Here is a 57,671-nt window from a genome sequence, read left to right on the forward strand (position 1 = left end):
CCCTTAAAGGGAGGGATGTGCTGGGGATTATGCCCACCGGCGCAGGGAAATCTATCTGCTATCAGGTTCCTGCATTATTGTTTGAGGGAATTTCAATTATTATTTCTCCGTTGATTTCTCTGATGAAAGATCAGGTGACGGCTCTGAACCAATTGGGAATTCACGCTGCATTTATTAATAGTTCTCTTACAGAGGCACAATACAAAAAGGCAATGGCAAATGCCCGTGGGGGAAGATATAAGATTATTTATGTGGCGCCGGAGCGTCTGATGACAGAATCGTTCTTATCATTGGCCAACAGTGTGGAGATTTCTATGGTGACGGTGGATGAAGCACACTGCATTTCTCAATGGGGACAGGACTTCAGGCCCAGCTATCTGAAAATTGTAGATTTTATTAATATGCTGTCCAAAAGACCGGTTATTACAGCATATACAGCGACGGCTACAAAGCTGGTAAAAGAAGACATTGCCTGTGTTCTGGGTCTTAATAATCCACTGGAAGCAGTCACAGGTTATGATCGTAAGAATCTTTATTTTTCAGTAAGAAAGCCTAAAAATAAGCTGGCAGAACTAATGCCATATTTACAAAAAAATGGTGACAAGAGTGGAATTATTTACTGCAACACGAGAAAAAATGTGGAAGAAGTCTATGAAGCTCTTTTAAAAGAAGGGTATCAGGCGGCAAAATATCATGCCGGGTTATCCGATGCTGTCAGAAAGCAGAATCAGGATGATTTTATCTATGACATCAAACCCATTATGGTGGCAACGAATGCATTTGGAATGGGAATTGACAAGTCTAATGTAAGATTCGTTATTCATTATAATATGCCCAAGGATATCGAAAGTTATTATCAGGAGGCAGGACGTGCCGGGCGTGACGGTGAACCTGCAGAATGTATTCTGTTGTATTCCGGTCAGGATGTAAAAATCAATGAATTTTTAATCAGTAAGCAGACGGAGAATGAAGAATTGGATTTTGAGGAACGCCAATTGATACAGGAGCGGGACAGCAAACGCCTACGGAAGATGACCTTTTACTGCTTTACCAATGAATGTCTTCGGGATTATATCCTGCGGTATTTCGGAGAATATGGTGGTAGTTACTGTGGGAATTGTGAGAACTGCCTGACAGAATTTGAAGATATTGATGTGACTGCTGAGGCAGGGTGTATCATCAATCTGGTCAGAACCAGTGGTGAGCGATACGGTATCAATGCAATTATAGAAGCATCCCATGGATCAGAAACTGCAAAGGTGCGCAAATTCCGACTGGATGAGAACTCATTTTATGGGAGCTTAAATAGCGTGACACTGATCCGTATCCGGCAGATTATGAATGATTTGCTGATAAAAGGGTATTTATTTTTAACGCCGGGTGAATATCCGGTTTTAAAAATGACAGAAGAGGGTAGACAGGTTCTTTCTGATGAGAGTCAGAAAACAATTGTGTTGAAGCTTCCGAAGGAGGCGGAAAAAGCTGCGGCAAAGCAAAAAGAGAAAAAGCAGAAGGTGGCGGATGCCAAATATCCCCAGCTTTTCGAACGTCTTCGTCAGCGCAGGTACGAGATGGCACAGCAGAATCACGTGCCGCCTTATATTATTTTCTCTGACAGGACTTTAAAAGAGATGAGTACATATCTGCCCTCCACAAAAAACTCTATGCTGAAAATTAACGGTGTGGGTAATAATAAATATGAGAAGTATGGGGAGGTGTTTATGGGGTTGATCCGAGAATACGCAAAGGAACATGGAATCGAAGCGTAACTCAATTGCGGAAGGGTATGGTAAGTTGTATAATAGGAAAAAATATCAAGAACAGGAGGAGCTAGATGAAGAGTCTAAAGTTGAGAGAGGGGTTTTACTGGACCGGGATTGTGGATGATTCCCTGCGTGTGTTTGATATTATTATGTATACGAAATTCGGCACCACCTATAATTCATATGTGCTGAAGGCAGGGAATAAGACGATTTTGTTTGAGACAGCAAAGGTGAAGTTCTGGGATGATTATCTGGAGAAACTGGAGGAGATTGCAGATGTCGGTGAGATTGACTATCTGGTGGTCAGCCACACGGAGCCGGATCATGCGGGAAGTGTGGAACGGCTATTGGATTTATGTCCCCATCTGAAAATTATTTCCACCGGTGCGGCTAATTCATTTTTGCGTGAGATTGTAAACCGTGATTTTACGGGAATTGTGGTTAAAGATGGTGAGCGTCTGCAGATTGGCAATAAGACGCTGTATTTTATGAGTGTACCCAATCTGCACTGGCCGGATACTATGTACACGTACATTGAAGAGGAACAGATTCTCATCACCTGTGACTCTTTTGGCGCTCACTATGCATTCCCGGAGGTTTTGTTGAGCGAAGTTCAAAACTGGGAAGACTATGAGGAGTCGGTAAAATATTATTTTGACTGTATTATTGCTCCCTTTAAATCTTTCATGAAGACGGCTTTGAACCGAGTGCGCGAGATGGATATCACTATGATTGGTACAGGCCACGGTCCGGTTCTGGACACGAAGCTGGACCAGATGTACCAGTGGTATGAGAAATGGTGTACGGTCATAAATCCGAATAAGAAGAAAACGGTGGTGATTCCCTATGTCAGTGCATACGGGTATACACAGGAACTGGCACAAGATATTGCGGCCGGTATTGCAGACAGCGGTGATATTGATGTACATCTTTTCGATATGGTAACTGCAGATTCAGATAAGGTTGTGGAGGAACTTGGGTTTGCGGACGGTGTTTTATTCGGCACTCCGACAATTCTGGGGGAGGCACTGAAACCAATTTGGGAGTTGACTCTGGCAATGACTCCCGTCACTCATGGCGGCAAACTGGCCGGGGCGTTTGGGAGTTATGGCTGGAGCGGTGAGGGTGTTCCACATATTGAAGAGCGCCTGCGGCAGCTTCGGATGAAGGTTGTGGATGGCTATAAGGTGCGTTTTAAACCGAATCAGGCAGACCGTCAGGATGCTTTTGATTTTGGGTATAATTTTGGATGCACGCTTTTAGAAAAGCCTAATATAAAGAAGACCTCTGCAAGAACAAAGCTTGTGAAATGTCTGGTCTGCGGAGAGATTTTTGACTCATCACTGGAAATATGTCCTGTCTGTGGTGTGGGCAAAGAAAACTTTGTTCCGGTAGAGGCAGAGGACGATTCATACCAAAATGATACCGAAGACTTCTATCTGATTCTGGGAAATGGGGCAGCAGGTTTCTATGCGGCAAAATCAATCCGGGAGCGCAATAAGTCTGCCTCCATTGTCATGGTTTCTGAGGAGCCGTATCGTTCGTATAACCGGCCTATGCTGACAAAGTCGATTATGGCGGACTTGAGTGAGGACCAGATAGCTGTGAAGGGAAAACAGTGGTATGAAGAACAGAAAATAGTTCAGGTTCTTGGGAAAAAGATTATCTCAGTAGATACTACAGGGAAAGAAGTTACCCTTGAGGATGGAATTAAGCTGCAATATACAAAACTAATTTATGCTCTTGGTGCGGAATGTTTTGTGCCGCCGATTCCGGGCAGCGATAAGAAGTCTGTAGTAGCAATCCGCCGTCTTGCAGACACGAGAAAAATAGCTGACCTTCTGCCAAATGTGAGAAACGTAGTAGTGATTGGCGGTGGTGTGTTAGGTCTTGAAGCTGCATGGGAAATGAAGAAGGCAAAATGTCAGGTCACTGTTTTGGAGATTGCACCGGTTCTGATGGGGCGCCAGCTGGATCTTCCGGCAGGAGAGCTTTTAAAGTCAATCAGCGAAGAGTGCGGAGTGCACATTAGAACGGACGTGCAGGTGGAGGCAATCCTCGGAGAAGAGTATACAACCGCGGTAAAATTAAAAGACGGTGAAGAAGTTTCGGCAGATCTGGTCATTATCTCCAGCGGTGTCAGGGCAAACGTAGATCTGGCACAGCAGATGGGGCTGGAAACGGACCGTGGCATTGTGGTAAACAGTAAGATGGAAACCAGTATGAAGTGTGTATATGCATGCGGCGACTGTGCACAGTACGAGGGGGTGAACTATGCAATCTGGCCGGAGGCTGTGGAACAGGGAAAAGTGGCAGGTGCCAACGCCGCGGGGGAAGAAAAAGAATACATTCAGGTACCCGCAGCGCTTACCTTCCACGGAATGAACACTGCCCTTTACGCAATTGGTGATGCAGGCAAGAACCCAAATCTGATTTACAAGATTGTGGAATTCAAAGATATGGGAAGAAAGCAGTACAAAAAATACTTCTTCCTGAATAACCGGCTGTGTGGGGTAATCCTTATAGGAGATGTATCCGAGATGGGAAAACTCTCTAAGGCAGTAGAGCGAAAAGCTCCTTATAAGGAAATCATAGCCTGAGAAAATGAGGTTCATCCGGATGCAAATTAAAAATATAAAAGCATTTGGATGGACCTCATTATTTTATAGTAGTAGGTAGAATAAATCTACAGGAGGACAGATAAATGCTAAAGCTGAAAACAAAACAACAGATGTCAGAATCCATGCTTCTGGCTGTATTTTTGACACTGGCGGGGGGGTTCCAGGACGCCTATTCCTATAATATCAGGGGAGAGGTTTTCGCCAATGCACAGACCGGAAATATAGTACTGTTGGGACAGAACCTTGCCCAGAGAAACTTTCAGGCTGCCCTGCGTTATCTGCTTCCTCTGACTGCGTTTATCGGCGGGGTATATGTGACAGAGTGGGTACATCACTTGTGGAAGGAGTACCAGAAAATCCACTGGAGGCAGATTATACTGCTTGTGGAGACAGCTTTGCTGATCATTGTAGGGCTGCTGCCTCATTCTATGGATGTACCTGCAAATGTTATCCTGTCCTTTGCTTGTGCGATGCAGGTCAATGGTTTCCGCAAATTTAAGGGACTGCCCTCCGCCACGACCATGTGTATAGGAAACATGCGCAATGCTACAGCACTGCTGTGTAAATATCACATCACAAAGGATAAGGTTTTAAGAAAAAAGAGTATGCATTATTATTTTGTTATCTTTATCTTTGCAGTGGGTGCGGCAACGGGCGCCATGATGAGTATGCGTGCAGGCCTGAGGGCTATCTGGATAGCCGCTGTCCTGCTGTTTATAGGATTTGTACTTATGTTTATTAAAGAAGATCTTGAAAAGTAAAAAGTTGGAAGCTGATATCTTTATTGGATTTGCACATGGTATTTTTTGAGCCAGTAATTTACCTGGAGCATATAAGCCAGCATCTGCGGGCCCGCCATCAACTGGCCATACCAGGGTTTCCCGTAATCGGAGGGACTGTTCAGGAAAGTATCCACCTTTTTTGTGTCGAGCAATGTACGTACGGGGGCATTGGGGTCAGCTAGGACCTCCTTTAATTGCTGCCCAAGCAGCTTTTCGTACGCGGGATCGTAGGTTTTGGGATAAGGGCTTTTTTTCCGCCACAGTACCTCCTTGGGGAGAAGTCCCTCTCCGGCGTGGCGCAACAGCCCTTTTACAATACCGTCGGGGCATTTCATATGCCATGGAACATTAAAAACATACTCTACAATCCTGTAATCAGCCAGAGGAACCCTTGCCTCTAGCCCATTGTACATACTGGTGCGGTCCATCCTGTCCAGGAGGGTTACCATGAACCAGCGCAGGTTCAGATAAGAAATTTCCCGCCGTCTCTTTTCTTCCGGGGTATCTTCCGGAAGACCCGGGGTTTCGCTGATGGTATTCTCGTAAGCTTCATGGGCATATTCCTCCATATGAAGCTCTCGGATCAGACTGTCGGATAAAAGCACCTGTCTGGGGGACATATCGTCGGACCAAGGAAAAGCATTGGTCTGAAAAGCTTTTTGGCTGTGGAACCAGGGGTAGCCGCCAAAAATTTCATCGGCGCATTCACCGGTCAAGGTAACTTTGTTGTAATCGGTCACTTTGGAACAGAAATACAGCAGGGAAGACTCCACATCTGCCATACAGGGAAGATCTCTGGCATCTACTGTTTTATACAGGCAATCCAGCTGATCCTGGTTTGTGCATTCCAGAAAGTGATGGTTCGTTCCCGCAAAATCCACCATTTGTTCTACATAAGGTCTATCCTGGCTGGGCTGGAACGAGTTGGACTTGAAATATTTATCGTTGTTCTGGAAGTCAAAAGAAAACGTGTTCAGAACTTTCCCTTGCTTCTTTAATTCTCGGGCGCAGATGGCTGTCACCAGACTGCTGTCTACACCGCCGGAGAGAAAGGTGCTGATGGGGATGTCGGAAAGCATCTGTTTTTTGATAGAATCTTCCACAAGCCATGCGGTTTTCTCCACTGTTTGTGCAAAAGAATCTTCATGTGGGCGGCTCTTTAGTTCCCAGTAAAACTCTTTACTGCGGGAAGTGTGGCCGAAGGTAATACACTCTCCGGGCAGGACCTCCAGCACATCTTTGAAAACACCTTTGCCATAAGATTTTGCAGGGCCAAGAGCAAATATCTCACACAGACCGGCCCTGTCTACCACAGGTCTGACGCCCGGATAAGCCAGAAGTCCCTTGATTTCTGAGGCGAAGACAAGGGTTTTGCCTATCATAGTGTAAAAGAGGGGTTTAACACCTAACCTGTCACGGAATAAATAAAGTTCCCCGGCATTGGAATCCCAGAGCGCAATTGCAAAAATACCGTTCAGCTTTTTGATATAGTCTTTTCCGTGGAGCATGTAACCTTCTAAAATGACTTCCGTATCACTGGTGGTCTGAAATTCTGCCCCTTCCAGCAAGAGCTCTGCTTTTAGTTCTGCCATATTGTAAATTTCACCGTTAAAGACAATGACGCATTCCCGTTCCTGCCTTTTTCGCACCATGGGCTGCTGCCCTGTGATTAGATCAATGATTTCGAGACGTACATGGGCCAGACCGCACAGGGAGCTTAGGTAAGTGCCCTCATCATCCGGACCTCTGTGTTTTTGGATACGGTTCATCTTCTCTAAAATACCTTTCCATTTAGGCTTATCTGTCATGTAATTTACGTAAGGATTAAAAAATCCGGAAATTGAGCACATTCCTTTGTCTCCTTTTCATATATACAATTATGAGTAACTACTGAATAACAGGCTGGTATTGTCTGCCCTCTAAAGCCGCTTCCAGAGAAGGAATTAAAAGATCGGTGTGGGCAATCATAGAATTAGGTTTTTTGTTTGGGTTATCCTGTCCGAATGGAACAAAGTATATGTTTTTAGCATTTAGCAGCAGACCTATATTTTTCATATTCATACCCAGGGCATCGTTTGTAGAAACGGAGATGAGCAGAGGCTTATTATTTCTAAGGTGGGCTTTTGCTGCCATCAGAGCCGGTGTGTCGGTGATACCATTGGCAAACTTTGCAATCGTATTGCCGGTGCAGGGAAGAAGCACCAAGATATCCAGCAGATTGCCTGGACCGATAGGTTCTGCCTCAGGTATGGTCATCATGGGTTTTACTCCGGTAATTTCTTCTGCCTTTTTTACAAAATCCTCCGCCCTTCCAAAACGACTGTCTATACTGCCGGAGGCGTCTGAGAATATAGTCTGTACAAGTGCTCCCTCATCTACTAGTTTTTGAAGTTCCGCAAAGACTTTTTCATAAGTGCAAAAGGAGCCGGTCAGTGCAACTCCAATAGTTTTTTCTTTTAAAGACATTTTCAAATCACTCCTAGTTTTATAGTCGCTGTTTTCATAGCTGCTTTTCCTGAGACAATATACTTTCAATAGATTCTCTCAGAGCCTTTGCTGAAGAGGCAGGGGAATATTTCCCGGGAAGGCCGGGACATAATGCCGCAGATTTACCAAGTGTTTTAGCGGACTTGTAATCTACCCCGCCAGGAGCAGAGGAAATATCGATAATGGTAACCGAAGGTTTCATAACTTTCAGGGTATCTGATAAGACAACAAGTGCAGGGATTGTGTTAAAAATAAAATCAAAATCCTCTGCACTTTTTTTAAAGTCTTCTAAATCTCCGGCACCGTCAGAGACCACAGCGGCCCGGGCACGTTTGCCTGGATTGTTGCAGAAAGTGTATACCCTGCAGAACATTGCCTTCAAATAAGAAACCAGCGTAGATCCACATTTCCCATACCCCAGGACGGCACACCGGCTTTGGTTCAGATTCAAAGGACTACGTATAATTGCCTCGCATATGGCACCCTCAGCAGTGGCAATTGTGTTATATACTGCAAGTGTATCGTTCTGCATAAAATCAAAGACAGAAACACCCTTTTCAACTGCAAAGCTTCTGAAATTTTCAGGGATACATCCGGCGAAAAAATATTGTCCGGGCTGTAATGCAGAAAGAAGCGAAGCCAGAGACACATCTTCTATGGATGCCCCTTGATTGAGATATGTGCCATCTTTGCTCAGAGGAATCGGGCATATGACACAGCGTGAAGAGCTGCAGGCATTTTTAAGAGAAACCGCGGCAGAGAGGTGAGAATCAGCCCCACATCTGCACTTATCGGGCTTTTCTACCAGTGCATAATGGCAGACCTGTGTCTGAGAACTGCTTAATTCCTCCACCAGATAGACCTGCCGCATATCTCCGCCGATAACTGTAAAATCGTATTGAGGATATTCCATTATAAAACTCCTGATAAAACACAATTTTAATTATTATATGCAGGAACCGCTTAGTACGATAGAAAAAGATTAGTTGGCAAACTGAGCATAATATAGCTGCTCGTAATAGCCTTTCTTTTCCAGTAATTCTTCATGAGTTCCCTGCTCTACAATATTGCCGTCATGCATTACCAGTATCAAATCTGCATTTTTGATAGTTGACAATCTGTGTGCTATTACGAAGGATGTGCGGCCCTTCATAATCTTCTGCATTGCATCCTGCAGCATATGCTCCAGTCTGGTGTCCACAGAACTGGTGGCCTCATCCAGAATCAAGATAGAGGGATTACAAAGTACGGCTCGGGCTATAGTGAGAAGCTGCTTTTCCCCCTGTGAAACATTGTTTGCTTCTTCATTTAGTATCATATTATAGCCATCCGGCAGGGTCCGGATGAAGTGGTCTACGTTTGCAATTCTCGCGGCGTTCATGATTTCTTCTTCCGTCGCTTCATCTTTCCCATAAGAAATATTTTCTAATATTGAACCCTTAAAAAGCCAGGTATCCTGCAGTACCATGCCAAATTGTGACCGAAGCTCTTCTTTCTTCATATGGCGGATATCCATGCCGTCTATTTTAATACAGCCAGCTGTGACATCGTAAAAGCGCATCAGCAGATTGATGAGTGTTGTCTTACCAACTCCGGTAGGTCCCACAATGGCTACCATCTGTCCACTCTTTACATTTGCATTTACACCCTGTAGCAGCGGCCTTTCCGGGTTGTAGGAAAAATAAACATTTTCAAAATCTACATTGCCTTTTGCTGACCACTCTAAAGCACTGTAATCTGCGTCATCGGTTTCTTCCTCCTCATCCAAAAAATCAAATACTCTGTGGACGGCGGCTACAGAGGCCTGAATGGCACCTGAAAGCTGTGTAATCTGGGAAAGGGGCTGATTCACCTGCCAGATATAGCGGATAAAAGATTGAAGCTGCCCGACAGCTATGACTCCTGACATGGCATAAAGTGCACCCATAATTGCTACGAAACCGATACCTATATAGGTGATAAAGGATACTAAAGGTGACATGAGACCGCTGATGAAATGGGCTCTAAATCCATTTTCACACAGGTTCTCGTTTGCTTCTTTAAATTCTTGAAAGGCATCCTCCTGTTTCCCAAAAAGCTTAATCTCGTTAAAGCCAGTGTATTTTTCCTGGACGATTCCATTTAGTTGTCCCAGTGCATTCTGTTGTTTCTGAAAGAGAGGCTGGGACCTGCCTATAATAATTTTGGAAACAACTGCAGAGAATACAATAATCAAAACAGCAATCAGCGCCATTTTCCATTGAATATGGAACATCATAAACATAGCAAGGCTTAGGCCCAAAATAGCATTTAGTATTTGGGAAAAGCTTTGCTGCAGAGCATTTGAAATTGTATCCACATCATTTGTAATTCTACTTAAGGTATCTCCCAGGGGCCGGGTGTCAAAAAAGGCAATGGGCAGCCGTCTTATTTTCCCTTCTACTTCATTTCTCAGGTCCATCATTGTACTCTGAATGGCATCTGTCAGGAGAAACTGATAACAGAGGTTACAGAAAGCTTCTGTAAAGTAAACAACAATCAGGCCTGCTATAATCTTTCCAATCCTGCTAAAATTGACCCCATGTCCTGCCGTGACATCGGAAAAAAGCTGAGATGTAATCATTCCCTCCAGGTACGGACTGGTTACCATTAAAATGGCAGCTGTGATAATCAGTAAAATAGCAATAATGACTTTCAAACCATGTTTTTTTATATAAGGAATCAGCCGTGTAAGGCCTGTTTTCTTTTTCATGCTCCCAATTCCTCCTTTGATAACTGACTCTCGGCAATTTCACGATAAATAGAGCAGTCCTTTAACAGCTCTCGGTGAGTACCTGTACCTACCATCATACCTTCGTTCAGCACAATGATTTTGGTGGCATCCATAATAGAAGATACACGCTGGGCCACAATCAGAGTAATCGATTCTGCTGTTACCGATTTCATTTTTTTGCGGAGTTTCGCGTCGGTTCTAAAGTCCAGAGCGGAGAAGGAATCGTCAAAAATGTAGATTTCAGGTCTTCTTACAATAGCCCTGGCTATGCTCAGGCGCTGCCGCTGTCCGCCGGACATATTGGCGCCGCTCTCTTCAATCATTTCTTCAAACTGTCCTGGCTTTTCCGTGATAAAATCGTATGCTTCTGCTATTTTGGCAGCCTGTTCTACTTCCTCCCGGTCAGCGTCCTGCTTTCCATAGCAGATATTTTCTTGAATACTTCCGCTGAAAAGCAGTGCTTTCTGGGGAATAAGTCCGATTTTACGGCGGAGGGCGGCAAGGTCATATTTACGTACATCGACGCCGTCAATTCTTATACTTCCTGAACTGATGTCATAAAAACGGGGGATTAGGTTTATCAGTGTGCTCTTGCCGCTTCCGGTACTGCCGATGAAGGCAATGGTGTCCCCTTTACCGGCTTCGAAAGAGATATCATGCAGTACAGGAGCCTCCCCATCCGGGTATAGGAAGCATACATGTTCAAACACAAGAGAAGTACTGCCGTCCCCTTCGCTTACAGGATTCTTTGGGTTACTGATGATAGGATCTTCGTCGAGCAGCTCCTGGATCCGGGCTGCACTGATGTCTGCTTTCGGGTACATAATAAAAACCATAGAAAATATCAGCATGGAGAACATGGCATGGAACATATATTCCTGGAATGCCACAAGTTTTCCGACCTGAAGTGTTCCCATATCAATCATGTGGCTTGATATGATAAATACGATAGCTACTCCGATGTTTAACAGCAGAAAAAAAGCAGGGTAGGTAATAGAAACAAGCTTGAACATGTTCTTCGCGTTTTTTGCATAATCTTCATTGGCATCAGAAAAACGCCGGGTTTCATAAGAATCCTTGCAGAATGCACGGATTACACGCACTCCGGTCAGGTTCTCCCTGGAAATTCTGTTTAATTTATCCATTCCCTTTTGCTGTCTGGCACTGATGGGTTTGCTATTTTTTGCGATCAGATAAATTCCAAAGCAGAGTATAGGAATACAGCCGCCGATTACCATAGAAAGCGAAAAACTGGTTCGGATGACCATAAGCATGCTCACAAAAATCATAATCGGTGTTAAAAGTGCTGTACGAAGCAGAACATTAATAAACTGCATCAGAACAAAAGCATCGTTGGTGGTTCTTGTAATCATACTGGAAACTCCAAACTTATTATATTCTGTATGGGAATATTCCTGGGATTTCCTGAAAATATCATTGCGGATATCTCTTACAATATAAGTACTTACTCTAGCGCTGCCATAGGCGAGGACAATATTGCCAATCCCGCCCAAAATAGCCACAGCCAGAAGTACAAGGCCCATTCTGTAAATATAGCCTCTGTCATTTAAAATAATACCATTGTCAATCATCTCAGATACCACGGTGGGGATTCCAAGCTCAGCAGCGGCAAAACCAAAGACCGCCAGAATGTTAAAAAATACGTAGCGTTTGTACCGCTTTAAATAATGCAGCATCAATTTCATAATAAAATCTCCTTATAAATAAATCCAAACTCTAATTATGATAACACGGAACGAAAAGAAAAGGAAATCCTAAAATGAAGAAAAAATATATAGCTGCCACGTTGTAAATACAACATACAAATGAAATGTCGGAATGTAGAATCTATTTAGATAAAGGAGTTAATAATAGTATCTTAGGAGGTGATTATATATGTCAGATGTGGAGAACACCAAAATCTTAAGACTGGCAGATATTTTAGAATCCTTTGTGACGGGGCAGACACAGTTAGAAGAAGCACAGGAAGCGGTACAAAGTGAATTCGATGAAGTATCTGTAGACGAAGTGGCGTTGGCGGAGCAGGAGCTGACGAAACGAAATATTAAAGATGATGTAGTATATAACAGCATAGAATTTTTTTTAGAAATCTTTCAAAATGTTCTTCAGGCTACTGATTTGGAGGTGGAGGACTGGCATCCTGTCTGCACGTATCAGCGTGAAAATGAAGCCGTAAAACAGCTTCTGAAAAAGGGCGATACACTTTCCAGGGAGAAATTTATCCCGAATCAGTGGGCAGAGCTTATGGAAGCATTAAACCAGTATGAAATGCATCTGTCACGTAAGCAGAATCAATTGTATCCTGCATTTGAAAAGCAAGGCTTTGACCGGCCAGGCAAAATCATGTGGACACTGGATGATAAGGTGTCTGCAGCCCTTCGCAGAACTGCAGGAGCACTGGAAGATAAAAAAGAAGCACTCTTTTTTAAGAACTATGATGAACTTGTACAACTGCTGCAGGATTTGATGGAAAAAGAGGACATTGTGTTATTTCCCACGGCTCTGGAGATGATTTCCCAGGATGAATTCCTGCTTATGCGGGAAGGGGATGATGAAATCGGTTATTGTCTGATTGATACACCACCGCGCAGTCCCGTTTCAAATCAATTGGATAAATTGGACAGACAAATGGAAAAGGAAGTGGGAGAATTGGATGTCAGGCAGGGTAAGCTGACGCTGCAGCAGATTAATCTGATCTTCCGGCATTTGCCTGTAGACTTATCTTATGTGGATGAAAATGAATTGGTGCGGTTCTACAGCGACACAAAACATCGTATATTCCCAAGGAGTCCCGGTGTAATCGGGCGGAACGTGAAGAACTGTCATCCGAGGGAAAGTGTTCACACTGTAGAGCAAATTATAGAAGAGTTTCGAGCCGGGCGGCAGGACGAGGCAGAGTTCTGGATGGAAAAGGGAGGTAAGTTTGTCTATATTCTTTACACTGCAGTGAGGGATGATAATGGAAAGTTTTGCGGTGTTCTGGAAATGATGCAGGACGCAACCCATATCAGAAGTCTGGAAGGTAACCAGAGATTATTAACCTGGCAAAAGGGTAATGAATCTACTAAGAAGGCAGCAAATAAAGAGACAGTAGCTTCTGTACCTAATCCGTATGGATTTGCACCCGATACTGTAATAGGTGAGGTTATTAAGAAATACCCTGGGCTTCGTTCTTATTTACCGGAGATTTCACCAAAGTATAAAAAGTTGCTAAATCCCATAGCATTTAAGGCGATGTCCAACATTGCAACATTAGAAATGATAGCACAGCGGGGAGAAATTTCCGTAAATGATTTGATTGGAAAGTTAACGCAATTTATCACAGAGAGGAGAGCATAACATGAGTGAAAACAAGATTACAAAGGACATGTTGATTGGAGAAATTCTAAGGCTAAATGGCGAGCTGGCGCCAATACTGATGGAGATGGGGATGCATTGCCTTGGCTGCCCGGCTTCTCAGATGGAATCCCTGGAAGACGCCTGCATGGTGCACGGGGTAAGTGCGGACGAGATGGCTGCCAAATTAAATGCTAGTCTGGAGGGGGAAATATGAGTAAGATTTTAGGGCCCGTTCATACTAAAATGTACGAACGGATACTGCATCAGGAAAAAATGATAAAGGCAATTATAAACTTAGCAGTTCAAAATGGCTGGTCCGCCGATCTGCAGAACAAGATAAACCAAGAAGCTCCGGAAGCTTTGAATGAGCCTCTTGAAAATATCATTGACCAGAGTAACATCCACGGCTGGCTGGGACAGGCAGTGGAGGCCAGTGAAAAGCGTTTCGCGAGAGCTGTATATGAAACTTTAAGAGAAGATGCTCAGCGAGTTGATGAACTCAAAAAAGCGATGAAGAAGCTGGGATGGGAATATATTCTGCCTGAGGGACTGAATGCAAAAGAGACTTACCAGGCTATATGCGATATTCTTCTGGATGGCATGCCCTGCGATTTCCCGTTTGATGTCACAGAACAAAGTGCGGACGTTGTTAAATGGAGAATAAGAAATTGCCCCCATGAAAAGTACTGGAAATATCCGGATTTCGGAGTAGATGTTTATTATAGTTTGAGAGATTCATGGATAGAAGGGGTACTCGAAAACTATGGTATTGTTTACAGTCATACTGCAACCTCAGAGTACTGCCTGAGAAAGGAAGGAAAATGAATAATATAGAACTTCTTAAGAAAGAACACGAAAACATTCAGCGGATGTTGGATGTGGTTCATAAAGCATCATTAGATGTACTGCTAAACGATCAGATAGATGTAGATGATTTTAAAAAGACGGTAGCATTTATCCGCAGATATGCCGATAAGACCCATCACGGAAAAGAAGAAAAATATCTGTTCAAAGCTATGGTAGAAGATTTGGGCGGTCCGGCAGAAAAGGTAATACAGGGAGGGATGCTCATAGAGCATGACCTCGGACGCCTGTATGTTTCTGACTTGGATGAGGCACTTGACTCTTTCAAAGAAAACCCTTCTGATGAGAACAAATTAGCCATTTTGGTAGCGGCAGGCAGCTATGAGCATCTCCTGCGAAGACATATTCAAAAAGAAAATGATACGGTATTTACATTTGGTGAAAAGCACTTACCACAAAAATCAATGGAGTGGGTCGAAGAGCAAAGCCGGGCCTTCGAAGCAGATTCGGAAAATGCCGCTGAAAGGGAATATCAGCTCCAGGTGCTAAAGGAGCTGGAAGAAAAGTATTTATAAGCAGAGCCGGAAATCCATATAAACAGGTACTGGGTTTCCCGGCCCTCTTTTTAAAGATAAAAGGTATGAAAATATGCAGCCCTATCCAAGTGTCATAAATATGTATCTGATGACAAATACGATGGATATTATTAATGTTAATGCTTTCACTTCTCCCCTCTTTTGGGTAAATATCTTCATTAGGCAGAATGTAATAAGTCCAAGTGCAATACCATTTGCGATAGAGTAGGTAAATGGCATAAACACGATGGTGCAGAATGCAGGAAGCGCATTGGTCATGTCGCGGAAATCTACATCTTTTATATTGCTTAACATTAAAATTCCTACGAAGACAAGTGCCGGAGCTGTGGCTGCTCCCGGAACTATGCTTACTATGGGCGCGAAAATAATTGAGCCCAGGAATAATAACGCTGTCACAAAGCTGGTCATTCCGGTTTTTCCACCTTCTGCGATGCCTGCGCTGGATTCCACAACGGTGGTAACAGTAGATGTACCTACCATAGAACCTGCTGCTGTTGAAATCGCGTCTGACATTAAAGCTTGCTTCATACGGACAACTTCGCCGTTTTCATCTATCAGACCAGACTGCTTTGCAGCTCCTAACAAGGTTCCGATAGAGTCGAACATATTTACCAGTGAAAAACTAATAACCAGCATGACAACTGTGAACACTGTATCTATCATACTTTCACCCCGGAACAGGCCGGCAAAATCCATCTTCATGAAAGAGACCTCTGCAAAGTCAGAAAACTTTGCCCCGATGTCCAGGCTGAAGTTTGATAAATGAGTGACTCCCAAAGGAATTCCTACAATAGTTGATGCTACAATACCAATTAGGATGGAACCTTTCACTTTTTTTGCATGAAGTATTCCCATAATGATTAAACCAATCAATGCGACTAATGCCCCCATCATTGGAGCCAGATCTGCTTCTGGATTTCTCCACTGTGCAAAATCCACCATGCTGACAAGTGTTGCCGGGTTTCCTACAACCAGGCCAGAATTTTTAAGTCCGATAATCGTGATAAACAAACCAATTCCAGGTGTTATCGCCGTCTTTACCGCATCCGGAATCGAACGGATAATCGCCTCCCTCAAACCCACAGCAGTAATAACAATAAAGAATATTCCTGACAGGAATACGATGACAAGTGCCTGCCCATAAGTATATCCCATTCCCAGCACAACCGTGTATGCAAAGAATGCATTAAGTCCCATACCGGGTGCCTGAGCAAATGGAACCTTGGCATATATGGAACAAAGAATAGTCCCGATAAATGCGCCGATACATGTCCCGATGAATACACCATTAGATATCTTTCCTGCCATCGCGGCGTTTCCCATAATCACATATGGATCTGCCAAAACCTGAGGATTCAGGATTAATATATATGCGATGGTGATAAATGTAGTAAAACCCGCAAGTATTTCTGTACTCATGTTAGACTTGCTCTGTGTAATACCAAAAAAATTGTCAAAAATGCCTGTTTTGTTTTCTGTATCTGTATTCATTTTGAGCCTCCGTTATTTCATAATATGTTTCATTAACCATATTCTTATCCCACTCTTAACAACATGAATCTCTCTACCCTCCCTATTATTTTTTATTATAAAAAGCCAACTTTCCTGTTTTCAGGCAACAAAAAAGAGTTGCCTATAAAATTGTCATTAAGACAAATTTATGTAGTCAACTCTTGCGGCAGTTGGTAGAGACTCTGGGCCAATCCCCAGAATATACATAATGGAAAACAGTAATATTAAGTTTAACTTATTATACGATTTGAATAACCTTGCGCCTCATTGAGTTTGATTTTACATGTTTATGCCTATAAAATCAAGTTATTTGTTTAAAAAACTTGATATCTGATTAAAAAGTGCACAATAAAAGGGGATATTGACATCAAACACTTAAAATACGAATCAAAGCACTTGACGAAGCTCTTTTCGAAAGCATATAATAATGGAGACAAAATTCAGTATACTGCATATTGAGGAGGACACAAGAGATGAAAAGAATGCCATTGGGAACAAGCGGCCTTGAAGTGCCGGTAATTGCAGCAGGGTGTATGAGGATAAATGCTCTGGATGGGGAAAGTCTGGAAAGTTACATTAATAAATGCATGGAGCTGGGAATAAACTTTTTCGAACATGCTAATATATACGGAGACGGTAAATGTGAATCTCTTTTTGCCGGGGCATTTGCAAAAACAGAATTCAGACGCGAGGATATTATTCTGCAGTCCAAGTGTGGGATTGTCCCGGGAGTGATGTATGACTTTTCAAAGGAACATATTATAAAATCTGTAGAAGACAGTTTGAAAAGGCTGGACACTGATTATCTGGATGTTCTGGTTCTCCACCGTCCGGATGCCCTCATGGAGCCCGAGGAAGTGGCAGAGGCCTTTGACCTGTTGAATGCATCGGGGAAGGTGAGGAATTTCGGTGTATCTAATCACAAACCAATGCAGATAGAATTGCTGAAGAAGTATGTAAAACAGGACCTTGTTACTGACCAGCTGCAGTTTAGCATACCATTTTCCAATATGATAGCGAACGGGATGGAAGTCAACATGCTGACGGACGGCTCCGTGGACCATGACGGGAGTATTCTCGATTACTGCCGCTTGAAGAATATAACAATTCAGGCATGGTCTCCTTTCCAGTACGGTTTCTTTGAAGGAGTATTTATTGGAAGTGAAAAGTATCCGGAATTAAATCAGCAGTTAGAGGAGCTGGCAGAGCGTTATGGTGTGACACCTGTTGCAATTGTAACGTCCTGGATGCTGAGACATCCTGCACATGTACAGATGATAGCCGGAACAACAAATCTGAGCCGGCTGGAAGAAATAGCGAAGGGATCCAATATCAATCTAAGCAGGGAAGAGTGGTATAAGCTTTATTTAAGTGCAGGACATATATTGCCTTAACTGCTGCTATGCCGTTCACTTGTAACAGCTGCAACAAGGACAACTGTTTAGGGGATAACACAATGAAAGATTTTTTTATCGAAGAGAAGTTTAAAAAGGCTATTCATGCAATTGAAATTATTATTGCTGTTATATTAATGATTGGAATTGTTATTGGACTAATAGACCTGGTTAAATATTTTTTGGAAATTCTGGTGGCATCCCCGGACAAGTCATACGATCTTTTTCAGGCTTTTCTCGGGCATGCACTACTGTTGATTGTAGGGGCAGAGCTCATATCAATGATATTATATCATTCGAATAAGGCACTTCTGGAATTGATACTTTTTGTAATAGCCAGGAAGATGCTGATATATGCCACTTCAATGACAGATCTGGTGTTTGGGGCAGTGGCCATAGCAGTTGTTTTTGTTACTTTGAAGTTTCTGGTAAAAAACGATGAGTGACATCCAGACGACATGGAGGAGCCAAAGAACGAAACCATGACAGTTGGAAATGAAACAGAAAAAGGGCAGTAAAGCACTGCCCCCATTGCACTTAGGAATGTCCGTAAGATTAAGTCCAGACTTTTCTGTTATAGAATTTCTCCTTCTGTGGAGACGGTTACGACCTGCCATGGAATCATTTTGCCACTGTTCATAAGAGCAGTTTTGACTGCCTGCTCCAGTCCGCCGCAGCAGGGAACTTCCATTCGTATTATGGTGACATTTTTAATTGAATTCTGTCTGATAATCTCGGTCAGCTTTTCAGAATAATCAACGTCATCCAGTTTTGGGCATCCTATCAGTGTAATCTTTCCCTGCATAAAATCCTGATGGAAATTGGCATAGGCGTAGGCTGTGCAGTCTGCGGCGATAAGCAGCTGGGCATTCTCAAAGTAAGGTGCATTGACAGGGACAAGCTTTATCTGCACGGGCCACTGGCCAAGCTGAGATTCAGCCACATCGGATGTGGCTGGTACACTTTTTTGTACCGGAGTACGGTCTATCGCCTTTGCACGTGATCCGGGACAGACAAAGGGATGTGACTGTTCTTTCCTGGCTTTTTGATGCTGAAGAACAGCTTCTGCATCATATTCGGCAGCTTCCCGCTCTACAAAAGTAATGGCCCCTGTCGGACAGTTCGGAAGACAATCGCCCAATCCATCACAGTAATCATCTCTTAATAGTTTTGCTTTTCCGTTTACCATTCCAATAGCCCCTTCATGACATGCCTGTGCACATAGTCCGCAGCCGTTGCATTTTTCTTCATCTATTTCTATAATTTTTCTTATCACAATAAATACCTCCTTATTGATTTCCTTGATTTCATACTGGCATTGTACTATACTCAATAGAAAGAGGATGTTGTTATTACAACGAAACGGAGAAAAATGGATTATAAAATTATTATAGAGACTGAATTATTTGCAGGGGCATCACAGGAAGAAACTAAGGCCATGCTGAAATGCCTTAGTGCAGAGGAAAGAAGCTATCCCAAAGACCATACAATATACCACATGGGACAGACAGTACATCGGCTGGGATTGCTGATAGAGGGGGGAGTCAACATTGTCAGAACAGATGTGTGGGGAAATGAGAACATTATCGGACATATTTTGCCCGGAGATGTTTTTGCGGAAACATACGCCTGCAATCCTGAAGAACCAATGATGGCAGATGTGGTGACGACTATGGAATCCAAAGTTATGTTTCTGGATATGGGAAAGGTAATACGAACCTGCAATTCCACTTGCGGTTACCACGAGAGACTTATCCGCAACCTGCTTATCACAATGTCTGTGAAAAATCTAAATTTGTCACGGAAAATAAATCATATCACACCAAAAACAATTCGCGAGAGATTGTTGTCCTATCTGTCCTGGGAAGCTGTGAGGCAGGGAAAGATGCACATAGATATTCCCTTTAGCCGCCAGCAGCTTGCGGACTATCTCGCTGTGGACAGAAGTGCGCTTTCCAGCGAGCTTTCAAAAATGCAAAAAGAGGGACTCCTCAGTTATAAGAAGAATCATTTCATTTTAAAGGAAGCGAAGACAGATGGAATATATCTGAACCTGGAGAACTAGCGGACTATCTGCGGGCTGGACCGGCTGTTTACTGGTCAAGTTGCTGCAGCATCTTCATCATTTCGATGTCGTCTTCTTTTAATTTGATATTTGAACTGTAGCATTTTCCCTCCGGGGTTGTAACAGTGATTTCAACAATAGTACCTTCCATCAGGGCATTATCTGCGACTGCCTTTATAAATGGAGGAAATTTAGGATGATTATTGGTGAAGCGCTCTCTGGCACTTTTAAACTTCTGAAGTATGGCAAGCTGGTTAAAATTAAAATTCATTTTCAAGTCTCCCTATAATAAAGTTTTAGTCTTCTTTAAATATAAGGTATTTCTATGAAAATGACAAGTCAAGAGTAACCGTCGGAATGAAAAAAATAATTTGGGTATTGAAAACCTGCTCCGTCTGTGTTAAAATATTTCTCGTGTCAAAGATAACGCGGGTGTAGTTCAATGGTAGAACACCAGCCTTCCAAGCTGGATACGTGGGTTCGATTCCCATCACCCGCTTTTGCAGAAAAGTGCTATGTGCCAATTTATAGGGCCGCAGCACTTTTTCTTTACCATACTATTTATTTGAAGTAACAGTTCAGCCATGCGAATTTTGACGGCATAAGCAAGAGAAAGCTCCCTATCTGAATTTTAAAAGTGTGTTGAGAACTTGTCTTTTTTAAAGTATAATAGTAATTATTCAGAACCAAGCTTGAGCAGTTACAAATAACACAGGAAAAGAGAGAATATTATGAACTGGACAGATAACGTAGTAATGCGGGCTTTAAGCAGGCTATGCGACTTTATACTACTGAATGTTTTATGGGTGATATGTTCCATTCCGCTTTTTACAATTGGGGCTTCAACCACTGCATTGTACACAGTGATGCTGAAGGTAGTGAAAAATGAAGAGGGATATATTGTAAAGGGATTTTTCAGAGCATTTAAGGATAATTTCAAAGATGGCACTATAATATGGCTGATTATGGGTGGTATAGGAGCTGTGCTTGGAGTCGATATTCGGCTGGTTTCCGGTATGGAGCCCCCGATACGCACAGTATTTCAGGGAATCTTTACCATATTGGGGTTTATCTGGCTATGTGTAGTGATATATGTATTTCCGCTGACGGCACGTTATGAGAATACCATTAAGAACACTTTAAAAAATGCGCTGCTGCTATCCGTGGCAAAGCTGCCCTACACGATACTTATGGTTGTGGTCACGGCAGGTCCGGTTATACTTACGCTGTTGAATACAAGAACACTGATGATCGGTATAATGCTGTGGTTCGTGGCAGGTGTGTCGCTGGTAGTCTGGGTGAATTCATTTATGCTGCATAAAGTTTTTGAAATATTTCATACAAACGGAAATTAAGAGAAAAAGAGACTCAAAAGGGTCAGACCCCTTTTTGAAAATGGAGGAACTGTGATGAATGTTTTAGAAGAACGGATCTTAAAGGATGGGATTGTTAAGGAAGGCAATGTGTTAAAGGTTGACAGCTTCCTGAATCATCAGATGGATATTCATTTATTTGATGAAATGGGAAAGGAGTTTAAGAACCGTTTTGCGGACAAGCCGATTAATAAGATTCTGACAATTGAAGCATCCGGCATCGGTATTGCATGTATTGTGGCACAGCAATTTGATGTTCCGGTGGTCTTTGCCAAGAAGTCGCAGAGCATTAACCTGGAAGGGGAGATGTATGTGGCAGAGGTGGAGTCTTTTACTCATAAATGTAAGAACAATGTCATTGTAGCTCAAAAGTTTTTGTCACCGGAGGATCACGTTCTGATTATTGATGATTTTCTGGCAAACGGCTGTGCGCTTCAGGGATTGATACGTATTGTGCAGGCGGCGGGAGCTACGGTGGAAGGAATCGGTATTGCTATTGAAAAGGGCTTTCAATCCGGCGGACGTATCATACGGAATCTGGGATTTCAGCTGGAATCTCTGGCGATTATAGAAAAAATGAATGCCGAGACCGGGGATATTGTATTTCGTGATTAGTAGAGTGTCGTAAAAGATAGAGAGTAACAGGAGATAAGATATGCTGAAATCGTATGTTGCCTTTGATGTGGAAACAACCGGGCTTGATCCGGAACAGAATGAGATTATAGAAATAGGTGCGCTGAAGGTGCGTGATGGAATAGTGCAGGAGCGGTTTATGGAGTTTATCCGCCCCACGGAGTTTATACAGCCTGCCATTACGGAGCTGACAGGGATTACCAATCAGATGGTGGAGCAGGCGAGACGCAGGCAGGATGTTATACCTGATTTCCTGGATTTTTGTGAAGATGATATCTTGATCGGCCATAATGTTATTTTTGATTACAGCTTTATGAAAATGAGTGCCTTATCAGAAGGGATGGATTTCGAAAAGAACGGAATCGATACGTTAAAAATTGCCCAGAAGGTACACAAGGAAATGAAATCTAAAAGTCTGGGTTCTCTGTGCGAGTATTATCATATTGTGAACAGTGCAGCCCATAGGGCATATCACGATGCCCTTGCCACTGCAAAATTATATCAGACATTGGCTCATTTTTTTGAAGAGACTGATCCGAAGCTGTTTCAGCCTGCAGCACTTAATTATAAACAGAAGCCGGTAACACGTGCTACAGAAAAACAGATTGGATTTCTGAAAAAGCTTATGCGCAATAACGGGATGAAAATAACCTGGAATCCCGAGACAATTACAAGAAGCGAGGCATCAAAGCTGATTGATCAAATATTAAATGGTGCGAAATCTTAAGAAAGTTTTTAGATTCTTATAACGGCCTCCTTTAGAATTCTGTTTTAAAATAATACAGAATTCTAAAGGAGGCTGTTTCTATGAATGTCCAAACATTGACGCAATACTTTTTCCAATATGGTTGTTTTTTTATATATCTGATTGTTCTCCTGGAATATATGAATCTGCCTGGATTTCCGGCAGGGGTTATCATGCCTCTGGCGGGTATATGGGCGGCAAAAGGTGAGGTAAGCTTTCCAACGGTTATGCTGTTGTCTGTAGCAGCCGGACTTACAGGAAGCTGGCTTTTATATTTTCTCGGAAGGCTTGGCGGTTCAGGATTTATGCGCTTTTATTTCCGGAAGTTTCCGAAACACCGAACCGTCATAGAAAAAAAAGTAGAAATGCTTCGCGAAAAGGGTTGTATCGGAGTGTTTATAAGTAAACTGCTCCCAATGGTACGGACTCTTATATCGATACCGGCAGGAATGGTGCAAATGGATTTCGTGAAGTATACGGTGAGTTCAATTTTGGGAATCTTTTTGTGGAATCTGGTATTTATAGGTGCTGGATATTACTTTGGAGAAGCAGCAATTAGAATACTAGCATGAGGAGGCTTAAAGGAAATGAGAATTGCAATGTTGACGAATAACTATAGCCCTTTTGTGGGAGGAGTGCCAATATCGGTAGAAAGGCAGGCTAAGGAGCTGGCAAAGAGAGGACACAGTGTGACTGTATTTGCTCCGGAATATGGACAGAAAGAGGATGAAAAACAAACAACTTTACAGCTTGGAAAAAAGGACAGGAATTGTATAGATGTCATCCGCTATCAGACAGGTATGTATAAGCTTGAAAACGGAATGGTCTGTCCTAAAGTAATAATCAAGGAAATATTACAGACCTTTGAAAGAAAAATGTTTGATTGTATTCACGTACATCACCCTATGTTTGTGGGGCCTGTGGCTCTTTATCTTGGTAAAAAATACGACTTGCCGGTAATCTATACCTATCATACAAAATATGAGGATTATCTCCACTACCTGCGTCTGTTTCGTACCATGGAGAAAAATAAAGCTGTGGGAAGGAAAATCTTCAGACTGAGCAAGGAAAAGCTGATACCAAAATATATCACCTGGTTTACCAACCAATGTGATCTTGTACTGACCCCGACTGCAAGTATGCAAGAGATAATAAAAGAAAGAGGAACAAAGACAGCCACAGCTATACTTCCGACAGGGCTGGAAGATTCATTCTATATACAGGATCAAGAAGAAGCTAAGATGCTTAGAAAGGAATACCTTGGAGGAAAAACCCATCTGTTCTGTACTGTGTCCCGGCTGGAGAAAGAAAAAAATCCTGAATTTATTTTACGCGGATCCGCAAAGCTGAAGGAAAAAATTGGTGACACTTTCAGGTTATTATTCATCGGAGAAGGGAGTATGAGAAACAGACTGGAGCAGATGACGGAGGAACTGGGAATTTCGGAAGAAGTCCTTTTTTTAGGAAATATAGAAAACGAGAGGATAAAAAATTATATAAGTGCCTGCGAATTGTTTCTGTTTGCATCAAAATCCGAAACCCAGGGAATCGTTCTGGCTGAAGCGCTGGCTGCAGGCAGCCCGGTAGTTGCCGTACAGGCCACAGGGGTGGAGGATATTGTTGTCAGCGGACAAAATGGTTACATGACTAAGGAAGATACAGAGGAGTGGACTGAGAAAATTATAGAGGCTTTGAAGAAAGAAAACTATGGAAAATTGAAAGAACAGGCGCAATCGGATGCCGGCCGTTTTAAGGCCTCCAGACTGGCAGTGTATGAAGAGCAGCTTTATGAGCAGTGTATGAGAGCAAAAGGAGAAAGGAAGAGTGCATATGAAGATGAAGCAGGCTGGCCGGAACATTCTGGTGCGCTTATTTACAGGATATTTAAAGCTTCTTGAGAAGACGGTCGCAATACAGTGGGCCGAAGCTTCGATTTGCCGCGGCAGGCAGGTATTTGGCTTCTGGCACGAAGATAGTTTTTCTATGAATCTGGTGTTGAAAGAACTTTCAAAACAGACGAATCCCGTGGATGTGATTGTGACTGCTGACGGAAGAGGAAATTATATACAAAAGCTAATAGAGCACTGCGGAGGGCATGCAATCAGGGTATCCGACGGAGCTGCAGGATTTGGAGCACTGAAAAATGTTTTACAAAATGCGTATGAGAGTACCCGGTGTATAGCAGTTGCTCTGGACGGTCCCCTGGGTCCAAGGCATAAGCCGAAAAAACTGGCATTTTATCTGGCAAAGCAGGTACAGGAGGATTTTGTAGGAATTACAGTTTCTTACTCTTCAAAGCTTCGTCTCACCAGGAGATGGGATAAATATGTGATACCCTTGCCGTTTTCTACGATAACTGTAGCAGCGCACAATTATGGAGAGGTAGACAAAAGGCATATTCCTGAACTTCCTGTCAGTGTGATATACTGATAGAAGAAATTTAGATAGTATAATGCAGGAGGAAATTATGGAAACGAATCATATCTTACTTGTGGAAGATGACAAGGAAATTAGAGAAGGTGTTCAGATATATCTGCAAAGCCAGGGATATAAAGTGTTTCAGGCAGCAGACGGCATAGAAGGACTGGAAATTATAGATAAAGAAAATATTCATCTGGCTATTGTGGACATTATGATGCCTCGCATGGATGGGATCCAGATGACGATGAAACTGAGAGAAAAATACGATTTTCCTGTTATCATGTTATCTGCAAAATCCGAGGAGGTGGACAAAATTACAGGACTCAATCTGGGGGCAGATGATTATGTGACGAAGCCCTTTACCCCTATGGAGTTGATGGCAAGGGTGAATTCGCAGATACGGCGTTACAAAAGATTTATGGAGAAACTGGAGCCAAAAGAAAATGTGCATGTAATTGGTGGGCTGGAAATTAACGAGGACACGGTGGAAGTATCAGTGGATGGGAATCCCGTGAAAGTGACGCCTATCGAGTATAAGATTCTTCTGCTGCTTGCCAAAAACCCCGGGCATGTCTTTAGTGCAGAAGAAATTTATGAACGGGTCTGGCAGGAAAGGGCTATTAATACAGACACAATTATGGTACATGTGCGCAACATTCGGGAAAAAATTGAAGTGAACCCAAAAAATCCAAAATATTTGAAGGTGGTGTGGGGAGTTGGATATAAAATTGAAAAACAGTCGTAGGCGGATACTTGTATTTATTTTTGTACTGGTAATCACATGCTCGGTGGGAATGGTGGCGGCATATCCATCATTTTCCCGTGTGATGCAAAGCGGGGAAAATGATGCCATATATGAACAGTCTCTGACGGATATTTGCCGGGATCTGGAGATTGGAAACTATATTTTGTACAATGAAGTGACAGGAAAAATAGACAGAGCACTGCTGCAGGAACAATACGGAAACAGCCGCTTTGATTTGCTGCGCAAATATATGGATTATGAAGTGTTTGACTCAAGGGGAACTGCGCAGCTGGGTACGAGTAATAATTCTGTTTTGAAGAACTTAAAAGCAAAAGATACCTCCTATGCATTTCGAGTAGAATTTATATTTCAAAAGGACGGAGAAATCTCGAAAGTCCAGGTAACCGGGGGCAAGACAGATATGCAGCGGCAGTATCAAATGGAGCAGTATCTTCTGGATATGGAACCCTACCCATATCAGGGTATTGAGATACCATCCGGTGTACAGATAGTGTATGGAATGACTGAAGAAAAACTGAATGCTTATATAAAAGACAGCTACGATTCTGAATATCTTTCCATAAGGAGGCTGATGGAAAGTGAATTATACAGTACGGTTAGCATCGCGTTAGGATTGATTGTTGCTGTCACGGCCATCTTTCTGGCTATAAAGCGACGCGATATCTTTGAAGAAAAAAGGATATTTGCTGCTCCTTTTGAAATTGTTGTTACTGCACTGGGCATTTTGGCGGGCCTGGGAAACTTTGTTGCGGAGATGGTATTGATTACAATCAATGCAAGGCCAAATGCTCTGGGCGCTGTTGTTAATTTCGCTGCCAATACGGTGATGTGGTTTGTTGTATTTGGTATTGTATTCTGGGGATTCGTATGCCTTGGTGCCATGTTTACCATGAAAAAAGCATATTGGACTGAAAGAACATTGTGTGCTGGATTATTTCGCTGGCTGAATAAACGAAAGGCTAAATATGGGAGAGGAATAAAGAAGAAGGCCGGGGAAATCTGTAACCGAACTAAACATTTTTGCGGGAAACAGTATGATATGCTGCTCCATCTGGACTTTCAGGACAAAACAAACCGTACTATTTTAAAAATTGTTGTCTTAAATCTTGTTGTCCTACTGATTATCTGCAGTATGTGGTTTTACGGAATCGCAGCCCTTGTTATTTATTCGATAGTTCTGTTCTTCTTTTTTAAAAAGTATTTTAAAGATATTCAGTCTAAATACAAGCTGCTGCTTCAGGCCACAAATCGACTGGCAGAAGGCGATTTGGATTCCAGTTTCGAAGCAGATATAGGAGTCTTTAATCCTGTTCAGGAAGAATTAAAGAAAATTCAGACTGGTTTTAAAAAAGCAGTGGAAGAGGAAGTAAAAAGTGAGAGAATGAAGACAGAGTTAATTACCAATGTCTCACATGATCTGAAGACACCTCTGACTGCCATTATCACATATACGGATTTACTGAAAACTGAAAGTGACGAGGAAAAGAGAAAAGAATACATTCAGATTCTGGAACAGAAATCCCTGCGCTTAAAAGGACTGATAGAAGATTTGTTTGAAATCAGCAAGGCGGCAAGTAACAATGTGACGATGAATTTTATGTCAGTTGATATAGTAGATTTGCTAAAACAGGTAGGTTTGGAGTATGATAGTAAAATAAAAGAAACAAATCTGGATTTCCGCTGGTCGCTCCCGGATCATAAGATTATATTATGGCTGGACAGCCAGAAGACTTACCGTATCTTCGAGAACCTGATTGTGAATATCACAAAATATGCAATGCCTCATACAAGAGTATACGTAGAAATGAACGAACTGGATGACCAGGTACACATTTCCATGAAAAACGTATCCGCGGAGGAGCTGGACTTCAATTCAGAAGAAATAACCGACAGATTCGTCAGAGGAGATATATCAAGAAACACCGAAGGCTCCGGGCTGGGCCTCGCCATCGCCAAAAGCTTTGCAAAGCTGCAGCATGGAACCCTGAAAATATCAACGGATGCAGATTTGTACAAAGTGGAAATCACATTTCCGCGTAAGGGATAAGGGGGACAGTCCCTTTTGCGGGCCATTTTCAGAATTGTTTTACAATTCGTCTGGAAAATGAATGTATTTCCGGATGGGAGAGTCTGATGTATAAGGAGTACAAACAAATCAAATTATGGCAAGGGGTATTGGTCTTAGTTCTGGCGGCAGTTATTTTATTTATAATTGCGCCGGTGTTTCTGTCACCTCTGGGGATGTATGGTTCTTTGCTGGCAGAGTGGATGATGCTTGCAGTGACTCTGGGGCTTATTATGGCCTTTGGGCACCGGCCGGGGAAGCTGCTTCCATTAAAAAAACCAACAGGTGCCGGAATTTTCGGTACCCTGCTGATGTGGGCAGGCGCTTTTCTGGTAGAAATGACGATTATTTTAATTTTGAGTATTTTCTTTCCGGAGGACATTTCAGATGTGAATACAGGACTCAGCCAGGCCATGCTAAATATACCGTTTTTGGCAGCTTTTCTGATTATTGCAATTACCCCTGCGATCTGCGAGGAGGTGGTGTTTCGGGGAGTGTTCCTTAAAAGCCTGAATCCCCGGAAACATAAATGGGCAGCGATACTCATATGTGGGATTATATTTGGTATGTTCCATGGAGATGTCTTCAGGTTTGTTCCAACTGCCATTGGAGGCACTGTGATGGCATATATTTTGCTGGAAAGTGACAATATGTTTTATAATTTCTTTTTCCATTTTATCAATAATATATTGCCGCTTATTTTACTCTTTAGCATGAAGGACATGTATAAAGATATGGAAGTATGGAGCGGACAGGGATACCAGCCGTTGCCGGTGGTAAGCGCAGGAGTCTATATGATGATGTGCGCGGCTGCCCCTTCCTGTCTGTATATTGGGAACTATTTTCTGCACAGCAATACACTGGGGTATAGAGATACGCTCTTTCCAAGAGGAAAACAGGCCCCGGCTATTATATTGGTCGTTACTTCTTTCGCACTATTTTTTGCCGGGGCCGCTCTGACCTTATATGGCATATTTGCATAAAAGGGGGTCAGACCCTTTTGCAGTCCGTTTTCAGAATTGTTTTACAATTTTATTATTTTGAAAAGATCTGGATACTTCGCTCTAATATCCCCTGCATATGTGCAATGGCGGTTCCGTAGTTAGTCATGGGGACTCCCTGATCCTCGGCACACTTTAAGCGGTATTTCATTTCCCGCTCATTTAATGTACAGCCGCCACAATGTATAATGAGGTTGTATTTTGACAAGTCTGCGGGAAATTCTGTTCCGCTGGTAAACTCAAAGTTTAGCTGTTTTTCCGTATAGCTGCTAATCCATCGGGGGAGTTTTACTGTTCCGATATCGTCGCATTGCCTGTGATGGGTGCAGCCCTCGGAGATTAAAACGGTGTCCCCTTTAGACAGTGTGTCGAGGGTTCTTGCTCCTTTTACCATCGTTTCCAGGCTGCCTTTATACCTGGCAAATAAAATGGAGAAGGAAGTTAATGGGACTTCGATAGGTACCACAGCGGATACTTTCGCAAAGGCCTGACTGTCAGTTATCACTAGTTCCGGATACTGGCCTATCCGCTGAAGCGCTTCTTTTAATTCAGTTTCCCTTACAACAATTGCAGCTGCACCAGCTTCCAATATGTCACGAATGGTTTGCTGCTGAGGAAGAATCAGACGTCCTTTGGGAGCCGCTGAATCTATCGGCACTACAAGAATAACTAAGTCCAATGGACGTATCAGATCGGCCACAATCCGCCGGCTTTTATCTTCCACAGGAGCCTGGCGTGTAATCAATTCTTTCAATTCAGAAATATTTTTTCCAGTTACAGTACTGACTGCAATAATAATTTCTGTGGGAACGAAGGAAATAGCAGCGGAGATATCGGAATCTATCGGAGCAATTTCAAATCCTTCATCGGTTAAATCAGCCTTATTATATACAATCACATAAGGAATATCCTTTTTTTGTATTTGTCCTAAAATGTTTAGGTCGGCTTCTGTAATTCCTACGGAACTGTCTACAACGAGGACGGCAATATCTGTCTTATTGAGAATCTGATATGCCTTCTGGACTCTTAGACGGCCCAGCTCCCCTTCATCATCCAGCCCTGGGGTATCAATGATAACTACAGGGCCCAGAGGCAGAAGTTCCATTGCTTTTAACACGGGGTCTGTAGTGGTGCCTTTAACATCGGATACAATGGCCAGGTTTTGTCCGGTTACTGCGTTAATAATACTGGATTTGCCGGAATTGCGTCTGCCAAAGATACCAATATGTATCCTGTCTGAAGACGGTGTGGCATTTAAACTCATATAGAACCTCCTGTAAAATCATTTTGCACATGGCAAATGTTTCTGCGCACTAGAACCGGAAATCTCTGCGGTTATCCTGTTCAATCAGCCGCAGATTTTCTGTTACAACAGCACGTGCTTTCTCGTTCGGTACATGCATCACTTCTTTTTCAATCAGCTGATCTCCCAATGCTTTTGTATTCGGGGAGGCATAGTCCATCAGGTATTCCTTCAGCGTCATTAGTGCATTTGGATGGCAGCAGTTTTGAATCTGTCCGCTTTTACATAAAGACATGAAACGATCTCCCGTACGGCCTTCCCGGTAGCAGGCGGTGCAGAAGCTTGGAATGTATCCCATTTCCATCAGCCAGTGAACAACTTCGTCCAGGGTTCTAGAATCACTGACATCAAACTGCTCGGATTTGGAATCCTCCGGCTCGGGTTCATAGTAACCGCCCACACTTGTGCGGGAACCGCCGCTGATTTGGGAAACTCCGAGATGCAGAACCTTTTCTCTACATTTTTGGCTCTCCCTGGTGGAAATTATCATGCCGGTGTAAGGTACGGCAATTCGGATACAGGCTACGATCTTGGCAAAAGTATCATCGTCAATACCATTGTCAAAGGCATCTGCATCAATATCATCTGCATGGCGCAGACGGGGGACGCTGATTGTATGGGGCCCGACCCCGAAAGCTGCCTCCAGGTGCTCTGCATGCATGAGTAGACCTGCAAACTCATAGCGATATTTATCCAGTCCGAAGAGCACGCCTATTCCCACATCATCTATGCCGCCCTCCATGGCACGGTCCATAGCCTCTGTATGATAATCATAATCGTGCTTTGGCCCTGTCGGATGAAGCTGAAAATAACTCTTTTTGTGGTAAGTTTCCTGAAACAAAATATAGGTACCGATTCCTGCTTCTTTAAGCAGGCGATAGTTATCTACGGTAGTAGCAGCAATGTTAATATTTACACGGCGGATGGCACCGTTTTTATGCTTGACACTGTAAATGGTTTTAATACAGTCCAGGTAATAATCCATAGTATTGTTTACAGGATCTTCCCCGGCTTCCAGAGCGAGACGCTTGTGTCCCATATCCTGGAGAGCAATGACCTCTCTGCGAATTTCGTCCTGGGTAAGCTTTTTTCTGGCAATGTGTTTATTTTTACTGTGGTATGGACAGTATGTACATCCGTTAATACAGTAGTTGGATAGATATAAAGGAGCAAACATTACAATGCGGTTGCCGTAAAAGTCTTTTTTAATCTGCTCCGCGAGAGAATAGATTTCCTTATTTTTCTCTTCAATGGGACAGGCAAGTAAAACAGAAGCTTCTCTGTGAGAGAGCCCTTTTCTTTTTTTTGCCTTTTCGATGAGAGAGTCGATAAGAGGCACATTGCTTTTGTTCTCATTGGCATAGGTCAGAGTCTCTAAAATTTCCTCATGGTTGATAAAATCATCTGCGCGTTTTGACTTTACATCATACATTTTCATTTCCTCCATTTTTTATATTAAGTTTCTTTCAAGCTTTACTGGGTCCCCACGGGATACTACTACCTGATACCCGATGCGCTTCATACGGTTTTCCATGCACGCCCGGCATTCTGCGGCCTCATCCCCGGTACAGATTTTGTTGTCGTAGAGCAGGTAGTCTTTTCTTACTTCTGTCGGGGAAAGATTAGGCATCACTACATTTGCCCCGGCTAAAATTCCTTTTTCTCTGCCATCGGGGGCGATAGTGCCAAGAGCCGTAGTGGCGGGGAGCAGCACACTGGGCAGCATCAGCCGGATAAGTCCCAGCATAAATAAAGTCAGTTCCAGGGTTCCCGGAGGACTTTTGGCAAAAGGAGTTTCGTGGTGGGGAATAAATGGTCCGATTCCTACCATCTGAGGGTTCAGTTCTTTTAGGAAAAGCATATCATCTGCAAGGTTCTCAGGTGTCTGAAAAGGCGAACCAACCATAAATCCCGTTCCTACCTGATAGCCAATAGCTTTCAAATCCCAGAGACATTGACGGCGGCGTTCGGCTGAAAGTGACTTTGGATGGAGCCTGCCATAATGTCCTGCATCATATGTTTCATGCCGTAGAAGATAGCGCTCTGCCCCTGCGTCGAAAAGGAGTTGATAACTTTCATAAGAACGCTCCCCCAGTGAAAGGGTAATAGCACAGTCCGGAAAACATTTTCGGATATTTTGCACGATATCCGTCATAATGCCATCGGTGTAGTACCCATCCTCCCCACCCTGCAGCACAAAGGTGCGAAAGCCAAGCTCATATCCCTTTTTGCAGCAGCTAAGTATCTGTTGCCGGGATAATCTGTACCGGTGTGCGTTTTCATTACCTTTCCGGATACCACAGTAAAAGCAGTCATTTTTACAATAATTTGTAAACTCAATCAGGCCCCGGATGTAGATGTCATTCCCGTAAAAGGTATGCCGGATATCCCGGGCTCTTTCGAATAAGTACTCGGTGGTGTCGGGCGTACGGCCCCGGATGAGAGATGACCATTCTTGTTTGGACAGGGAATGGGTCTCTTCTAGTTTGTCAATAAGCTTTTTCATAGTCTTTCCTCGCAAAAATGAACTGTTACTTTGTTTTAGAATAGATGGTTTTTGTGCTGATTCCGGACAGCATCCCCAGTTTTCCGGAGAGAGCACTAATAACATCGTTTGGCGCATCCATTGCGATACTGATAATGGAAATGTTTTTCTCACGATAAGGAATTCCCATTCTGCCAACAATATATTGACGGTACTCGCTAAGCAAGTGGTTCAGTTCATCCACGTGATCTGTACTGCTGAGAATGATGCCTATCAGAGCAATTCTTGAATCCTTTTCTATATTCATAACGCCTCCTTAAATTTACTGTTCAGAAACAAGCTCGAAAACCTACGGCTTTCTTGCTGCCTGGCTCTGAACAGTCGCAAATTGTAAAACAATTCTGAAAACGGTGCTCAAAAGGGTCTGACCCCATTAAAAAAGGCCTATACCGGCAGGCACAGGCTATAAAAGGTAAGAAGTTCATTATTTATATCACTGTCGCCTTTTTACTCAGGGGAGCCTTCGTAATCAGAACGGATTTGAAGTATTATAGCACAGCTGATAATTATTGACAATAAGAGTGGAATAATGTTTCTTGTTTTGTGCATTTTGTGGAAAATGTGTTAGAATCACGATTACATGAAAGACAGTTGTACTCAGAGTGGTTGGAAGTCCCAGATTTTGATGAGGACCGTTGGAAAGATGCTGCATCTCACTGGCGCAGAGCGCCAAATAGGCTTTTACTACTGTTTGCATGCGAAAGTAAACTTTCTCCTGTACACAGCAGCAAAAATTTGCATGGCTATTCTGTATGACAAAATCTTGACAATAACAGGGAAATATGGTATATTTAGACCATAGTCGAAACGATAGTCTAAAATGATAAATGGGGGAAGTGAGGTGGAAATATATGAGTTTGATAACTGATATTCAGAAGTATTCCATTCATGATGGAGACGGAATACGGACAACAGTTTTCTTTAAAGGCTGTAACTTAAGGTGTACGTGGTGTCACAACCCTGAGACGCAAAGCTATAAGAAGGAATTACTTTTTGATAAAGACAGATGTGTAGGCTGCGGCAGCTGTATTCCTGCCTGTCCCAGCCAGGCCATTACACTGGAAGAAGGAAAGGCTGTTACAGACAGGAAGAAATGTACAGCCTGCGGGGAATGTGTAGATTACTGCAATTTGAATCTGCGTGAGATAGCAGGTAAGGAATACCCCGTGGATCAATTGGTAAAAGAACTCAGAAAAGATGAGATGTTTTATGAAGAATCCGGCGGAGGTGTGACATTGTCCGGCGGGGAAGTAATGATGTCAGATATAGATTATCTGGAAGAACTTGTGAAAAAGCTTCATCATCATGGCATTTCGGTCACAATAGACACATGCGGCCAGGCCCCCTATGAGAATTATGAAAGAATTCTCCCATACGTAGACACCTTTTTGTATGATATCAAGCTGATGGATTCTGAGATACATAAGCAATACATGGGAATCGGCAACGAGTTGATTTTATCAAATCTGGAAAAACTGAGCCGGGATGGAGCAAGATTATATATCCGGATTCCCACTGTAAAAGAAGTAAATGGTTCAAACGAAGCTATGAAGGCAATTATCAATTATCTTCTGGAAAAGAATATTCATGTGGCAAAGGTCAATCTGTTGCCTTATCATAATACAGGTTCTGGAAAATACATGAAAATTGGCAGGAATTATGAAGGAACTGATTTACATGCACCGGATAAAGATGAAATGAACCATTTTGTGGAACTGTTTCAAGAAGCTGGATTCCATAATATTAAAATAGGAGGTTAAGAAGATGGAAGAAAGAGGAATGAATGCTCGTATTAAAGCACTTAGACAATTGAGTTTGGACACACCTGCACACATTGACCTGACAAGGGCAGTCAGTGAGACCAAGACTTACAAAAAGTACGAGGGAGAACTGTCCATACCGGAACTGCGGGCACAGGTGCTCAAAGATTACTTTGCGACAAAACAACTGTATATCGGTGAAGGTGAGCTGATCGTCGGAGAAAAGGGTGATTCACCTCAGGCATCACCTACTTTCCCGGAACTTTGCTGCCATACAATGGAAGATATGCATGTTATGAATGACAGGGATCTTATCAGCTTTAAGGTAAAGGAAGAAGACTATAGGGTACAGGAAGATACTATAATTCCGTATTGGAAGAACCGTTCTATCAGACATAAAATTATTAAAAATATGACGCCCCAATGGCAGAATGCCTATGAGGCCGGAATCTTTACTGAATTTATGGAGCAGAGAGGACCGGGACATACCGTTGGCTCTGTGAAGATTTATGAGAAAGGCTTCCTAGATTACAAGGATGACATTCAGGCTTCACTTGACAGCCTGGATTTCATGAATGATAAAGAGGCTCTTGATAAGAAAAATGAATTGAAAGGCATGATGATTGCCTGTGATGCGATTATGATTCTTGGGGAGAGATATGCTGCTTATGCGCGCGAACTTGCGGAAAAAGAAGCAGATTCTAAGAGAAAAGAAGAACTTCTGCAGATTGCCGCAAACTGTGATGTAGTTCCGGCACATAAACCGGAGACTTACTGGCAGGCAATGCAGATGTACTGGTTTGTTCATATGGGTGTAACAACAGAACTGAACCCCTGGGATTCCTACAGCCCCGGGCGTCTGGATCAGCATCTGAATCCGTTTTATGAAAGAGATGTAGAAGCAGGAATTCTGGATGATGAAAAAGCTCTGGAATTGCTGGAATGTCTCTGGGTTAAATTCAATAACCAGCCGGCTCCCCCGAAAGTAGGCATCACATTGAAGGAGAGCAGCACTTATACGGATTTTGCCAATTTGAATACAGGCGGTATTACTCCTACAGGGGAGAATGGCGTAAATAATGTAAGTTATCTGATCCTGGACTGTATGGATGATATGAAGCTTCTTCAGCCAAGTTCAAATGTACAGATTAGCAAGAAGACACCCCAGAAGTTCCTGAAGCGTGCCTGTGAGATTTCCAGAAAAGGCTGGGGCCAGCCGGCATTCTACAATACAGACGCAATTGTACAGGAGCTGTTAAATGCAGGAAAATCCCTAGAGGATGCAAGGCGAGGCGGAACAAGTGGTTGTGTTGAGACAGGAGCATTCGGAAATGAAGCTTATATCCTGACGGGGTACTTTAATATTCCCAAAATCTTTGAGCTGACCTTGAATAATGGTTATGACAAAGTAGGAAAAAAACAACTCGGACTGAAACTGGGCTGCGCTGCAGACTTTAAGACATACGATGAACTATTTGACGCATTTAAGAAACAGTTGAAGTATTTCATTGATGTGAAGATTCAGGGAAGCAATGTAATCGAAAAGATTTATGCAGAAAATATGCCTGCACCTTTCCTTTCCATCATTACCAACGATTGTATTTCAAAAGGCAAGGATTACAACGGGGGCGGAGCAAGATACAATACAAAATATCTGCAGGGCGTAGGTATCGGTACAATTACAGATTGTCTGGCAGCTATTAAATATAATGTATATGATAAGCAGACATTTACGATGGATGAGCTGATGCAGGCTTTGGATGATAACTTTGAAGGCCATGACAGAATTCTGAATCTGGTACGCAATAAGACACCGAAGTACGGCAATGACGATGACTATGCAGATGATATTATGAGATCTGTATTTGAGTTTTATAGAAATGAAGTGACGGGCAGACCGAATATGCTGGGCGGGCAGTACAGAATTAATATGCTTCCAACTACATGCCACGTTTATTTCGGAGATGTAATGATGGCCAGTGCAAATGGGCGTCTTGCGCATAAACCAGTATCAGAAGGGATTTCCCCAGAAAAGGGTGCAGATACCAATGGACCCACAGCAGTTGTGAAATCCTGCGCAAAAATGGATCATCTCCAGACCGGCGGTACTTTGCTGAACCAGAAATTTACACCGAGCGTTGTAGCCGGTGAGGGAGGACTGGAACAGATGGCAAATCTGGTGCGCACCTATTTCAATATGGACGGACACCATATTCAGTTCAATGTTATTGATAAAGAGACATTGATTAATGCACAGAAATATCCGGAGGATTATAAAGACCTGATTGTCCGCGTGGCAGGATACAGCGATCATTTTAGAAATCTGAGCAAAACGCTGCAGGATGAGATTATAGAGAGAACAGAACAAAGCTTTAATTAGATAATAAGAGAAACTGCGCGGGGCTACCTCAGCGCAGTTTCTTTTCCGGTTGTGAAATGATCATCTCTCAGAATAGCGTATGCTGCGTTGTAATTATTTTCGCGCATGTAGAGAACCATTCTTTTTAAATTTTCGTTAGTTTGTGGGATATCCATCCCGTGTTTTACGGAATTCTGTCCCATGCGGATAAGCTCCGACATGTTGTTTTCATAAATACGATTGATACGTTCATTGTCAAAAACGTGAATGATTTCTAAATGCATATTTGTATCTGCCAGTTCCCACTGATAAATATCATTTGCTGTGGCACACATGCGTACAACCTTCTCTTCAATCCGATAGGAGAATTCTTCATACCGGTCTGTGATAAATATATACCGAAAAGCGCTGCTTTCTAATAACTCCCGGAGCTGGTAGATTTCTGCGACATCTTTGGCTGTTATCGGCTTTACTGTCATTGATTTATAATAGCCTGAAACAATCAGCCCTTCAGCCTGAAGCAGCTTAACCGCGGCGCGGACCGGACTGCGGCTCATATTCAGATCGGATGTGAGTTTGGCTTCTGTCAGCTGGGAACCCGGCGGATAGGTTAAATTTAATATATTTGTGCGGATGGCTTCATACGCCTGATCCATAAGAGAAATATGTTTTTCTGCCATAATATTACCTCGATTGTATACAAAATTACTTGCTGTATACAAAGTATATAGGAAAAAGAGGGGAATTGCAATATGGAAAAATAGAAGAAAGTTGCCAAAACAATTGACAAGGATTATTCAAAGTGTTATTATTGTATCCAACAAGAGGAAGTGTATACAATTAATATTCACATATACAAAATAAAAAAGTGAGCAGTCCCACAAAACATAACGGGGCAGTTGATCAGGGTATAACTAGGAGGATATCATGAAATTAGGATTTATCGGAACCGGTAACATGGCAAGTGCTATTATGGGCGGTATTATAAAACAAGGCATTTTTAAACCTGAGGAAATTATAGGAGCTGATGTTTTTAAGCCGAGCAGAGAAAAAGTAAAAGACACATATGGAATTAATGTAACCGGCGATAACAGAGAGGTAGCAGAAAAGGCGGAAGTGATAATACTTTCTGTTAAGCCTCAGTTTTATGCATCCACGATTGGAGAGATAAAAGATCTGGTAACGGAGAACACGCTGATTATTACCATTGCACCTGGCAAGACGCTTGCATGGCTTGAAGAACAGTTTGGAAAGAAGGTAAAGATAATACGGACAATGCCGAACACTCCTGCTATGGTAGATGAAGGAATGACCGCTGCCTGCTCCAATGAATCTGTGTCAGACAAAGAATTAAAATATGCTGTTGACATTCTGAGTGCTTTTGGTAAAGTAGAAGTCATACCGGAACATCTGATGGATGTGGTCGTATCTGTAAGCGGCAGCTCCCCGGCTTATGTATTTATGTTTATCGAGGCGATGGCTGATGCGGCTGTAGCGGACGGCATGCCAAGAAATCAGGCATACAAGTTTGCGGCACAGAGTGTATACGGTAGTGCCAAGATGGTTCTGGAGACAGGCAAACATCCCGGGGAATTAAAAGATATGGTATGCTCACCCGGCGGAACTACAATTGAAGCTGTGCGTATATTGGAGAACAAAGGATTTAGAAGTGCTGTGATAGAGGCGATGAAAGCCTGCACTGAAATGTCAAGACACATGTAACTTTCGAGGGGCCGAACTTTTATAATAGAGTTCGGCCTCTTTGCATGTCGCTCATTTTGTGTTAAAATATATTTGTTCAGAACCAAACAGCGAGAAAACTATAGGATTTCGAGCCAGGTTCTCAATAGTAACAACTAAAGAAAGAATAAACGGGTGAATAGATGGAAGAGAAGAGTGTAAAGTCCAGAATTGTCTCTGCGGCATGGCGGTTGTTTTATGATAAGGGATATGACCAGACTACCGTGGACGATATTATTGAATTGTCAGGGACATCGAAGGGCTCTTTTTATTATTATTTCAGCACCAAGGATGAGCTGCTTGGCACCTTATCTACTGTTCTTGATAATTATTACGATGAGTTGAACAGTACCATAGATCAGGAAATGAATAATTATGATAAACTTCTTTATCTCAACTATAAGGCACATACTATGATGGAAGAGAAGATTAATATCGATTTACTGGCATCCATGTATTCTACACAGCTGACTGCTAAAGGACACAGACACCTTCTCGACCAGAACAGAGTGTATTACCGCCTGATTGCGGGAATTGTGGAGGCGGGGCAGAAAAAGGGTGAGATAAAAAGCGACAAGTCTATCAGGGAAATTGTAAAATACTATGCCCTCTGCGAGAGAGCCCTGGTCTCAGAATGGTGCCTGAACAGAGGCGGGTATTCTCTGGGAGAATACAGTAAAGAATACATGTCGATTATGATGGAACATTTTGTAGCAGATCAAAAACCAGGCAGATAGATGAGGGATGTCCCATGAAAGCTTGCTTTCTAAGGAATATTTCTCAACATTTCACATAGGGGAGGAGACGGTAAGATGAACATCCAGGGCTTACAAAAGCTTACACTGCTGGACTATCCAGAAAAGGTGGCATGCACAATTTTCACAGCAGGCTGCAATTTCCGATGCCCCTTTTGCCACAATGCATCGCTTGTGACAGAGATAGTCCCTCTTAACAGTATACCGGAGGAGGAAGTTTTCAAATTTCTGCACAGACGTCAGGGGATTTTGGATGGGGTGTGCGTTACAGGAGGAGAGCCATTACTTCAGCCGGATATTGAGGAGTTCATCAAAAGAATAAAAGAACTCGGCTATGCAGTGAAACTGGACACAAATGGAAGCAACAGCGCACTTCTGCGTCGTTTGGCTGAACAGGATTTATTAGATTATGTGGCTATGGATATTAAGAATGCTCCCGATAAATATGGGGAAACTATCGGAATAAATGAGTATAATCTGGAGAATATTCTGCAGAGTGTGGATTTTCTGATGTCTGGTGTTGTACCTTATGAGTTCAGAACCACGGTGGTGAGAAAACTGCACAAAAGGGAAGATTTTGCGGCAATCGGAAGATGGATCAAAGGCGCCGAGAAGTATTATCTTCAAGGGTTTGTGGATTCGGGTGATTTGATTCATCCGGGCTTGCGCGGGTACACCAAAGAGATCATGGAACAGGCACTGGAAATTGTGAAAAAGAATATCCCAAATGCGAAATTGAGAGGAATAGAATCATGAGGCTGACAGACAAAGAAACAGTACAGATGGACCGGGAGGCCCTGTACATTGGCAACCTGAATACCGTGAAAAGTGATCTGGCTCTTCCGGTGAAAGGAAAATATGGATCCTGCATCCGGTGGGAATCCGAACATGAACGTTACATAACGCAGACAGGAAAAGTAACGAGACCATCTAGCGGCATGGGTAACCGTACTGTAAAACTTACGGCCTTTTTTACTTGCGGAAGTGCGGAAGAAAAGCGGGAATTCAAAGTCACGCTTTTGGAGAACAAAAGTGAAGTGCATATTTTGGACGTATATCCAATCAACCTGAAAGGGCAGGCAAACGTAAGGTGTTACCTGCCCTTTTATGTACCTGTACGCACGGAAAACGGGTATTTTATGCATGAAGCTGTATGGGAATGTGGGAGGAGTTTTGAAAACAAGGAGGCAGGTATCTATAAGATAGCGGGATATCTTAAAGACAGAAAGCAATGGAACAAAAACACCGGAAAGGAAGAAAACATTTCCGTAGAAGCATGTATACATCTTGAAGAGAATACCTTTGCAGAAAGAAGTACATCGGCTGCCGCAGTTTATACTGCTCCGGCCTTGCCAAAAGTGGTCAGTCTTGCCGATAATCAGGGCTGCAGCCAAGTGGTGCTGTCGGGCAGAAACGAGTTTTTCGGGGCACAGACCCGTATGCTCACGTTTCTGCTTGGAACAGATGATGACCAGATGCTTTATAATTTTCGCAGGGAAGCAGGACTTGATACGCAAGGTGCCTCTCCTATGACGGGCTGGGATTCTCCTGACGGTCTTCTGCGGGGGCATACCACAGGGCACTATTTGTCCGCTCTGGCTCTGTGTTTTCACGCCACAGGTGAACCCCGTATTCTCGAGAAAGCGCGTTATATGGTGAAGAGTCTGGAGCAGTGCCAGAAGGCACTGGCGGAGGAAAGAGGGTATTCGCCCGGCTTTTTGAGTGCCTATTCGGAGGAACAGTTCGATCTTTTGGAAACATATACCCCATACCCTGAAATATGGGCACCCTACTACACTCTGCATAAAATTCTTGCAGGTCTGCTGGACTGTGAAAAATGGGCGGAAATAAAAGATGCGCTGGAGATAGCAGATAAAATAGGCGAATGGATCTTTCGGCGCCTGAGCAAACTAAATCCAGGGCAGAGAATGGCGATGTGGAGCATCTATATTGCCGGGGAATTTGGTGGAATCAACGAGAGCCTGGCGGAATTATATTTGAGAACCGGAAAGAAAATCTATCTGCAGTCGGCAAAAATGTTTGACAATGACCGTCTGTTCCTGCCTATGGAGATGAAAATAGATGCACTTGACAAAATGCACGCAAACCAGCATATTCCCCAGATTATTGGTGCGATAAAGATCTATGAGGCATCGGGTGCAGAAAAGTATTATGACATTGCAAAATATTTCTGGAAGTCGGTCACAACGGGACACTGCTATGTAATCGGAGGAACAGGTGAGACAGAAATGTTTCACGGAAGGGATAAGATAGGAGCGTACCTGACGGAGAACACTGCAGAGAGCTGTGCATCCTACAACATGCTGAAGCTGACAAAAATGTTGTATCAGTATGAACCACTTGCCTCGTACATGGACTATTATGAGCGGACTATGCAAAACCATATCCTGGCTTCACTGGACAAGGAGACAAGCGGAGAAACAGTTTATTTCCTGCCACTGGGACCTGGATTTTCAAAAAAGTTTGAGAGAGAAAATTCGTGCTGCCACGGTACCGGAATGGAGAACCATTTTAAATATATCGATTCTATTTACTATAGGGACTGTGACACTCTGTATGTAAATCTTTTCCTTGAATCCAGTGCATACTGGCAGGAAAAGAAAATTACAGTGACACAGACTGTCCAGGAAGAACACCCGGGTGAAATCGTTCTATGCCTTTGCCGTGAAAAGCAGACGTCCGAAAACGGAAAATGGAACTTCAAGATCAGACAGCCTTACTGGTGTGCGGGGCCGCCGGAGGTGTATATAGCCGGAGAAAGAAAAGCATGTCACAGGCAGGATGACGGATACCTGAAACTTGCATTGAAAGAGAATGAATGGGATGAGGAGAATGAAATTTCCGTCAGGATTCATTTTCCGTGCAGACTGCGGCTGGAGTGTACGCCCGATAATGCTGAACTTGTGGCTTTGGCTTATGGCCCTTATATATTGGCAGCAATTTCCGAACAAAGGGAATATCTGCATATACCTCTTTGTGAAGACACTCTGGAGGAGACGATTGTCCGGGAAGAAAATTCACTTGTTTTTCGATACAAGACACTGCAGTTTATACCCTTATATCAAATTTCAGAGGAGTCCTACCACGTTTACTTTTCAACAGCTGATTAGATGTAATTGCATAGTTGATAATTGTAGAATAAGCCCTTAGGGGAAAAACAGGATTGATAAATAATAAACGAGATGATATTATATATAAAAAGATTTATCATAAGCAAAGGTTATAAGCTTATAAATTTAACCAATAAATGAAAAACACACAAAAGATTAGGCAAAGGCCAACATTTTATGGTACAATAAGAACTAAATATTTTTTGATGACTGCACACAGCATTCTTTGTGTGAAAGTTTTGATAGTTTTATAGGCCTTAAAGCGGGCTTATTAAATTATAAAGGAATACCCCTATAATCGTAAAGAAAAGGAGAGATTTTATGAAAAAGAAGATTCTTGCAATCCTAATGACTGCAACCTTTGTTGTAGGTCTTCTGGCAGGATGTTCCACACCGACATCATCTGTAGAAGACAAAGACAAAAAGTCTGACAGTACCGGCACCGGAAACATCCTTCGGTATCCAGTAACGGCAGAGCCGCCCACGCTGGACCCGCAGCTGGCTAATTCTATTCCAAGCGCTACGGTGTGTTATCACCTTTTTGACAACCTTATGAGAAATGACAGCGGTGATGTAAAACCGGCAGCTGCCGAGTCCTATAAGATGTCAGATGACGGACTTACATACACTTTCAAACTGAGGGAAAGTTACTGGAGCGACGGCGAAAAGGTTAAGGCCCAGGACTTCGTATATGGGATGCAGCGCCTGGAGGATCCCGCAACAGCCAGCGAATATGCATTTGCCGGGATGATTATAAAAAATGCCTCTAAGGTCAATACAGGAGAGCTGCCGGTCGACGAACTGGGCGTTTCTGCACCGGATGATTCTACGGTTGTCATTACACTGGAACGCCCGGCATCCTATTTTCTGGCCATGCTTTCCGGGGCTTCTTTTGCCCCTACCCGCAAGGATATAGTTGAGAAATACGGAAAAGACTTTGCGGCTGAGCCGGAAAAGAATGTATACAACGGACCTTTTAAAATAGCAAAATGGTCACACGGAGACAGAATCACACTGGCGAAGAACGATAAGTACTGGGATGCAGACAGTGTAAAACTGGACGGAGCAGAGGTTATTACAGTGCAGGACAGAGCTACTTCAGTTGCCATGTTTGATGCAGGCGATCTTGACATTGCAGATGTACCGTCAACTTTAAGTGCTAATTACAAAGATAAGACAATTTCATATTATGACGGATCTAATGACTATATTATGATGAATCAGTCAGAGGGCAGCCCACTGGCAAGCAAGAACCTGAGGCTTGCAATCAACTTTGCCCTGGACCGTGAGAATTATGTGAAATTGTCCCACGAGGGAATCTACGCACCGAATACTCGTTTTGTACTTCCTCAGGTAAACGGCGTGGACGGCGAATATGGCGACGAGTATCCATATGAGGCATTCCCACTCAACGGAGATAAAGATAAGGCAAATGAATACCTTCAGGCGGCATTGCCCGAACTGGGTGCATCTTCTCCGGCAGATGTTCAGCTGGAACTGCTGACAGGTGATACAGAGGAAACTAAGAAGGAAGTGGAAGTTATTCAGGCACAGCTTCAGGATGCTCTGGGAATTAAGGTGAATATTAAACAAGTGCCGTACAAACAGAGACTCCAGATGGAAGCGGAGCAGGATTACCAGATGGTTGTGACAGGCTGGGTACCGGATTATCCGGATCCATACTCTTATCTGGAACTGTGGACCACCGATTCTACATATAATCATGCAGGATATTCCAGTGAAGAGTATGATAAAGACATTGAATTATCCAACACCTCGACAGATCCTAAGGAAAGAATGGATGCTCTTTTTGACGCAGAAAAGACTTTCTGTGATGATGGTGTTGTAGCGCCTTTGCAGCTGCGTCAGATTGAACTGCTGAAGAACGAGAAACTCAAAGACTTTAAAACTTATTTCGTAGGACTTAACTATAACTTTGTACATGCATATTTTGAAGACTAAATCAGTAGAAGATCTGTAAGTGAATGCAAGACGGCAGTGACCACTGCCGTCTTGCTACAATTGCAGGATCAATATACCGCAATACATGTAATACTCACCGAATATAAGTATATATTCCACTAACAAGGAGGACAGAAATATTTATAAATAGGCATTGCAGCTTGCTTGACAAGGGCTATTTATAAATATTTCTATTCGGCGCTTAGCCGAAGTGAGATGCAGTGAAGTTGAATCGAGCTGGACCTTTTCTACACCTTGAAATGAACGTACTTATATTCAGTGAAAGAGAAGAGAAAGAAAGGAAATACGGCTATGAGAAAATACATTTTAAAAAGACTTGGAATGTCAGTGGTTACAATTCTTTTGCTGATTACAGTTGTCTTTTTTCTGGTCAGATTAATGCCCGGAGATCCATTCAGCAACGGGAAAATGACGCCGGAGATACAGGCCAATATGGAAGCATACTATGGATTTGACAAACCGCTCCCGGTACAATATCTGACTTATCTGAAGAACCTGGTTCACGGGGATCTGGGATATTCAATGAAGTACACTAACCGTACGGTTATTGATACAATTAAAGGTTCTTTCCCTTATTCTTTCGATCTGGGAATAAGAGCATTGGTAATGTCTATTTCCTTTGGATTGGTACTGGGCATCTTTGCAGCTCTAAACAGAGGAAAGAAGCTGGACTTTGTCTGTATACTGATAGCAATTATAGGTACTTCTGTTCCCGATTTTATTATGGGATCCATACTACAATATTTCTTTGGTATCAGATGGGGGCTGCTTCCGGTTGCCCAATATCTGGGCTTTAGCCACACGATTTTACCGTCCATTGCAATTGGATTTTATACTTTGGCCAGTGTGTCCAGGCTTATGAGAGCCAGCATGCTGGAGGTTGTGGAGCAGGATTATATAAAGACTGCGAAGGCCAAAGGCTTGTCCAGATTCAGAATTACCTGGAAACATCAAATCAGAAATGCCATTATGCCGGTTATCACCATACTTGGCCCCCTCGTGGCGGCAGTACTGACAGGAACCTTTGTAATTGAGTCTCTGTTTGCAATCCCTGGAATGGGCAAGTACTACGTAGAAAGTGTGCAGATGCAGGACTATACAATGATACTTGGTATGACAGTTTTCTACGGGGCTTTTCTGGTTATTGCCAATATGATCGTAGATATCCTGTATGGCTTTGTTGACCCGAGAGTGCGTCTTGCAGGAAAGTAGGTGGAGATAAAATGGAGACAATTTCAAAAGACAAATTCAAGGTAATAGGAAAGAACACTGAGCGCATGGAATCCATATCGAGGCCGAATCTGTCCTACTGGCAGGATGCGTGGAGAAGAATCCGCCAAAATAAAGTGGCTTTTATCTCGCTAATGCTAGTTGCAATTTATGTGATTCTGGCCATTTTTGCTCCTATTTTGAGCAGCCATAATATGGCCGCCCAGGATGCGGATGCCATGAACCAGTTTATCACAAAAGATCACTGGTTTGGAACAGACGGTCTGGGCAGAGATCTTTGGGTCCGTGTCTGGATGGGAGCTAGGGTTTCTCTTTCCATCGGTTTTATTGCAACAATAATTAATACAGTAATCGGTGCATTGATCGGCGGTCTTGCAGGCTATTACGGCGGCAGAGTTGACATGATTATTATGAGAATCGTCGATGTCATCTATGGAATTCCCAGTTTGATTGTAACTATCCTTGTGATGGTAGTCTTAGGGGCCGGAATTCAGAGCCTGATCATAGCCATGATTATTGTGGGATGGATCGGAACCTGCCGTGTTGTCCGAGGAGAAGTTCTAAAACAAAAGGAACAGGATTTTGTGGCAGCGGCGAAAGTTCTGGGAGTTTCAAATCTTACAATCATTGTGAGACATATTTTGCCCAATATTATGGGGATTCTGATTACAAATCTGACCCTTGCAATTCCAAACGCAATATTCCAGGAAGCGTTTTTAAGTTACATCGGAATTGGCATTACTCCTCCTGACAGCAGCTGGGGAATTTTGGCCCGTGAAGGTACAAAGATGCTCAGAGTGGCGCCTCATGAGCTGTTTATTCCGGCATTCTTTATCTGTACTACAATGCTGGCGTTAAACCTTCTTGGTGACGGACTTAGAGATGCATTTGACCCGAGACTTCGGGGATCGGAATAGGAGGAACGAATAGATGAGCAAATTATTAGAACTGAACAATGTAACGTTCTCCTTTAGGACATATGGCGGCGTTGTACAGTCTGTGAGAGATGTAAGTTTTGATATCAATCAGGGAGAGATTGTAGGAGTGGTAGGAGAATCCGGCTGCGGAAAAAGTGTTACCTGCCAGTGTATCCTGCGTCTGAATCCGGAACCGCCCGGCTTTTTCAGTAAAGATTCTTCCATTAAATATAAGGGAGAAGAGCTGCTGATAAAGAGTGATAAGGCAATGAGAAAAATCCGGGGAAAAGAAATTAGCTTTATTTTTCAGGATCCCATGACTTCCCTGAACCCCACAATGAAAATCGGGAAGCAGATAGAGGAAATCTTTGCCTACGATAAAAGCCTAAGCAAAGAGGAGAAAAAACAGAAGGCACTGGACATTTTGTCTACAGTCGGGATTTCAGATGCCCGGCGCAGATACGGCCAGTATCCCCATGAACTGAGCGGCGGTATGAAACAGCGTGTCATGATTGCCATGGCGCTGGTTGGGAATCCCAGTGTTGTAATAGCGGACGAGCCTACCACTTCGCTGGATGTGACTATCGAAGCGCAGATACTTGACCTTTTAAAAGAAATGAAAGAGAAATTCAACGTATCTATTATCCTGATTACCCATGATTTGGGAGTTATTGCAAAACTATGTGACCGTGTTATGGTCATGTACGGCGGCAAGATCGTGGAGCGGGGTACAGTTGAAGATATTTTTTATCGCACAAAGCATCCGTATACGACAGGGCTGTTAAAATCTATTGCAAGGCTGGATATGAAAAAGGGAGAAAAGCTGACCCCTATAGAAGGAACTCCGCCGGATTTGTTTAATCCTCCTGCCGGCTGTCCCTTTGCTGCCCGGTGTGATTACTGTATGGAAATCTGTAATGAGACATTTCCGGAGGAGTATAAGATTACACAGGGGCATCACTCCTGCTGCTGGCTTCAGCATGAAGACGCACCGGAAGTGGAACTTGTATCCGGTGAGATAAAGGAGGAAGGAAATGGAGAATAACAGAGAACCGCTGGTACGTGTGGACCGGCTGAGTAAAGATTTTAAAATATCAATGAATGAAACCCTCAAAGCGGTGGCAGATGTTTCTTTCGATATATATAAAGGAGAGACAGTTGGCCTTGTAGGAGAATCCGGCTGCGGAAAGTCTACCACAGGCAGATGTCTGGTTAAGCTGTATGAACCTACAGCAGGCCATGTGTACTATGAAGGTAAGGATATTATGCAGTACACAAAGGAAGAACATAAGGATTTCTGCAAAAATGTTCAGATGATTTTTCAGAACCCATATTCCTCCTTGAATCCGAGAATGACGGTAAAGGATATTGTGGGAGAAGGAATCCATCTGCATACGAAACTGAGAAACAAAGATGTGGATGCAAAGGTACAGGAACTGCTGGAAAAAGTAGGCTTAGGAAGAGAGCATATGTCCAGGTTTTCCCACGAATTCAGCGGCGGTCAGAGACAGCGCATCGGAATTGCAAGGGCGTTGGCAGTGGACCCCCAGTTTCTTGTGTGTGACGAGCCAATTTCTGCTTTGGACGTGTCTATTCAGGCTCAGGTAATCAATATGCTGAAAAACCTGCAGGAGGATATGGGACTGACCTATCTGTTTATCGCCCACGATTTGAGTGTTGTGAAATATATTTCGGACAAGGTGGTTGTTATGTACCTGGGGACGATTGTGGAATCTGCCGATTCAGATACATTATATAAAAATCCGCAGCACCCTTATACGAAAGCACTGCTTTCAGCTATACCGGTAGCAGATCCTGCAAAGGCAAAGGAAAGTCAGAGAATTGCCATAACCGGTGAGATACCCAGTCCCATTAATCCAAAAGACTGCTGCAGATTTGCAGGTCGTTGTCCTTATGCGATGGACAAGTGCAGGGAACATATGCCGGAGCTTAAAGAGATAGAACCGGGACATAAAACAGCATGCTTTTTATGTGAATAAAGCAGCCAGTGTATTTCTGAATGGCTACAAAATAACAAAGGACAACAATATGTAGGATGTGAATGAAAAAAACAAACTATATATTGTTGTCCTTTGTTGACAAGCCCAAAGTATGATGATAAAATATCTGTAAAATATTAGTAAAGGAAGGGGCAATTTATCATATGTATCAGGTGACGAAAAGAGATGGGAAAATAGCAGATTTCAATCTTTCCAAGATCAGCGAAGCAATCAGAAAGGCTTTTGAGGCACAGGAGAAGCAGTATAATCAGGATATTATTGATTTGCTTTCATTGAAGGTCACAGCAGACTTTGAACCTAAGATAAAAGAGAATCTTGTTTTTGTAGAGGATATACAGGACAGTGTAGAAGCAGTACTAATTAAAGCCGGATATGCAGATATTGCAAAGAGCTATATTTTGTACAGAAAGCAGAGAGAGAAGGTTCGTAATCTAAATTCCACCCTTCTGGATTATAAAGAAATCGTGGACAGTTATGTGAAGGTTACAGACTGGAGAGTAAAAGAGAACTCTACAGTTACCTATTCCGTAGGAGGGCTGATATTAAGCAACTCAGGTGCCATTACGGCAAATTACTGGCTTTCTGAGATTTATGATGAGGAGATTGGAAATGCCCACAAGAACGCGGACATTCATATTCATGATCTTTCTATGCTTACAGGATACTGTGCGGGTTGGTCTCTAAAACAGTTGATTGAGGAAGGCCTGGGCGGAATTCCGGGAAGAATTACATCTGCACCGGCAAAGCATTTAAGCGTTCTCTGCAATCAGATGGTTAACTTTCTTGGAATTATGCAGAATGAATGGGCTGGCGCACAGGCTTTTTCCTCTTTTGACACATACCTTGCTCCTTTCGTTAAGACAGACAACCTGACCTATCCTGAAGTAAAAAAAAGTATTGAATCTTTCATATACGGGGTGAATATTCCTTCGCGCTGGGGAACTCAATCACCGTTTTCTAACATTACCCTGGACTGGACGGTTCCCAATGATCTGGCACATCTTCCGGCAATTGTAGGGGGAAAAGAGCAGAACTTCACATACGGAGACTGCAAGACGGAGATGGACATGATCAATAGGGCTTTTATTGAGACAATGATAGAAGGGGATGCACAGGGCAGAGGCTTCCAGTATCCAATACCGACCTACTCCATTACCAGTGACTTTGACTGGGGAGATACAGAGAACAACCGTCTGTTGTTTGAAATGACCGCCAAGTATGGCACGCCTTATTTCTCAAATTATATCAATAGTGATATGGAGCCTAGCGATGTCAGAAGTATGTGCTGCCGCCTGCGCCTGGATTTAAGAGAGCTTCGAAAGAAGTCCGGTGGTTTCTTCGGAAGCGGCGAGAGTACAGGCTCCGTAGGTGTTGTCACCATTAATATGCCTAGGATTGCCTATCTGGCATCTGACGAGGCAGGTTTTTATAAACGCCTTGATAAGATGATGGATATTGCAGCCAGATCTCTTCACACAAAGAGGACAGTTATCACAAAGCTTCTGAACGAAGGACTGTATCCATATACAAAAAGATACCTTGGTTCCTTCGAGAACCATTTCTCTACAATCGGTCTGATTGGTATGAATGAGGCTGGATTGAATGCAAAATGGATTGGAAAGGACATGACAGACGAAGCAACACAGCAATTTACAAAAGAAGTGCTGAATCACATGCGGGAACGTTTATCTGATTATCAGGAAATGTACGGTGACCTGTATAATCTGGAAGCTACTCCTGCAGAGTCTACAACCTACCGTCTTGCAAAGCATGATGTTGCACAGTTTTCTGACATCATTACTGCAGCAGAGGGCGACGGGACACCCTATTACACGAACAGCTCCCATTTACCAGTGAGCTACACAGAGGATGTATTTGAGGCCCTTGATATTCAGGATGATCTCCAGACACTTTACACCTCCGGAACTGTATTCCACACATTTTTGGGAGAAAAGCTTCCAGACTGGAAAGCTGCGGCATCACTGGTAAGGAAGATTGCAGAAAATTATAAATTACCTTACTATACAATATCCCCTACTTATTCTATCTGCAAGAGCCACGGATATATTTCAGGGGAGCACTTTAAGTGTCCGCACTGTGGCGGGGAAACAGAGGTTTACAGCCGTATTACAGGCTATTATCGGCCGGTGAAGAACTGGAATGACGGAAAGGTTCAGGAATTCAAAGACCGCAAGGTGTATGATATGTCCCACTCGCATCTTCAGAGGATAAACCCTGGGACACAGAATTCTGCCGGGCAGGATGCAGAACCACGGCTGTCAGGGGACGAATCCAAGTTCTATTTGTTTACAACAAAAACCTGTCCTAACTGCAAGATGGCGGTAAGCACCCTGGAAAAGGCAAATATAGAATATGAAATCATAGATGCGGAGGATAATGCAGAACTTGTAAAACAGTATGGTGTGATGCAGGCCCCGACGCTGATAATCGTTGACGGAGATAAAGTACAGAAACTGGCAAATGCGTCGAATATTAAAGCTTATGCAGAGGAACAATAGGATTAAAGGGAGGAATGATTATGTATGATATAGGAATCATTGGAGGTGGTACGGCCGGATTGACGGCCGCCATCTATGGTCAGAGGGCTGGAAAAACTACGCTGGTTTTTGAGAGCGGCAGTTTTGGCGGCCAGATTGTCTCCACTTACAGGATTGAGAACTACCCTGGTATAGCAAATGTAAGTGGAAGTGACTTCTCCGGGAATCTTTTAGAACAGGCTCAGAATCTGGGGGCGGAAACTGTTACAGAACAGGTTACAGGAATCCGGGACAAAGATGGAGTTAAGATTATAGTAACTACAGGAAAAGAGTATCCGTGTAAAGCAGTAATTATTGCATCTGGGGTAACTCAGCGACATATGGGACTGGAAAAAGAGTTGAAACTCACCGGCTCAGGTGTTTCTTACTGTGCGACCTGCGACGGAGCATTTTTCCGTGGTCGGGATGTGGCAGTAATCGGAGGCGGCAACACCGCATTGGAAGATGCAGAGTTCCTCACTAATTATTGCAGCAAAGTCTACGTGGTACACAGACGGGACGAATTCCGTGGGGATAGTACCGCAGTGGATATATTGAAAAAAAGAGATAATGTGGAATTTGTGCTCAGCGCTACAGTAAAGGACATTGTCGGGGAGACGATGGTGGAAGGCCTTATATTAAGCAACAAGAAAACCGGGCAGGATTTTCAGATAAATGTATCAGGGGTCTTTGTGGCAATCGGACAGATTCCGCAAAATCAGATATTCAGTGAATATGTGAAGCTGGACGGAGCCGGGTTTATTCTTGCGGCAGAAGACTGCGTCACCTCACATCCGGGAGTATTTGCTGCGGGAGACTGCAGGACAAAAGAAGTGCGCCAGCTGACAACAGCCTCAGCCGACGGAGCGGTAGCTGCCCTGGCGGCCTGCAAATATCTCAGCAGAGAATAGAAGATTACATTGTTGGAAAAAAGGGCGGGAGATTAATTCTCCCACCCTAAAGCTTTTCCTTTTCATTTTTTTACGCCGGTTCAATCCATCCAAAGCTTCATTCCCATCCAGGATTTCATATGCTTCAGCATTGTTTCATCGGGTTCTATGATGATACAGGTACTCTTCTGATCTATAAAAGTTATCATAGAGAAAGGCTTTGCCGAACTATCTCCTGACGAGAAGTCCATGGTTTTGTCAGGATGGTAGGAGTTCATGCGGGATGAGCCTTTGGGTGCAATAATTTCGGCCTGCTGAATGTCCAATGTAAGCAGTTTTTTCCTTTTGGCCTTACTGTAGATGGCGTCGACTTCCAGGTCATGATTGAGCAGTGTATATTCATACTCCACATTGAGCTTTTGAAAAAGAAAGTAGTAAGCCAGCACGGCAAGGACTATTGTAATTACTATACTCAAAAAACCAAGCAGAGGCAGTGTAAGAAGTAAGAACAGAGTGATGACTACAGTGACCACAATTCGAATGAGGTTCTCTTTCAGGCCGGATTTATGTGTTACAAGTTGTTCATAAAAACTATCGTTCATGTTAAGAGTTCCTTTCTGTCTGTAAATAATTTATGACCATTATGGCAATTTTGAGGGTCATAGCATCCTCAAATTTTCGTATATCCAATCCGGTCTTTTTCTCTATCTGTTCCAGGCGGTAGATCAGAGTATTTCTGTGCATATGCAGCTGGCGGGAGGTTTCTGCAATATTCAGATTATTCTGGAAGAACTTATTGATGGCGGCAGTGGTCTCCCCATCGAAGGGCTCCGGGGTGCCGCTGCCGAATATTTCTTTCAGGAAATTCTCACAGATGCCGGAGGGGAGCCGGTAAATCAATCTTCCGACACCCAGCCGGTTGTAGGGGAAAACAGTCTGTCCGGAATAAAAAAGCTTTCCCACCTGAAGAGCCAGACTGGTCTCTCGAAATGCGCCGGGAAGTTCCGACAAAGTGCTTATGTTTCCACTGTATGCAACTTTAACATGAGCCAGTGCTTCCATATTCAGCGTATCTACAATTGTGTGAGACAGGTGGTCCATATGCTCATCTGTCTCAGACACCTTTAAAGGCCTAAGAATGGCAATACTCTTTTCACTCATGGATACCAAGTAAGTCTTGGACTGGGACGGAAAAAGGTTTTTCAAAACCTGCAATACCGTGTCATCCAACAGCTTTATGGTTTCTGCCAGAAATAATACTCTGGGGATTTCAGGGTCAATGTGCAGGTTGGAGGCGCGTTTTAAAATGTCATAGGACGGAATGCCCTCTGTCATCAGGCTCTGTAGAAAGTGGTTTTTGCTGTACTTTTCTTTATAGGCCAGAGAGAGACTATGAATCTGCGTAAGCGCAAACTCCTGCTCTTGGGGGGAATCAGTATGAACATCCAGGCTGATTCCTGTAACTTTCTTCAGTTCTGATAATGCTTTGTTCAACTCCGGCGTATGTTCCATCAAAATCCCCCGTACATATAGAATCAAAGAGGCTGCACTTTTATAGCACAGCCCCTCTTTTAGTTTATATCATTATTCTAAAACATTAGTTAACAATCGTCAACTCTGTTTCTTTGTCAAACAGATGAATTTTTTCCATATCCAGAGCAAAAATGGCGTCGTCACCGGTTCTCAGTGTTGTTCGCGGATTGACACGGGCTGTCATCTGAGTGCCTTCTACATCAAAATACAGGAACACTTCAGCTCCGAGAAGCTCATATACTTTGATTTTAGAATTAATCACACTGTCAGGTGAACTATTGATAAAAGATTCCGAGTCGTGTACGTCTTCCGGACGGATACCAAGAACAACTGTCTTGCCATCATATTTACCGTCGAGCAGGGCTTTTTTCTTAGAAGCGGGTACTTTCAGAACATGCTCTCCTACAGTAAGAGTTACATCTTTGCCGTTTACTTTGACCGTTGCATCCGTGAAGTTCATCTGAGGAGAGCCAATAAACCCGGCAACAAACAGATTGCAGGGGGTATTATATAAGTTCTGTGGTGTGTCTACCTGCTGTACAACACCATCTTTCATAACGACAATTCTTGTACCCAGTGTCATAGCTTCTGTCTGGTCATGGGTTACATAGATGATGGTTGCGCCAAGATTCTCATGAAGTTTGGAAATTTCGATACGCATCTGTACTCTAAGCTTTGCATCCAGGTTGGAAAGGGGCTCATCCATCAGGAAAACCTTCGGATGACGCACAATGGCACGACCCATGGCAACACGCTGTCTTTGTCCGCCGGACAGAGCTTTTGGCTTGCGGTCGAGAAGCTTTTCCAGGTCCAGGATTCTTGCAGCTTCACGTACTTTCTTATCGATTTCATTTTTTGGTACCTTGCGAAGTTTCAGGCCGAATGCCATATTGTCATACACTGTCATATGAGGATACAGCGCATAGTTCTGGAATACCATTGCGATATCACGGTCTTTTGGTTCCACGTCATTCATAACCTTACCGTCAATCTCCAGTGTTCCGCCTGTAATGTCTTCCAAGCCTGCAATCATACGGAGTGTGGTGGATTTTCCACAGCCGGATGGTCCTACAAAAATGATAAACTCTTTGTCTTCAATATCCAGATCAAAGTCTTTTACTGCCTGAAATCCATTAGGATATACTTTTTGAATTCCCTTTAATGATAAACTTGCCATTTAAACAGCCTCCTTGAAAATAGGGTTTCTTTGTTTGCTAAGACAAGTATAATAAATATATAAAGGAGTGACAATAGCACTGGTAACCAAAAAAAAGAGCAGATTGTGTAAGCTTCAACCATATAAATATGCTATACTAAATCATGTTTCCTAAAAGACGAAGTCTAAAAAGCAGCCTTTCAGCGAGCATGCAAGAATGAAACGGAGGTTTGTATGGAGAAAATATTGGATTACTTTACTATAGAAGGAGCTCTGGGCGGAAGCCAGGACTGGTTTACAAATGTGGTGATGAATATCGGTGGCTGTGCTGCTGCAACCGCCTGCGATTCCTGTATCTATTTCGCACTGAATCAGGGGCAGAAGCATCTTTATCCCTATGATGTAGAACATCTGACAAAGAAAGAGTATGTACAGTTTGCAATGGAAATGAAACCCTATATAAAGCCAAGAATAGGGGGCGTAAAGAAACTGTCCATGTTTATAGACGGCTTTTCAAAATACCTCAGAGACGTGGGAGATACAAGGCTTGACATGCGTGGATTTAGCGGTACTCATACAGCTGATGAGGCAAAGGCTCTGATAAAAAAACAGATTGATGCAAGCTTCCCCGTTCCTTACCTTATGTTGAAGCATAGAAATCCTAAATTTGAAGACTTTCTGTGGCATTGGTTTTTATGTTTTGGATATGAGGAAAAAGACGAAGACTTCCATATAAAAGTAGCTACTTACGGGGCAGCATCTTCTTTTGTACTGGAGGACTTTTGGAACACGGGGTATGAGGAGAAAGGCGGGTTGATTCAATATACGACTGTGCAGTAAAGAATTTTTGCTGTAGTTTAATTGACGAACAGTTTATAATCCGCTACAATGAGGTGTATTGAGTAGTTACTTGAATTTTTACAGAAAAGAGGAGTTAAGATTATGGCAAATCCAATCGTTACTTTTGAAATGGAAAACGGAGATATTATGAAGGCAGAATTATATCCCAAAGTGGCACCGAACACAGTAAAGAATTTTATCTCTCTTGTGAACAAGAAGTTTTATGACGGCCTTACTTTCCACCGTGTAATCAACGGCTTTATGATTCAGGGAGGGTGTCCCGACGGAACAGGTATGGGAGGACCAGGATATACAATTAAAGGCGAGTTTTCTCAGAATGGTGTTGCCAATGACCTGGCACACGATGAAGGTGTTCTTTCTATGGCAAGGGCAATGCACCCTGACTCAGCCGGCTCACAGTTTTTTATTATGCACAAAAAATCTCCCCATCTGGACGGAGCATATGCAGCCTTCGGAAAGATTACAGAAGGTATGGACATTGTAAACAGGATTGCGGACACAGCTACAGATCACAATGATAAACCATTGGAAGCTCAGGTAATGAAGCACGTAACAGTGGATACCTGTGGAGAAGAATACAAAGAGCCGGAGAGAGCATAGAACATGAAAACCCGGAGTATTGGGGGGAAGACCAAGATGGATATGGTTCAGTCCGAAAAATTGGTTTATGAATATGAAAAGCGGGACGAAGAAGGAAATGTAATTGGTTTGAACCGGGCAGTTGACGGCGTAGATATCGATATTCCCGAAGGCAGCTTTGTTGCCATATTGGGGCATAACGGTTCTGGAAAATCCACTCTTGCCAAGCACATGAATGCAATTCTGGTTCCCACCGGTGGGACCATGTGGGTGGATGGCAGGGACACAAAAGATCCCATGGAACTCTGGAATGTCCGTCAGTTTGCCGGGATGGTTTTCCAGAATCCGGACAATCAGATTATAGGAACTGTGGTGGAAGAGGATGTGGGTTTTGGGCCGGAGAATTTAGGGGTTCCCACCCATGAGATATGGAAACGAGTGGAGGAAAGCCTTAAGGCTGTCGGTATGCTGGCGTACCGTTCCAATTCACCAAATAAGCTTTCGGGGGGACAAAAGCAGCGGGTTGCCATAGCTGGTGTCATCGCTATGGAGCCGAAATGCATTGTATTGGATGAGCCTACGGCTATGCTGGACCCGAACGGAAGGAAAGAAGTAATCCGAACTGTGCAGGAACTGCGTAGACGCAAGAAGGTTACTGTAATCTTGATTACCCATTATATGGAAGAGGTGATCGATGCAGATCAGGTATACGTGATGGACAGCGGTCATATTGTGATGCACGGAAGTCCAAGAGAAATATTCAGCCGTGTGGATGAGCTGAAAACTTACAGAATGGATGTCCCCCAGGTGACAATGCTGGCAGAAGAACTCAAGAAAAGGGGACTTCAGCTCCCTGCCGGGATTTTAAGAACGGAGGAACTGGTGGAGGCGCTATGTCAATTAAACTCGAACACTTAAATTATATATACAGCCCCGGAACAGCCTATGAAAAGAAGGCGTTAAAAGACATCAATCTGGAGATACCCCAGGGAGAATTTGTAGGAATTATCGGACACACTGGTTCTGGAAAGTCTACCTTGATACAGCATTTCAACGGACTGTTAAAGGCATCCGGGGGTGCACTGTATTATAATGGAGAAAATATTTACCAGGAAGGATATAATATGAAGCAGCTGCGCAGCCAGGTAGGACTGGTGTTCCAGTATCCGGAGCACCAGCTTTTTGAGGTGGATGTGTTAAGCGATGTTCGTTTTGGACCGAAGAATCAGGG

The 57,671-nt window shown here is 43.1% G+C and carries 53 protein-coding genes, 1 tRNA gene and 1 riboswitch (2 of these 55 cut by a window edge); of the genes, 37 read left to right on the forward strand and 17 right to left on the reverse strand.

Annotated elements, in window-relative coordinates:
* The 3 genes from recQ to BN3456_RS10660 all read left to right on the forward strand — a co-directional run.
* Positions 1-1,769, forward strand: partial view of a DNA helicase RecQ gene (gene recQ / locus BN3456_RS10650; RefSeq protein ID WP_089984117.1) — the 3' portion only. It extends 79 nt beyond the left edge of the window; only the last 1,769 of its 1,848 coding nucleotides appear in the window; its start codon lies off the left edge, out of view; it ends in the stop codon at positions 1,767-1,769.
* Between the two features lie 65 nt (positions 1,770-1,834).
* Positions 1,835-4,363, forward strand: a complete 2,529-nt coding sequence (locus BN3456_RS10655; RefSeq protein ID WP_089984118.1) for an FAD-dependent oxidoreductase — start codon at positions 1,835-1,837, stop codon at positions 4,361-4,363.
* A gap of 104 nt (positions 4,364-4,467) precedes the next feature.
* Positions 4,468-5,145, forward strand: a complete 678-nt coding sequence (locus BN3456_RS10660; protein WP_089984119.1) for a YoaK family protein — start codon at positions 4,468-4,470, stop codon at positions 5,143-5,145.
* Positions 5,146-5,165: 20 nt separating this feature from the next.
* Here the strand turns inward: BN3456_RS10660 and asnB are convergent, their stop codons facing one another.
* The 5 genes from asnB to BN3456_RS10685 form a co-directional block, all read right to left on the reverse strand.
* Entirely contained in the window at positions 5,166-7,016 is a 1,851-nt protein-coding gene (gene asnB / locus BN3456_RS10665) for an asparagine synthase (glutamine-hydrolyzing) (RefSeq protein WP_089984120.1), read from the reverse strand.
* A 37-nt stretch (positions 7,017-7,053) separates the two neighbouring features.
* Positions 7,054-7,632, reverse strand: coding sequence for a dipicolinate synthase subunit B (locus BN3456_RS10670; protein WP_089984121.1), 579 nt, complete (start codon positions 7,630-7,632; stop codon positions 7,054-7,056).
* Between the two features lie 34 nt (positions 7,633-7,666).
* Positions 7,667-8,566 (reverse strand): dipicolinate synthase subunit DpsA, encoded by a 900-nt coding sequence (locus BN3456_RS10675; RefSeq protein WP_089984122.1) that lies wholly within the window; start codon positions 8,564-8,566, stop codon positions 7,667-7,669.
* Between the two features lie 69 nt (positions 8,567-8,635).
* Positions 8,636-10,384, reverse strand: a complete 1,749-nt coding sequence (locus tag BN3456_RS10680) for an ABC transporter ATP-binding protein (protein ID WP_089984123.1) — start codon at positions 10,382-10,384, stop codon at positions 8,636-8,638.
* Positions 10,381-12,111: an ABC transporter ATP-binding protein gene (locus BN3456_RS10685; protein ID WP_089984124.1), complete on the reverse strand. Its 1,731-nt coding sequence runs from the start codon at positions 12,109-12,111 to the stop codon at positions 10,381-10,383. The genes BN3456_RS10680 and BN3456_RS10685 overlap by 4 nt, the downstream gene beginning before the upstream one ends.
* Before the next feature lie 190 nt (positions 12,112-12,301).
* Between BN3456_RS10685 and BN3456_RS10690 the strand changes: the two genes are divergently transcribed.
* From BN3456_RS10690 to BN3456_RS10705, 4 genes are read left to right on the forward strand one after another with little or no spacing between them, the layout of a single operon-like run.
* Positions 12,302-13,765 carry a PAS domain-containing protein gene (locus BN3456_RS10690; RefSeq protein WP_089984125.1) on the forward strand — a complete coding sequence of 488 codons (1,464 nt, stop codon included), beginning with the start codon at positions 12,302-12,304 and terminating at the stop codon, positions 13,763-13,765.
* Position 13,766: 1 nt separating this feature from the next.
* Positions 13,767-13,979, forward strand: a complete 213-nt coding sequence (locus BN3456_RS10695; RefSeq protein WP_089984126.1) for a DUF1858 domain-containing protein — start codon at positions 13,767-13,769, stop codon at positions 13,977-13,979.
* On the forward strand, positions 13,976-14,590 hold the full coding sequence (locus tag BN3456_RS10700) for a hypothetical protein (protein ID WP_089984127.1): 615 nt from the start codon (positions 13,976-13,978) through the stop codon (positions 14,588-14,590). Before BN3456_RS10695 ends, BN3456_RS10700 begins: the two co-directional genes overlap by 4 nt.
* Positions 14,587-15,144: a hemerythrin domain-containing protein gene (locus BN3456_RS10705; protein WP_176699172.1), complete on the forward strand. Its 558-nt coding sequence runs from the start codon at positions 14,587-14,589 to the stop codon at positions 15,142-15,144. The genes BN3456_RS10700 and BN3456_RS10705 overlap by 4 nt, the downstream gene beginning before the upstream one ends.
* Positions 15,145-15,225: 81 nt before the next feature.
* Here the strand turns inward: BN3456_RS10705 and BN3456_RS10710 are convergent, their stop codons facing one another.
* On the reverse strand, positions 15,226-16,656 hold the full coding sequence (locus BN3456_RS10710) for an NCS2 family permease (RefSeq protein WP_089984129.1): 1,431 nt from the start codon (positions 16,654-16,656) through the stop codon (positions 15,226-15,228).
* 152 nt (positions 16,657-16,808) lie between these two features.
* Positions 16,809-16,904: riboswitch (purine riboswitch) on the reverse strand.
* 246 nt (positions 16,905-17,150) lie between these two features.
* Here BN3456_RS10710 and BN3456_RS10715 point away from each other — a divergent pair.
* Both BN3456_RS10715 and BN3456_RS10720 read left to right on the forward strand, forming a co-directional pair.
* On the forward strand, positions 17,151-18,071 hold the full coding sequence (locus BN3456_RS10715) for an aldo/keto reductase (protein WP_089984130.1): 921 nt from the start codon (positions 17,151-17,153) through the stop codon (positions 18,069-18,071).
* Positions 18,072-18,133: 62 nt separating this feature from the next.
* Positions 18,134-18,517, forward strand: coding sequence for a hypothetical protein (locus BN3456_RS10720; RefSeq protein ID WP_089984131.1), 384 nt, complete (start codon positions 18,134-18,136; stop codon positions 18,515-18,517).
* 128 nt (positions 18,518-18,645) lie between these two features.
* Here BN3456_RS10720 and BN3456_RS10725 read toward each other — a convergent pair whose 3' ends face one another.
* Positions 18,646-19,347 (reverse strand): 4Fe-4S dicluster domain-containing protein, encoded by a 702-nt coding sequence (locus tag BN3456_RS10725; protein ID WP_089984132.1) that lies wholly within the window; start codon positions 19,345-19,347, stop codon positions 18,646-18,648.
* 96 nt (positions 19,348-19,443) lie between these two features.
* On the opposite strand from BN3456_RS10725, the gene BN3456_RS10730 reads away from it, so the two are divergent.
* Positions 19,444-20,136, forward strand: a complete 693-nt coding sequence (locus BN3456_RS10730) for a Crp/Fnr family transcriptional regulator (RefSeq protein ID WP_089984133.1) — start codon at positions 19,444-19,446, stop codon at positions 20,134-20,136.
* A gap of 28 nt (positions 20,137-20,164) precedes the next feature.
* On the opposite strand, the gene BN3456_RS10735 is transcribed toward BN3456_RS10730, so the two are convergent.
* On the reverse strand, positions 20,165-20,407 hold the full coding sequence (locus tag BN3456_RS10735; protein WP_089984134.1) for a hypothetical protein: 243 nt from the start codon (positions 20,405-20,407) through the stop codon (positions 20,165-20,167).
* A 157-nt stretch (positions 20,408-20,564) separates the two neighbouring features.
* Between BN3456_RS10735 and BN3456_RS10740 the strand changes: the two genes are divergently transcribed.
* The 10 genes from BN3456_RS10740 (at position 20,565) to BN3456_RS10785 (ending at position 29,122) form a co-directional block, all read left to right on the forward strand.
* Positions 20,565-20,635 (forward strand) — tRNA-Gly (locus BN3456_RS10740).
* Between the two features lie 232 nt (positions 20,636-20,867).
* Positions 20,868-21,491, forward strand: coding sequence for a YesL family protein (locus BN3456_RS10745; protein ID WP_089984135.1), 624 nt, complete (start codon positions 20,868-20,870; stop codon positions 21,489-21,491).
* Between the two features lie 54 nt (positions 21,492-21,545).
* Positions 21,546-22,124, forward strand: coding sequence for a xanthine phosphoribosyltransferase (locus BN3456_RS10750; protein WP_089984136.1), 579 nt, complete (start codon positions 21,546-21,548; stop codon positions 22,122-22,124).
* 40 nt (positions 22,125-22,164) lie between these two features.
* Positions 22,165-22,869 (forward strand): 3'-5' exonuclease, encoded by a 705-nt coding sequence (locus BN3456_RS10755; RefSeq protein ID WP_089984137.1) that lies wholly within the window; start codon positions 22,165-22,167, stop codon positions 22,867-22,869.
* A gap of 80 nt (positions 22,870-22,949) precedes the next feature.
* Positions 22,950-23,459: a DedA family protein gene (locus tag BN3456_RS10760; RefSeq protein ID WP_089984138.1), complete on the forward strand. Its 510-nt coding sequence runs from the start codon at positions 22,950-22,952 to the stop codon at positions 23,457-23,459.
* Positions 23,460-23,474: 15 nt separating this feature from the next.
* Positions 23,475-24,785: a glycosyltransferase gene (locus BN3456_RS10765; protein WP_089984139.1), complete on the forward strand. Its 1,311-nt coding sequence runs from the start codon at positions 23,475-23,477 to the stop codon at positions 24,783-24,785.
* Positions 24,718-25,317 (forward strand): DUF374 domain-containing protein, encoded by a 600-nt coding sequence (locus BN3456_RS10770; RefSeq protein WP_242862861.1) that lies wholly within the window; start codon positions 24,718-24,720, stop codon positions 25,315-25,317. The genes BN3456_RS10765 and BN3456_RS10770 overlap by 68 nt, the downstream gene beginning before the upstream one ends.
* A 37-nt stretch (positions 25,318-25,354) precedes the next feature.
* On the forward strand, positions 25,355-26,053 hold the full coding sequence (locus tag BN3456_RS10775) for a response regulator transcription factor (RefSeq protein WP_089984140.1): 699 nt from the start codon (positions 25,355-25,357) through the stop codon (positions 26,051-26,053).
* On the forward strand, positions 26,025-28,121 hold the full coding sequence (locus BN3456_RS10780; RefSeq protein ID WP_089984141.1) for a sensor histidine kinase: 2,097 nt from the start codon (positions 26,025-26,027) through the stop codon (positions 28,119-28,121). The genes BN3456_RS10775 and BN3456_RS10780 overlap by 29 nt, the downstream gene beginning before the upstream one ends.
* Positions 28,122-28,207: 86 nt before the next feature.
* Entirely contained in the window at positions 28,208-29,122 is a 915-nt protein-coding gene (locus BN3456_RS10785) for a type II CAAX endopeptidase family protein (RefSeq protein ID WP_089984142.1), read from the forward strand.
* 52 nt (positions 29,123-29,174) lie between these two features.
* Here BN3456_RS10785 and hydF read toward each other — a convergent pair whose 3' ends face one another.
* The 5 genes from hydF to BN3456_RS10810 form a co-directional block, all read right to left on the reverse strand.
* Positions 29,175-30,404, reverse strand: coding sequence for a [FeFe] hydrogenase H-cluster maturation GTPase HydF (hydF, locus tag BN3456_RS10790; protein ID WP_089984143.1), 1,230 nt, complete (start codon positions 30,402-30,404; stop codon positions 29,175-29,177).
* A gap of 49 nt (positions 30,405-30,453) precedes the next feature.
* Positions 30,454-31,875: a [FeFe] hydrogenase H-cluster radical SAM maturase HydG gene (hydG, locus tag BN3456_RS10795; protein WP_089984144.1), complete on the reverse strand. Its 1,422-nt coding sequence runs from the start codon at positions 31,873-31,875 to the stop codon at positions 30,454-30,456.
* An 18-nt stretch (positions 31,876-31,893) separates the two neighbouring features.
* On the reverse strand, positions 31,894-32,949 hold the full coding sequence (hydE, locus tag BN3456_RS10800; protein WP_089984145.1) for a [FeFe] hydrogenase H-cluster radical SAM maturase HydE: 1,056 nt from the start codon (positions 32,947-32,949) through the stop codon (positions 31,894-31,896).
* Between the two features lie 25 nt (positions 32,950-32,974).
* The gene (locus BN3456_RS10805) at positions 32,975-33,235 is read right to left on the reverse strand and encodes a TM1266 family iron-only hydrogenase system putative regulator (protein ID WP_089984146.1); all 261 of its coding nucleotides are present in this window, start codon (positions 33,233-33,235) and stop codon (positions 32,975-32,977) included.
* 222 nt (positions 33,236-33,457) lie between these two features.
* Positions 33,458-33,685: a hypothetical protein gene (locus tag BN3456_RS10810; RefSeq protein ID WP_089984147.1), complete on the reverse strand. Its 228-nt coding sequence runs from the start codon at positions 33,683-33,685 to the stop codon at positions 33,458-33,460.
* 154 nt (positions 33,686-33,839) lie between these two features.
* On the opposite strand from BN3456_RS10810, the gene BN3456_RS10815 reads away from it, so the two are divergent.
* Both BN3456_RS10815 and hypD read left to right on the forward strand, forming a co-directional pair.
* Positions 33,840-34,748, forward strand: a complete 909-nt coding sequence (locus tag BN3456_RS10815; protein WP_089984148.1) for a trans-4-hydroxy-L-proline dehydratase activase — start codon at positions 33,840-33,842, stop codon at positions 34,746-34,748.
* 4 nt (positions 34,749-34,752) lie between these two features.
* Positions 34,753-37,128: a trans-4-hydroxy-L-proline dehydratase gene (gene hypD, locus BN3456_RS10820; protein ID WP_089984149.1), complete on the forward strand. Its 2,376-nt coding sequence runs from the start codon at positions 34,753-34,755 to the stop codon at positions 37,126-37,128.
* Between the two features lie 23 nt (positions 37,129-37,151).
* Here hypD and BN3456_RS10825 read toward each other — a convergent pair whose 3' ends face one another.
* Positions 37,152-37,787 carry a GntR family transcriptional regulator gene (locus tag BN3456_RS10825; protein WP_089984150.1) on the reverse strand — a complete coding sequence of 212 codons (636 nt, stop codon included), beginning with the start codon at positions 37,785-37,787 and terminating at the stop codon, positions 37,152-37,154.
* A 244-nt stretch (positions 37,788-38,031) separates the two neighbouring features.
* Here BN3456_RS10825 and proC point away from each other — a divergent pair, with 244 nt between their 5' ends.
* The 11 genes from proC (at position 38,032) to BN3456_RS10880 (ending at position 52,332) form a co-directional block, all read left to right on the forward strand.
* The gene (gene proC, locus BN3456_RS10830; RefSeq protein ID WP_347458044.1) at positions 38,032-38,829 is read left to right on the forward strand and encodes a pyrroline-5-carboxylate reductase; all 798 of its coding nucleotides are present in this window, start codon (positions 38,032-38,034) and stop codon (positions 38,827-38,829) included.
* A gap of 161 nt (positions 38,830-38,990) precedes the next feature.
* Positions 38,991-39,584 carry a TetR/AcrR family transcriptional regulator gene (locus BN3456_RS10835; RefSeq protein ID WP_089984152.1) on the forward strand — a complete coding sequence of 198 codons (594 nt, stop codon included), beginning with the start codon at positions 38,991-38,993 and terminating at the stop codon, positions 39,582-39,584.
* Positions 39,585-39,659: 75 nt separating this feature from the next.
* Positions 39,660-40,358: an anaerobic ribonucleoside-triphosphate reductase activating protein gene (locus BN3456_RS10840; protein ID WP_089984153.1), complete on the forward strand. Its 699-nt coding sequence runs from the start codon at positions 39,660-39,662 to the stop codon at positions 40,356-40,358.
* Complete coding sequence (locus tag BN3456_RS10845) at positions 40,355-42,733, forward strand: beta-L-arabinofuranosidase domain-containing protein (protein ID WP_089984154.1); 2,379 nt, start codon at positions 40,355-40,357, stop codon at positions 42,731-42,733. The genes BN3456_RS10840 and BN3456_RS10845 overlap by 4 nt, the downstream gene beginning before the upstream one ends.
* A gap of 321 nt (positions 42,734-43,054) precedes the next feature.
* Positions 43,055-44,695, forward strand: coding sequence for a peptide ABC transporter substrate-binding protein (locus BN3456_RS10850; RefSeq protein WP_089984155.1), 1,641 nt, complete (start codon positions 43,055-43,057; stop codon positions 44,693-44,695).
* Between the two features lie 312 nt (positions 44,696-45,007).
* Complete coding sequence (locus BN3456_RS10855; protein WP_089984156.1) at positions 45,008-45,928, forward strand: ABC transporter permease; 921 nt, start codon at positions 45,008-45,010, stop codon at positions 45,926-45,928.
* A gap of 11 nt (positions 45,929-45,939) precedes the next feature.
* Positions 45,940-46,863: an ABC transporter permease gene (locus BN3456_RS10860; protein WP_089984157.1), complete on the forward strand. Its 924-nt coding sequence runs from the start codon at positions 45,940-45,942 to the stop codon at positions 46,861-46,863.
* Positions 46,864-46,876: 13 nt separating this feature from the next.
* The gene (locus tag BN3456_RS10865; protein ID WP_089984158.1) at positions 46,877-47,908 is read left to right on the forward strand and encodes an ABC transporter ATP-binding protein; all 1,032 of its coding nucleotides are present in this window, start codon (positions 46,877-46,879) and stop codon (positions 47,906-47,908) included.
* On the forward strand, positions 47,898-48,863 hold the full coding sequence (locus BN3456_RS10870) for an ABC transporter ATP-binding protein (protein ID WP_089984159.1): 966 nt from the start codon (positions 47,898-47,900) through the stop codon (positions 48,861-48,863). Before BN3456_RS10865 ends, BN3456_RS10870 begins: the two co-directional genes overlap by 11 nt.
* A gap of 164 nt (positions 48,864-49,027) precedes the next feature.
* Entirely contained in the window at positions 49,028-51,403 is a 2,376-nt protein-coding gene (locus BN3456_RS10875) for a ribonucleoside triphosphate reductase (protein ID WP_089984160.1), read from the forward strand.
* A 20-nt stretch (positions 51,404-51,423) separates the two neighbouring features.
* A complete protein-coding gene (locus BN3456_RS10880; RefSeq protein WP_089984161.1) occupies positions 51,424-52,332 on the forward strand; it encodes an NAD(P)/FAD-dependent oxidoreductase in 909 nt (302 codons plus the stop codon).
* 80 nt (positions 52,333-52,412) lie between these two features.
* Here the strand turns inward: BN3456_RS10880 and BN3456_RS10885 are convergent, their stop codons facing one another.
* From BN3456_RS10885 to ugpC, 3 genes are all read right to left on the reverse strand, one after another.
* Positions 52,413-52,913 (reverse strand): DUF6106 family protein, encoded by a 501-nt coding sequence (locus BN3456_RS10885; RefSeq protein WP_089984162.1) that lies wholly within the window; start codon positions 52,911-52,913, stop codon positions 52,413-52,415.
* 1 nt (position 52,914) lies between these two features.
* Positions 52,915-53,823, reverse strand: a complete 909-nt coding sequence (locus tag BN3456_RS10890; RefSeq protein WP_089984163.1) for a PucR family transcriptional regulator — start codon at positions 53,821-53,823, stop codon at positions 52,915-52,917.
* Between the two features lie 85 nt (positions 53,824-53,908).
* Positions 53,909-55,021, reverse strand: coding sequence for an ABC transporter ATP-binding protein (gene ugpC / locus BN3456_RS10895; protein WP_089984164.1), 1,113 nt, complete (start codon positions 55,019-55,021; stop codon positions 53,909-53,911).
* Between the two features lie 213 nt (positions 55,022-55,234).
* Between ugpC and BN3456_RS10900 the strand changes: the two genes are divergently transcribed.
* From BN3456_RS10900 to BN3456_RS10915, 4 genes are all read left to right on the forward strand, one after another.
* Complete coding sequence (locus BN3456_RS10900) at positions 55,235-55,840, forward strand: hypothetical protein (protein ID WP_089984165.1); 606 nt, start codon at positions 55,235-55,237, stop codon at positions 55,838-55,840.
* Between the two features lie 102 nt (positions 55,841-55,942).
* Positions 55,943-56,461, forward strand: a complete 519-nt coding sequence (locus BN3456_RS10905) for a peptidylprolyl isomerase (RefSeq protein WP_089984166.1) — start codon at positions 55,943-55,945, stop codon at positions 56,459-56,461.
* Positions 56,462-56,497: 36 nt separating this feature from the next.
* The gene (locus tag BN3456_RS10910) at positions 56,498-57,358 is read left to right on the forward strand and encodes an energy-coupling factor transporter ATPase (protein ID WP_089984203.1); all 861 of its coding nucleotides are present in this window, start codon (positions 56,498-56,500) and stop codon (positions 57,356-57,358) included.
* Positions 57,334-57,671, forward strand: partial view of an energy-coupling factor transporter ATPase gene (locus tag BN3456_RS10915; protein ID WP_089984167.1) — the beginning only. Its footprint extends 511 nt past the window's final position; the window shows 338 of its 849 coding nt (coding positions 1-338); the start codon lies at positions 57,334-57,336; the stop codon falls past the right edge of the window. Before BN3456_RS10910 ends, BN3456_RS10915 begins: the two co-directional genes overlap by 25 nt.

Source organism: Clostridium sp. C105KSO13 (genome assembly GCF_001517425.1).
Lineage (GTDB): Bacteria > Bacillota > Clostridia > Lachnospirales > Lachnospiraceae > Muricomes.

What these genes read in the sequence shown, in the direction of transcription:
- BN3456_RS10705 (WP_176699172.1), top strand. Translation starts at nt 14,587, where the DNA reads ATGAATAATATAGAACTTCTTAAGAAAGAACACGAAAACATTCAGCGG.
- BN3456_RS10680 (WP_089984123.1), bottom strand. Translation starts at nt 10,384, where the DNA reads ATGAAAAAGAAAACAGGCCTTACACGGCTGATTCCTTATATAAAAAAA.
- BN3456_RS10675 (WP_089984122.1), bottom strand. Translation starts at nt 8,566, where the DNA reads ATGGAATATCCTCAATACGATTTTACAGTTATCGGCGGAGATATGCGG.
- BN3456_RS10805 (WP_089984146.1), bottom strand. Translation starts at nt 33,235, where the DNA reads ATGAATATAGAAAAGGATTCAAGAATTGCTCTGATAGGCATCATTCTC.
- hydE (WP_089984145.1), bottom strand. Translation starts at nt 32,949, where the DNA reads ATGAAAAAGCTTATTGACAAACTAGAAGAGACCCATTCCCTGTCCAAA.
- asnB (WP_089984120.1), bottom strand. Translation starts at nt 7,016, where the DNA reads ATGTGCTCAATTTCCGGATTTTTTAATCCTTACGTAAATTACATGACA.
- BN3456_RS10730 (WP_089984133.1), top strand. Translation starts at nt 19,444, where the DNA reads ATGGATTATAAAATTATTATAGAGACTGAATTATTTGCAGGGGCATCA.
- BN3456_RS10890 (WP_089984163.1), bottom strand. Translation starts at nt 53,823, where the DNA reads ATGGAACATACGCCGGAGTTGAACAAAGCATTATCAGAACTGAAGAAA.
- BN3456_RS10770 (WP_242862861.1), top strand. Translation starts at nt 24,718, where the DNA reads ATGAAGATGAAGCAGGCTGGCCGGAACATTCTGGTGCGCTTATTTACA.
- BN3456_RS10860 (WP_089984157.1), top strand. Translation starts at nt 45,940, where the DNA reads ATGGAGACAATTTCAAAAGACAAATTCAAGGTAATAGGAAAGAACACT.
- BN3456_RS10910 (WP_089984203.1), top strand. Translation starts at nt 56,498, where the DNA reads ATGGATATGGTTCAGTCCGAAAAATTGGTTTATGAATATGAAAAGCGG.
- BN3456_RS10900 (WP_089984165.1), top strand. Translation starts at nt 55,235, where the DNA reads ATGGAGAAAATATTGGATTACTTTACTATAGAAGGAGCTCTGGGCGGA.
- BN3456_RS10710 (WP_089984129.1), bottom strand. Translation starts at nt 16,656, where the DNA reads ATGAATACAGATACAGAAAACAAAACAGGCATTTTTGACAATTTTTTT.
- BN3456_RS10695 (WP_089984126.1), top strand. Translation starts at nt 13,767, where the DNA reads ATGAGTGAAAACAAGATTACAAAGGACATGTTGATTGGAGAAATTCTA.
- BN3456_RS10700 (WP_089984127.1), top strand. Translation starts at nt 13,976, where the DNA reads ATGAGTAAGATTTTAGGGCCCGTTCATACTAAAATGTACGAACGGATA.
- BN3456_RS10655 (WP_089984118.1), top strand. Translation starts at nt 1,835, where the DNA reads ATGAAGAGTCTAAAGTTGAGAGAGGGGTTTTACTGGACCGGGATTGTG.
- BN3456_RS10840 (WP_089984153.1), top strand. Translation starts at nt 39,660, where the DNA reads ATGAACATCCAGGGCTTACAAAAGCTTACACTGCTGGACTATCCAGAA.
- BN3456_RS10815 (WP_089984148.1), top strand. Translation starts at nt 33,840, where the DNA reads ATGAGTTTGATAACTGATATTCAGAAGTATTCCATTCATGATGGAGAC.
- BN3456_RS10850 (WP_089984155.1), top strand. Translation starts at nt 43,055, where the DNA reads ATGAAAAAGAAGATTCTTGCAATCCTAATGACTGCAACCTTTGTTGTA.
- BN3456_RS10735 (WP_089984134.1), bottom strand. Translation starts at nt 20,407, where the DNA reads ATGAATTTTAATTTTAACCAGCTTGCCATACTTCAGAAGTTTAAAAGT.
- BN3456_RS10670 (WP_089984121.1), bottom strand. Translation starts at nt 7,632, where the DNA reads ATGTCTTTAAAAGAAAAAACTATTGGAGTTGCACTGACCGGCTCCTTT.
- BN3456_RS10685 (WP_089984124.1), bottom strand. Translation starts at nt 12,111, where the DNA reads ATGAAATTGATGCTGCATTATTTAAAGCGGTACAAACGCTACGTATTT.
- BN3456_RS10785 (WP_089984142.1), top strand. Translation starts at nt 28,208, where the DNA reads ATGTATAAGGAGTACAAACAAATCAAATTATGGCAAGGGGTATTGGTC.
- hydG (WP_089984144.1), bottom strand. Translation starts at nt 31,875, where the DNA reads ATGTATGATGTAAAGTCAAAACGCGCAGATGATTTTATCAACCATGAG.
- BN3456_RS10760 (WP_089984138.1), top strand. Translation starts at nt 22,950, where the DNA reads ATGAATGTCCAAACATTGACGCAATACTTTTTCCAATATGGTTGTTTT.
- BN3456_RS10870 (WP_089984159.1), top strand. Translation starts at nt 47,898, where the DNA reads ATGGAGAATAACAGAGAACCGCTGGTACGTGTGGACCGGCTGAGTAAA.
- BN3456_RS10810 (WP_089984147.1), bottom strand. Translation starts at nt 33,685, where the DNA reads ATGCAAACAGTAGTAAAAGCCTATTTGGCGCTCTGCGCCAGTGAGATG.
- BN3456_RS10715 (WP_089984130.1), top strand. Translation starts at nt 17,151, where the DNA reads ATGAAAAGAATGCCATTGGGAACAAGCGGCCTTGAAGTGCCGGTAATT.
- BN3456_RS10825 (WP_089984150.1), bottom strand. Translation starts at nt 37,787, where the DNA reads ATGGCAGAAAAACATATTTCTCTTATGGATCAGGCGTATGAAGCCATC.
- BN3456_RS10690 (WP_089984125.1), top strand. Translation starts at nt 12,302, where the DNA reads ATGTCAGATGTGGAGAACACCAAAATCTTAAGACTGGCAGATATTTTA.
- BN3456_RS10750 (WP_089984136.1), top strand. Translation starts at nt 21,546, where the DNA reads ATGAATGTTTTAGAAGAACGGATCTTAAAGGATGGGATTGTTAAGGAA.
- BN3456_RS10755 (WP_089984137.1), top strand. Translation starts at nt 22,165, where the DNA reads ATGCTGAAATCGTATGTTGCCTTTGATGTGGAAACAACCGGGCTTGAT.
- BN3456_RS10720 (WP_089984131.1), top strand. Translation starts at nt 18,134, where the DNA reads ATGAAAGATTTTTTTATCGAAGAGAAGTTTAAAAAGGCTATTCATGCA.
- hydF (WP_089984143.1), bottom strand. Translation starts at nt 30,404, where the DNA reads ATGAGTTTAAATGCCACACCGTCTTCAGACAGGATACATATTGGTATC.
- BN3456_RS10885 (WP_089984162.1), bottom strand. Translation starts at nt 52,913, where the DNA reads ATGAACGATAGTTTTTATGAACAACTTGTAACACATAAATCCGGCCTG.
- hypD (WP_089984149.1), top strand. Translation starts at nt 34,753, where the DNA reads ATGGAAGAAAGAGGAATGAATGCTCGTATTAAAGCACTTAGACAATTG.
- BN3456_RS10865 (WP_089984158.1), top strand. Translation starts at nt 46,877, where the DNA reads ATGAGCAAATTATTAGAACTGAACAATGTAACGTTCTCCTTTAGGACA.
- BN3456_RS10845 (WP_089984154.1), top strand. Translation starts at nt 40,355, where the DNA reads ATGAGGCTGACAGACAAAGAAACAGTACAGATGGACCGGGAGGCCCTG.
- BN3456_RS10835 (WP_089984152.1), top strand. Translation starts at nt 38,991, where the DNA reads ATGGAAGAGAAGAGTGTAAAGTCCAGAATTGTCTCTGCGGCATGGCGG.
- BN3456_RS10765 (WP_089984139.1), top strand. Translation starts at nt 23,475, where the DNA reads ATGAGAATTGCAATGTTGACGAATAACTATAGCCCTTTTGTGGGAGGA.
- BN3456_RS10745 (WP_089984135.1), top strand. Translation starts at nt 20,868, where the DNA reads ATGAACTGGACAGATAACGTAGTAATGCGGGCTTTAAGCAGGCTATGC.
- BN3456_RS10660 (WP_089984119.1), top strand. Translation starts at nt 4,468, where the DNA reads ATGCTAAAGCTGAAAACAAAACAACAGATGTCAGAATCCATGCTTCTG.
- BN3456_RS10880 (WP_089984161.1), top strand. Translation starts at nt 51,424, where the DNA reads ATGTATGATATAGGAATCATTGGAGGTGGTACGGCCGGATTGACGGCC.
- BN3456_RS10905 (WP_089984166.1), top strand. Translation starts at nt 55,943, where the DNA reads ATGGCAAATCCAATCGTTACTTTTGAAATGGAAAACGGAGATATTATG.
- BN3456_RS10875 (WP_089984160.1), top strand. Translation starts at nt 49,028, where the DNA reads ATGTATCAGGTGACGAAAAGAGATGGGAAAATAGCAGATTTCAATCTT.
- BN3456_RS10775 (WP_089984140.1), top strand. Translation starts at nt 25,355, where the DNA reads ATGGAAACGAATCATATCTTACTTGTGGAAGATGACAAGGAAATTAGA.
- BN3456_RS10855 (WP_089984156.1), top strand. Translation starts at nt 45,008, where the DNA reads ATGAGAAAATACATTTTAAAAAGACTTGGAATGTCAGTGGTTACAATT.
- ugpC (WP_089984164.1), bottom strand. Translation starts at nt 55,021, where the DNA reads ATGGCAAGTTTATCATTAAAGGGAATTCAAAAAGTATATCCTAATGGA.